We start from the raw sequence: 56,089 nt of genomic DNA, 5'->3' as shown, positions 1-56,089 counted from the left end.
ACACCGGAGGCGAAGCCGGACGCGGTGGCGTGCCTGAGGCCCGGCCGGGCGCCGGGCCAGGACAGCAGACCGATCGCGGCGGCGGTCGTGCCGGCGACCACCAGGGCCTCGGTCAGCGACAGCACCCGGGCGGGCGCCGGGCCGGAGGCGGTGACCAGCAGCGCGGCGAGCCCGAGCAGCGTGAGTGCCGTACCGCGCCACTCCGCGGCGCTGACCCGCCGGCCGGCCGCCCGCGCCCCCAGGGGCACCGCGGCGACCAGGGTGAGCGCGCCCAGCGGCTGTACGACGGTCAGCGGGCCGTACTTCAGGGCGACGACGTGCAGCAGCGCGGCGGCGGCGTTCAGCCCGACCGCCGACCACCAGGCACCGGTGCCCAGCAGCCGCAGCAGGCCGGTGCCGGCGCTGCGCGAGGCGAGGCGCTCCTGGGCGACGGCGGCCAGCGCGTAGGCGACGGCCGACACCAGCGACAGGCCGAGGGCGGCCACGGCGGCGGCGCTCATCGGCCCGCTCCCGCCAGGACGGCCTCGTGCGGGCTCAGCAGACCGGTCCCGCGTCCCGCCGTGCCGGCCGTCCGCCGCGGCGGAGGGACGACCGTGAGCGCGAGACCGAGCATGGCCGTGGCGACGATCGCGTCGAGCCAGTAGTGGTTCGCCGTGCCCACGATCACCAGCAGGGTGATCAGCGGGTGCAGCAGCCACAGCCCGCGCCACCGGGACCGGGTGGCGGCCATGAGGCCGATCGCCACCATCAGCGCCCAGCCGAAGTGCAGCGAGGGCATCGCCGCGAACTGGTTGGAGAGGTGGTCGCTGGACGGCGGGCCGTACACGGACGGGCCGTAGATCCGGGCGGTGTCGACCAGGCCCGTCCCGGTCAGCATGCGCGGCGGGGCCAGCGGGAACGTGAAGGGCAGGACGAGGGCGGCCGTGGTGAGGACCGCGAGGACCCGGCGGGCCCAGACGTAGTGCACGGGCCGCCGCAGGTACAGCCAGACCAGGAAGGCGAGCGTGGCCGGGAAGTGAACGGTCGCGTAGTAGGTGTTCGCCAGGTGGACGAGGGTGTCGCCGTGCAGCAGTGCGGACTGCACGCCGGCCTCGTCGGGGAGATGGGCGCTGCGCTCCAGGTGCCAGACGTGCCGGGCGTTGCGGAAGGCGTCGGCGGTGTGACCGGTGGCCAGTTGGCGGCCCAGTTTGTAGACCAGGAAGAGCCCGGCGACCAGCAGGAACTCACGTATCAGAGACGGACGGGCCGGAGTCTCCGGTTCCGTGTCCGCCTCCGCAGGCTCGGTTCGGGCATTCATCCCCCGGCCCCTTCGCTGACGGTGGTGCGTGTCGTGGTGCGGACGAGCCCCGGTCCACACCGGAACTCATCGATACGTTGCCGTACCGATACGCCAGTGTACCGATACGCTTGAGTACCGGTACACTGGCGTATCGATTGATGTGCGCCACACTGGGAACGGGGACGGGAACCAGGCGCCGCACAGCCACGGGAAACAGGCACGAGTGAGGGGAAGCACCGCATGACGTCGCAGGCCGCGGACGCACCGGACACGGTCGTCGCCTCGCGCCGCTCCAAGATCACGCCGGAGCGTGAGCGGGAGTTCTTCGACGCCGTGCTGGAACAGATCCGCGAGTGCGGCTACGAGTCCGTCACCATGGAGGGCGTCGCCGCCAGCACCCGGTGCAGCAAGTCCACGCTCTACCGGCAATGGAAGACCAAGCCGCAGTTCGTCGCGGCGGCGCTGCGCGCCAGCCGCCGGGTGAGGTTCGCCGGCATCGACACCGGATCGCTCGCCGAGGACCTGCGCCAGGCCGCGCGGGCCGCGGGCGACTGGTCCGGCAAGGACACCCGGCTGCTCCAGGCGCTGGGGCACGCGGTGACGGCGGACCAGGAGCTGGCCCAGGCGCTGCGCGAGGCCCTGGTGGAGCCGGAGATCGCCGCGCTGCAGGAGATCCTGGCCCGGGGCGTGGCCCGGGGCGAGGTCCGGGCGGGCCACCCGGCGCTGGAGTACGTCCCGGCCATGATGTTCGGCGTGCTGCGCGTGCGCCCGGTGGTCGACGGCCACTACGCCGACTCCGACTACCTCGTCCGCTTCGTGGAGGCCGCCGTGCTGCCCTCGCTCGGACTGACATGAGACCCAGGCCGCCGTTCACGGGATGACTGAACGGTGACCTGCCCGCGCCGCACCGTGGGGACGGGGGCGGCGCGCACCCCCCGGCCGGGTGGGATTCCTCTTGAGCGGAGGGGGATCCCACCCGGCCGATCCGTCTCTCAGACGTCCTGGCCGCTCCCGCCGCCGGACGAGACCTTGATCCCCTTGAGGATCTCGTCGATGACGGACAGCTTCTGCCCGACGTCCACGCCGAAGCGGACCACCACGATCTGCCGGGCGTCGTCGGGGGAGGGGAAGGCGACCGACTCGACGTAGCCGTCGGACCCCTTGCTCGTGACCGCCTTCCAGCGCACGAGATAACCCTTCTGCCCGGCCACCGTCACCGCCTCGGAGGCCAGCACCTCGTGCGAGGTGATGCTGCCGTAGGTGGTGCCGCCGTACGACTGCTTGGCGTTGGCGGCGATGTCCGCCTTCGCGACCTCCTCCGCCGTGTCGGCCTCGATGCCCAGCGCCACCGCCGGAGCCGTGTAGGCGCCGCCCGCGGTGCACGTCTGGGCCGTGTTGCCCGGGCACTTGTAGGCGTCGTCGGAGGTCACCTGCGCGCCGACGCTGATCGTCTGTCCGGTCCAGCCCTTCGGCACCGGCAGGCTGATGCCGTTGACCGGGTCCGTCACGGAGCCGCCGCCCTTGACCTTCGGCGCCTCCGACTGACCCGGGGACGGCGAGGCCCCACCGGACCCGCCCGAGCCGCCGGACCCGCCGCTCCCGCCCGAGCCGCCGCCGGGCCCGCCGAACGGCCCGCCCCGGCCGCCGTCCTGCCCCTGCCGTGACCCGGCGCGGTCGTCGCCGCCACCGCCGTCCTTGGTGAGGGCGTACACGCCGACCCCGATGCTCGCCAGGACCGCGGCCGTCACCGCGACGGCTATGCCCGTGCGCAGCCCGCGCCGGGAGGGGGCGGGCGGCGGAGCGGGATACGCCTGATGGCCCTGCTGGCCCGGAAAGCCCTGCTGGCCCGGATACGCCGGGTAGGCGCCGAACCCGGCGGGAGCCGAGGGCGCCGGGCCTGCCGGGTGCGACTCGGCCGGCTGGGCCGGGGGACCCCATGTGGCGGCCGTGCCGGCGGGGCGGGTCTGGTCCGTCCAGGCCTTGCCGTCCCACCAGCGCTCGGTGGGCGGACCGTCGTTCGTCTGCCCGGGGTCGGGGTACCACCCGGGAGGAGTCACCTGCGTCATGCCCCCACCGTATGAGGCGACCGTGAAAGCGGGATGAGAGGATCCGCCGCCAAGGGGGCAAACCGCCATGTTTTGCCCCGGATTTCTCGGTGGCGCCCTCCCGCAGACGCCGTTGACACTCCGTCCGCTGGTCGCGCGGACGGTCGCGTCGCCCGCCCGCCCCCTGTTTCACCCGGCCGGGCAACAGCTGACGCGAGCGGCCACCGCGGGCCCCGCCCGACGGCTACGCTCGGGGTCTGTACGTCATTCGGGCGACCTGGGGAGGTAACGGGATGACGGAGGGACGGCCGTCGGCGGCCGGCTCGGCTCCCCTGTGGGAGCGGGACGCCGAGCTCGCCACCGTCGCGCAGGCACTCGACGTCCTGTGCGCGGACCAGTCGTCCGCGGGCAGCCTGCTGGTCATCCGGGGCGAGGCGGGACTCGGCAAGACCGCGCTGCTGGCCGAGACCCGGCGCATCGCCGAACGCCGTGGCTGCGCCGTCTGGTCCGCCCGCGGCGCCGAGACACTGAGATCCGTCCCGTTCCACGTCGTACGGCAGCTCCTCCAGCCCGCGCTGCTGTCCTTGCTGCCCGAGGAGGCCCGCGAGTACCTCGGCGACTGGTACGACATCGCCGGACCCGCCCTCGGCATAGCGGAACCGCAAGCCGACAACGCCGACCCGCAGTACGTCTGCGACGGACTCGTCGCCGCGGTGCGCCGGCTCTCCCGCCGCCAGTGGCCGCTGGTCCTGCTCGTCGACGACGCGCACTGGGCCGACCAGGAGACCCTGCGCTGGCTCGCCGCCTTCGCCGAACGCCTGGACGACCTGTCCGTCCTCGTCGTGGTCGCCCGCCGGCCCGGCGAGGTCAGCGGGGACAGCGCCCGCCTGCTCGACGCGGTGGCCGCCGCGGGCCGCCCCGTCCCCACCCTCAGCGCCCTCACCCCGGACGCCACCGCCGGACTCACCCGCGCCACCGTCGGCCGGCACGCCGACGACGCGTTCTGCCGCGAGGTCTGGGCCGTCACCGGCGGCAACCCCTACGACACCGTCGAACTCCTCGCCAAGGTGCAGGACAGCGAACTCCAGCCGGTCGAGGCGCAGGCGGGAGAACTGCGCGCGCTCAACCGCGCCGCCCGCGGCGGCGGACTGGTCGACCGGCTCAAGGGCCTCGGTCTGGAGGCGACCCGGTTCGCCTGGGCCGCCGCCATCCTCGGCACCGGCATCACCGTCGACATGGTCGCCGAACTCGCCACCATGAACGACGAACTGGCCCGGACGTGCGCCGAACTCCTCTGCAACGCCCGCATCCTCACCCGACCCGAGCCGCCCGCCGGCACCGAACGGACCGACGGCGAGCTGGAGTTCGTCCACCCCCTCATCGCCACCGCCGTCTACAACTCCATCCCGCCCGGCGTGTGCACCGCCATGCACGGCGTGGCCGCGCAGATGATCACCGAGCGCGGCCGCGGCGCCGCCGAGGCCGCCCGGCACCTGCTGAAGGTGCACCCGGACGACGACGAGGAACTGGTCGGGCAGCTGCGCGAGGCCGCCCGCGAACACCTCGCCGTCGGCGCGCCCGACGCGGCCCGCCGCTGCCTGGAACGCGCGCTGGCGGAGCCGCCCCTCCCCGAGGTGCACGCGCACGTCCTCTACGAACTCGGCTGCGCCACCCTGCTGACCAGCCCCGCGGTCACCATCGACCATCTGCAGAGCGCGCTCGGCATGCCCGGCCTCGACGGCGACGACCGGGTCGACGCCGTCGTCCGCCTCTCCCAGGCGCTGCTCCACAACGACCAGCTCGAGGAGGCCGTCCGCACGGTCGAGGCCGAGGCCGCCCGCCACGAGGCGGGCCCCGTCCGGATGCGGTTGCAGGCCTTCCAGTTCATGTGGGAGGGCATCCACGGCGAGACCGTCTCCCCGGCCCGCTCCCGGCGCCTGGCCGAGCTGGCGAGCACCTGCGCCGGCCGTGACAACGCCGAACGCGCCCTGCTGATCCTGCGCGGCTTCGACGCGATGACCCACGGCGAGAGCGCCGACGAGGTCATCGACCTGTGCGACCGGGCCCTCGTCAACGGCCGCCTCGCGCCCGGCCTCGGCTGGACCGACCCCGAGTGGGGCATGGAACTGCTGATGATGCTCGGCAGCGCCTACACCTACGCCGACCGGCTCGACCGCGCCGAGAGCCTGTTCGCCGAGGCCCGGCGCGTCTACACCACGGCCGGCTGGCGCGGCGGCCATCTCTCCCTGGCCAACGCCTTCCTCGGGCTCGCCTACCGCAGACAGGGCCGGCTGCGCGACGCCGAGTCCACCCTGCGCGAGGCCCTCGTCCTCGCCGAACGCGTTGGCCGCCGCCTGCCGTTGTACTGGTCGGCCACCTGCGGACTGGTCGACACCCTGCTGGCCCGGGGCCGGGTCGAGGAGGCCTGGTCGGTCGCCGAGCGGTACGGTTTCGCGCCGCCGTACCCGTCCACCATCGTGCTGCCCGACATCCGCTCCGTGCGCGGCCGGCTGCTGCTCGCCGTCGGCCGCACCGAGGACGGCATCAACGAACTGGAGGCCGCCGAGAAGACCGCCGCCTCCCGTGGCGGGCACAACCCGGTGCTCGCGCCCTGGTCCATCGACCTCGCCAAGGCGCTCGCCGGGCAGGACCCGGACCGGGCCGCCCAGCTCGCGGCCGACGCCCGCCGGCAGGCCGAGCGGTTCGGCACGGACACCGCCATCGGCGAGGCCCTGCGGTGCGCCGCCGCCCTGGCGACGGGACAGCGGGCGGTCCAGCTGGAGGCCTCACCCTGCCAGTACGAGCACGCGGCGGCCCGCGTCGAGTACGGCATCGCCGCCCGCTCGGTCGCGGAACTGAGCCGGGGCCTGGACCTGGCGCGGGCATGCGGCGCGGAGGGGCTGGTGACCCAGGCACGGGAGGTGCTGGAGACGGGGCGGGGGCTGCACTGAGCCGGCGCCACCCGGTGTTCACATGGCCAGCAACTGCTCCGTCACGGCCGCCAGCCGCTTGCGCACGTCCCCGTCGTACGCCGCCTCGTGCGCCCGCGCCGGCCGCGTCCCGTCGTAGTACCCGCCGCTGCCCGTCTCCCGGGTGGCCAGCGCCAGCACGCCCGGTGCCCCGTCGGCGACCGAGTTCCACGGGGTGATGCCGCCCTCGCGGACCATCGCCGTGTCCATGTAGGTGGCGGGGTGCAGCACGTTCACCGACACGCCGCTGCCCGCCAGCTCCTCGGCCAGGGTGAAGGTGTACGCGGCGAGCGCGAACTTGCTGCGGCAGTAGGCCGAGAGGCCGCTGTAGCTGCGGCTGAACTCGGGGTCCGCGTGGTCGACGGGCTCCTGGCCGCCCGAGCCGACGTTGACGATCCGGGCCGGCGGATTCGCCCGCAGGACCGGCAGCAGGGCGCGCGTCAGCACCACGGGCGCGAGGTAGTTCACGGCGAGCCGCAGCTCGTGCCCGTCGGCGCTCAGCTCGCGCCCGGAGCCGGGTGTCCCCGCGCCGACGCCCGCGTTGTTGATCAGCACGTCGAGGCCGGGATGCGCCTCGGCCACCCGCGCGCCCAGCTCCCGCACCTCGGCCAGCCGGGCGAGATCGGCGACGAACCCCTCGGCCGCGCCCTCCGTGCGCAGCTCCTCGACCAGCCGCTCGGTGCGCGCCCGGTCACGGCCGTGGGCCAGGACGAGGTGACCGGAGCGGACCAGTTCGAAGGCGACGTACCGGCCGAGCCCGGAGGTGGCACCGGTGATCAGAACAGTGGACATGCCATCAGCCTACGCACGCCCGGGCGACGGGAACGAGCCGTTGCCGGGAGTACGACCAGCGGGGTCACCCTCGCCCCTCAGCCCGCCTCCTCCTCGGCGAGGACCCGCTGGGCCGTCGCGAACGCCGAGTTGGCGGCCGGCACCCCGCAGTACACGGCGGTCTGCAACAGCACCGCGCCGATCTCCTCCGGCGTCAGCCCGTTGCGCCGCGCCGCCCGGACGTGCATCGCCAGCTCGTCGTGGTGGCCGTGCGCGACCAGCGCGGTCAGCGTGATCATGCTGCGCTCGCGGCGGGACAGCGTCGGGTCCGTCCAGATCTCCCCCCACGCGTAGCGGGAGATGAAGTCCTGGAAGCGGGCCGTGAACGGCGTCTGCCGAGCCTGCGCGCGGTCCACGTGGGCGTCGCCCAGCACCTCCCGGCGCACCGCAGTCCCGCTCGCCGGCGGCCCGTCGAGGTGGGTGCGCAGCGCGGTCAGCACGGCCCGCGGGCACTGCGCCGGCGCCAGATGGGAGGCCCCGGGCAGCTCCACCAGCGTCGCCGCCGGCACCGCGTCGGCGATCTCCCGCAGGTGCGGGGGCGGGGTCGCGGGATCCTGCCGGCCCGCCACCACGAGCGTCGGTACGGCGATGTCGCCGAGCCGGTCGCGCAGGTCGAACGCGGCGAGCGCGTCACAGCAGGCGGCGTAGGCTCCCGGATCGGCCTCCCGGTGGTCGCGGACCAGCCCTGGCACACTGAAACCGGGCGTGAACCAACGCGCGTCGGCGCTCTGTGCGAGCCCCTCCAGGCCCTCGCGGCGCACCCGCTCCGCCCGCTCCCGCCAGGGCGCCTCCCCGCCGAAGTGGGCGGAGGAGCACAGCACCGCCAGCGAGGACAGCCGCCCGGGGTGGTGGACGGCCAGGTGCAGGCCGACGGCGCCGCCCAGGGACACGCCCGCGTACGCGAACCGGTCGATGCCGAGGGCGTCGGCCAGCTCCAGCACCAGCGCGGCGAGGTCGCCGACGGTCGCGCCCGGCCCGATCAGGTCCGCCGCCGAGCCCCCGTGCCCGGGCAGGTCCCAGCGGACCACCCGGTGGGCGGCGGACAGTTCGGGCGCGACCCGGTCCCACAGGGCGAGGGAGGTGCCGAGCGAGGGGCCGAGCAGCAGCGCGGGAGCGGAAGCCGGGCCTTCTTCCAGGTGGTTGAGGAGTCTCACGGTCAAGGTCGCTCCAGAGCACGGTCGGTGAGCGGACCGGCGAAGCCGGTGTAGTGGGCGGGGTCGAGCAGGTCGTCGAGATCGATGCCCTTCAACTCGGAGACCTGTGCCAGCAGTTCGGACAGCGGGCGGTTCTCTTCATGGGCGCGGCGGGCCAGTTCGGTCAGCAGCTCCTTGGCACGCGCGCGGCCGAGGACGGGCGCGAGGGCGGCCGACAGCCGCTCGGAGACGATCAGGCCCCGGGTGATGCCGAGGTTCCGGCGCATCGCGGCCGGGTGCACACGCAGCCCCTCGGCCAGCTCCGCCGCGTGGGAGGCCGCGCCGCCCACCAGCCGGAGCAGGTCGCGCAGCGGCTCCCACTCGGCGTGCCAGGCGCCGGCCGGCCGCTCGTCCTCGGCGGCGAGCGAGCCGTACAGCGTGGCCGCGAGCTGGGGGGCGCGCCGGGCGGCGGCTGCCAGGAGCGTGGCGCGCACCGGGTTCGCCTTGTGCGGCATGGCCGACGAGCCGCCGCCGCTGCCCTCGCTCACCTCCCCGATCTCGGTGCGCGACAGCGTCAGGACGTCCACGCCGAGCTTGCCCAGCGCCCCCGCGGTGAACGCCAGGCACCCGGCCAGGTCCGCGACCGGGGTGCGCAGCGTGTGCCAGGGCAGCACCGGTGCGGCGAGGCCGGCTTCACGGGCGTACGCCCGCGTCAGAGCGGTCGCGTCCTTTGTGCCGTACGCCCGGAAGGCCGCCAGGGTCCCCGCGGCGCCGCCGAGTTGGGCCGGGAGCGAGTCCCGGACCCGGGTGACGCGGTCGCGCGCGTCCAGGACCAGCGAGCGCCAGCCGGCCGCCTTCAGCCCGAACGTCGTCGGTACGGCGTGCTGGGTGAGCGTCCGCCCCGGCAGCACCGTGTCCCGGTGCGCGGCGGCGAGGCGGGCCAGTGCCCGCTCGGTGCGGCCGAGGTCGGCCAGGACCGGGCGGAGGGCGCGCACGGCGACCAGCATGGTCGCCGTGTCCATGATGTCCTGGCTGGTGGCTCCCCGGTGGACGTAGGGGCCGTACTCCTCGCCGACCGCCGCGGTCAGGTCGGCGACCAGCGGGATGACCGGGTTGCCGCCGTCCGCGGTCCGCGCCGCCAGGGAGCGGATGCCGAACCGGTCCGGGACGGCCGCCCCGGTCACCGCCGCCGCGGCCTCGGCCGGGGCGAGGCCCAGCGCGGCCTGCGCCCGGGTCAGCGCGGCCTCCGCGTCGAGCAGGGCCCGCAGATACGCGTGGTCGCTCGTCTCGGACGCGGCGCCCGACAGCCCCCACTCCGGGGCGAGCAGGCCGGTGTCGGCGTAGGGAGGGGACGCGGATGTCACTCGAACTCCAGGAAGACCGTCTCGCCTTCGCCCTGAAGGCGGATGTCGAAACGGTAGGCGCCGCCCGCCTCCTCGCGCGCGATCAGCGTGTCGCGCCGGTCGCCCACCCGGGTGAGCAGCGGGTCGGCGGCCAGCGCGGTCTCGTCGCCCGGCAGGTAGATCCGGGTGAACAGGTGCACGAGCAGGCCGCGCGCGAAGACGCAGACACTGAGGTACGGCGCGTTCCGCCCGCGTGCGCCGGGCCGGAGCGTACGGGCGTACCAGTGGCCGTCCGCGTCGGTCTGCACGCGGCCCCAGCCGGTGAACTCGACGCCGTTGCGGCCCAGATGACCGCCGGTGGCCGGGTCGCGCCGCTGAGAGCCGTCCACCTGCGGGACGGTGCCGTCGGGACGCGGGCCCCACAGCTCGATCAGCGCGTCCGGCAGCGGGTCGCCCTCGCCGTCGAGGACGTACCCGTGCACGGTGATCGTGTCCGGGTGGCCGAGCGGCGCGATCTCCTCGCCGCCGCGGAACGGCAGCGCGTAGCCGTAGAACGGGCCGACGGTGTGGGACGGGGTGGGCAGCACCTGGTCCGGGCTGTTCGGGTCGATGATCGTCATGGCGGTCAGCGTCCTTCTTCCGTCCAGGTGGCGGCCGGACCGTCCAGCACGATGTCCCAGTGGTAGCCGAGGGAGAACTCCGGTACCGACAGGCTGTGGTCGTAGGTGGCGACCAGCCGCTGCCGGGCCGCGTCGTCGGTCACGGACTGCAGGATCGGGTCGTACGGGAAGAGCGGGTCGTTCGGGAAGTACATCTGCGTCACCAGCCGCTGGGTGAACGCCGTGCCGAACACCGAGAAGTGGATGTGCGCCGGGCGCCAGGCACCCACGTGGTTGCGCCACGGGTACGGGCCCGGCTGGATGGTGGTGAAGTGGTAGCGGCCCTCGGCGTCGGTGAGGGTGCGGCCGACACCGGTGAAGTTCGGGTCCAGCGGGGCGTCGTGCTGCTCGCGCCGGTGGGCGTAGCGGCCGGCCGAGTTGGCCTGCCAGATCTCGATCAGCTGGCCGCGGACCGGGCGTCCGTGCCGGTCCAGCAGCCGCCCGGAGACGGTGATCCGCTCGCCGACGGGCTCCCCGGTGTGCTGCCGGGTGAGGTCGTTGTCGACCTCGGTGAGGTCGCGCTCCCCGAAGGCGGGGGAGTGCAGTTCCACCAGTTCGGGGTCCTGGCCGGTGTCGATCGCCACCAGCGGCTGCTTCGGGTGGCGCAGCACGGAGGAACGGTACGGCGCGTAGTCGCGGCGCGGCTGGTGTTCGACGGGGGCGCCGTCGGCGACGCGCTTCTCGTAGGCGGCGTGCGCGGCGGTGATTTCCTGGTCGATGTCGGCTTGAGTGAGAGGCATGGGTTACCTGACGCTTCCTTGGCGTTCGAGGAGGAAGTCTTCAGCGTTCGGGGACGAGGGCGAGGGAGAGGCGTTGGCCCACGTCGATGCAGAGGGTGGCCGCGCCGGTGCCGGAGCCCCGGCGGGCGAGCGGGTCGAACTCGGGCCATTCGGCGGGGCAGCCGAGCACCTGGGCGGCGGCAGCACCGGCAGACACCGGTCGCGCTGATCCGGGCGGCGGCTCACGCCCGGTGGCCCGCGGGCCCTCCTCGTCGGCGAGGAGGGCGTCCTCGATCCGGGCGGGGTCGAGTTCCGGGGCGCGGGCGAGGAGTTCGCGCACGGTGCGGGCGGCCGGGTCGTCGGGGCGGACGGCGTCCGCGGTGTGCACGGCATTCTGGGTGAAAGCCGAGCTCACAGCAGATCCTCCGCAACGGTCAGTTCCGCGTCGGTCTTGGCGACGACCTCGTCAACGCTCACGCCCGGCGCGGTCTCGATCAGCGTGAGCCCCGCGTCCGTGACGTCCAGTACGGCCAGATCGGTGATGACCCGGTTCACACACGCTCGGCCCGTGAGCGGCAGCGTGCACTCCTTGAGGATCTTCGCCGCACCGTCCTTCGTGGTGTGCGTCATCACCACGATCACCTGACGGGCGCCGTGCACCAGGTCCATCGCGCCCCCGATCCCCGTGACCAGCTTCCCCGGCACCGCCCAGTTGGCCAGGTCACCGCCGGCGGACACCTGCATCGCGCCGAGCACGGCCACGTCGATGTGCCCGCCCCGGATCATCGCGAACGACAGCGCCGAGTCGAAGAAGGACGCTCCCGGCAGCACGGTCACCGTCTCCTTGCCCGCGTTGATCAGATCCGGGTCCACCTGGTCCTCGGTGGGATACGGGCCCGTGCCCAGGATGCCGTTCTCCGACTCCAGCACCACCTCGACCCCCTCCGGGAGGTGGTTCGGGATCAGCGTCGGCAGGCCGATGCCCAGGTTGACGTACTGCCCGTCCCGCAGCTCGCGGGCCGCGCGGGCGGCCATCTCCTCCCGTGTCCAGGCCATCAGCCGTTCACCGTCCCTCGTGCCGCGGGCGCCGATACCGTGCGCTGCTCGATCCGCTTGTCCGCCGCCTGTTCCGGAGTCAGCGCCACCACCCGCTGGACGAAGACGCCCGGCACGTGCACCGCGTCCGGATCGATCGCGCCCGGCTCCACCAGCTCCTCCACCTCGGCGATCGTGACCCGGCCGGCCATCGCGGCCAGCGGGTTGAAGTTCCGGGCGGACCGGTTGAACACCAGATTCCCGTGCCGGTCCCCCTTCGCGGCCCTGACCAGCGCGAAGTCGGTACGGATGCCCCGTTCCAGCACGTACTCCACGCCGTCGAACTCCCGCACCTCCTTCGGTGGCGAGGCCAGCGCGACCCCGCCGGAGCCGTCGTAGCGCCAGGGCAGCCCACCCTCGGCGACCTGGGTGCCGACCCCGGCCGGGGTGTAGAAGGCGGGGATGCCGGCGCCGCCCGCGCGCAGCCGCTCGGCGAGCGTGCCCTGCGGGATCAGCTCCACCTCCAGCTCACCGGCCAGGTACTGACGGGCGAACTCCTTGTTGGCGCCGATGTAGGAACCGGTCACCCGGGCGATCCGCCCCGCCGCCAGCAGCACCGCCAGCCCGGACTCCATCGCCCCGCAGTTGTTCGACACCACGCTCAGCCCGCCGACCCCGCGCTCGTACAGCGCCTGGATCAGCACGTTCGGCACACCGCTGAGCCCGAACCCGCCGACGGCGAGCGACGCGCCGTCCGGCACATCGGCCACCGCCGCCACGGCCGTGGCGACCACCTTGTCCATCCGTGAAGCTCCGTCTCTCCGGTTCGTCAGGAGCTGATAGTCAGGGCACTGACTATTTCAGCGAGGTGCTGCTCACGTTGCCACTGGAGACGGTGACCGTCAAGGCCCCCTGATCTGGCCACCATCGGGACGGGACAGGGGCGTCGAGTGCCAGGTATCGTTCAGTGCACCAACGAATCGACCAAGGGAGCGCGCATGGCCGCGGTGGACCTCGCCACCCATCCCGGGCACCTGGCCCGGCGGCTCCAGCAGGCGCACTACCTGCTGTGGAACACGATGGTCTCGGAGGAGATCACCTCACCGCAGTTCGCGGTCATGAACGCCCTCGTCGCCGAACCCGGGCTCGACCAGCGGACCGTGGGGGAGCGGGTGGGCCTGGACCGCTCCACCATCGCCGAGGTCATCAGCCGGCTCGACCGCCGGGGGCTGCTGCACAAGGTGCGCGACCCCCAGGACGGCCGGCGCTTCCTGCTCCGCCTCACCGACGAGGGCCTGCGCACCCACCGCAAACTGACCGTGCGCACCGCCCGGATGAACCAGGTCTTCCTCGCCCCGCTGTCCGCCGAGGAGCAGACCGTGTTCTTCGACCTGATCCGCCGGGTCGCGGACGCGGCCGAGGAACTGCGCAACCCGGCCGAGCCACTGGCCGCGCAGGGCTGACGGCGCCGGTGCCGACCCTTGAGGCACCGGCCCTCACCGCGCCCGTACCGACCCGTGAGGCACCGGTTGCCTCACGGTGCAGGGACGAACACCACCCACACCTGCCCCGTCGCGAAGTCCAGCTCGTCACCGTCCGCCGTCGTGAACGCCGTACCGTCCGTCGCCGCCGGCCGCGACCAGGAGCCGTCGAAGGACCGGCCGTCCCGCAGCACCTCCGCCCGCCCGGAGCCGGTCGTCTCGGTGTACGGCGTGGGATTGCCGAGCACGTCGTGGTAGCGCGAGGTGCGCACCTTCACGTGCTGCACGACCACCGTCGGCGGTGCCGGCCGGCCGCTGTCGGTCGTTGTCGTGGGCGTGCCGTCCATCGAGACCAGCCAGCCGCCGCGCTCGGCGGACCAGGTGAAGGTGAGGCGCGCGGCCGGGTAGCGCACGGTCCGCTCGGAGACGGGGGTGCCGCCGGAGGGGGCGGGGCCGTAGCGGAAACCCGTGGTCAGCGCCGATTCGCCGGGGACGGCCGGCAGCAGCGCGGCGGGGCGCAGGTAGAGGTTGTGCGGTGCAGCTCGGTCGGTGCCCCGGGAGTAGGCGCCGGGGGCGTCCTCGGGTGACCGCGCGCGCAGCGGCGCCCGGTCGATCAGCGGCAGCAGCGCGCGCTGGGCACCCGAGTAGGCGAGGGTCGGCACGGTGAACTGGCGCAGCAGCTCCAGGTCGGACTCGCGGACGCTGCGCACCGGTCCGACGGTCTCCGGCAGCCGTGTCGCGTACACCGCCAACAGCCGGCTCAGGCCGCCCTCCACCTGCTCCACGTACACGACGTCCGCCGCGCCGAGCCCGGTCTGCGGGCGGGCCGCGCGGACATTGTCGATCTTCACTGCGAGCGGTGAGCCGACCACGGCCGAACGGCTCGGCGCGGGTGTCGGGGAGTGTCGCGGGGCGCGGTCGTCGGCGCCCCGGCCGTGACCGGTGCAGCCCGTCGTGAGGGCGGCCATCAGCGCGCCGGCCAGCAGTGTCGCCGTCACTGCGGCGCGCCGCGTGCGCGCCCCGCGTCTCATTCCCAGCATCGCCACCCCGTTCGTGTGGTCCGATTGTGCGCTCATCCGGTCATCACCGGCCATACCTGGTCGCTTCGGGTTCGACGGCAGCGGGCGGGGGGTACCCGGGTGCCATCGCACACACGGGATGCAGCCGTACGCGACCGGCAGCCGTACGCGACCAAGGGAGCACCACCCCATGAAGGCAGTCATCTGGCACGGCAAGCGGGACGTCCGGGTCGAGGACGCGCCCGACCCGAGGATCGAGGAGCCCACGGACGCCGTCATCCGCGTCACGTCCACCGGACTGTGCGGCTCCGACCTGCACCTGTATGAAGTGCTCACCCCGTTCATGGCCCCGGGCGACATCCTCGGCCACGAACCCATGGGCATCGTGGAGGAGGTCGGCTCCGAGGTGCCGGACCTACGGCCCGGCGACCGGGTCGTGGTGCCGTTCCAGATCGCCTGCGGCCACTGCTTCATGTGTGACACCGGGCTGCCGACCCAGTGCGAGACCACGCAGGTCACCGGCGAGGGCATGGGCGCCGCCATTTTCGGCTACAGCCGCCTGTACGGCGCCGTCCCCGGCGGCCAGGCCGAGTACCTGCGCGTCCCGCAGGCGCAGTTCGGCCCGATCAAGGTGCCGGAGGGCCCGCCGGACGACCGGTTCGTCTACCTCTCCGACGTGCTGCCGACCGCCTGGCAGGCCGTCGAGTACGCGGCCGTCCCGCCCGGCGGCACCCTCGCGGTCCTCGGCCTCGGCCCGATCGGCGACATGGCCTGCCGGATCGCCAAGGTCCGCGGCGCGGAGCGGGTCTTCGGCGTGGATCTGGTGCCCGAGCGGCTCGCCCGGGCGCAGCGGCGCGGGGTGGAGACGTACGACCTCCGCGCTTTCGACAACGAGAAGTCGCTGGTCCACGCGATCCAGGACGAGACCGGCGGCCGGGGCCCGGACGCCGTGATCGACGCCGTCGGCACCGAGGCCCACGGCAGCGCCGCCGCCAAGCTCGCCCAGCAGGCCACCGCGCTCATGCCCCGCAAGCTCAGCGCCCCGCTCGCCGAACGATTCAGCATCGACCGGCTGGGCGCGCTCCACATGGCGATCGACCTGGTCCGCCGGGGCGGCACGATCTCGCTCAGCGGTGTCTACGGCGGCATGGCCGACCCGATGCCGATGCTGACCCTCTTCGACAAGCAGATCCAGCTCCGCATGGGCCAGGCCAACGTCCGCCGCTGGACGGACCGGATCCTGCCCTACCTGACGGACGAGGACCCGCTCGGCGTCGAAGACTTCGCCACGCACCGGCTGCCGCTGGCGGAGGCGCCGCACGCGTACGAGATGTTCCAGCGCAAGCAGGACGGCGCGGTGAAGATCCTCATGCAGCCGTAGCCGTAGCCGTAGCTGTGGTTGTGGCTGTGGCTGTGGCCGTGGCTTGAGCCCGGCGCCGGTGCTCGTGCGCCGCCCCGCTCAGCCGCTGTCCTTCTCGCCGAGGATCTCCGCGAGGTCGTACCGCACCGGCTCCTCCAACTGGGCGTACGTACAGCTCTCGGGTGTACGGTCCGGGCGCCAGCGGCGGAAGCGGGCCGTGTGCCGGAACCGCTGTCCGTTCTCCATGTGGTCGTACGCCACCTCGGCCACCCGCTCCGGCTGCAGCGGCACCCAGGACAGGTCCTTCTTGCCCGACCAGCGGCTCGGCGCACCCGGCAGGCGGGCCGTCTCGTGCGCGGTCTCGTCCGTCCAGGCGGCCCACGGGTGCCCGGACACGTCGTCCATGCGCAGCGGCTCCAGCTCCTCGACCAGTTCCGCCCGCTTCTTCATGGAGAACGCGGCCGACACGCCCACGTGCTGGAGCCGTCCCTGCTCGTCGTACAGCCCCAGCAGCAGTGAGCCCACCACCGGGCCGCTCTTGTGGAAGCGGTACCCGGCGACGACGACGTCCGCCGTGCGCTCGTGCTTGATCTTGAACATGGCCCGCTCGTCCTGGAGGTAGTGCAGGGTGAGCGGCTTGGCGACGACCCCGTCGAGGCCGGCGCCCTCGAACTGCTCGAACCACCGCCGGGCCACCTCGATGTCGGTCGTCGACGGCGCCACGTGCACCGGCGGGGTCGCCCCGGCCAGGGCCCGGTCCAGCAGGGCGCGGCGGTCGGTGAGGGGCACGTCGAGCAGGGCGTGGTCGTCCAGGGCCAGCAGGTCGAAGGCGACGAAGGAGGCCGGGGTCTTCTCCGCCAGCATCCGCACCCGGGAGGCCGCCGGGTGGATCCGTTCGGTCAGCGCGTCGAAGTCCAGCCGGCCGCCCCGCGCGATGACGATCTCCCCGTCCAGCACGCACCGCTCGGGCAGCCGCTCCTTCAGCGCGTCGACCAACTCGGGGAAGTACCTGGTCAGCGGCTTTCCGGTACGGCTGCCCAGCTCGACCTCGGCCCCGTCCCGGAACACGATCGACCGGAAGCCGTCCCACTTCGCCTCGTAGTGCATCCCCGGCGGGATCTTCGCCACCGACTTGGCGAGCATCGGCTTCACGGGCGGCATGACGGGCAGATCCATGACTCCGATTCTGCTCGCATACATCCGTTTACGCTCGTATACGTACGGCTTTGCCCGGTATGCGAGCTGTGCGGGGTGCGCCTACCGTGGCCGCATGGGTGATGCGGTGGAACTGGAGGTGGGCGGCCGGACCGTACGGCTGTCCAGCCCGGACAAGGTGTTCTTCCCGGAGCGGGGCTTCACCAAGCTGGACCTCGCCCGGTACTACGCCGCCGTCGGCCCCGGCATCCTGCGCGCCCTGCGCAACCGCCCCACCACCCTGGAGCGCTACCCGGACGGCGTCGGCGGCGAGTGGTTCTACCAGAAGCGGGCCCCGAAGGGCATGCCCGGCTGGATCCCGACCGCCCACATCACCTTCCCCAGCGGGCGCACCGCCGACGAGATGTGCCCGACCGAGGAGGCCGCCGTGGTGTGGGCCGCCCAGTACGGCACCCTCACCTTCCACCCCTGGCCGGTCCGCGCCACCGACGTCGACCACCCCGACGAACTCCGCATCGACCTCGACCCGCAGCCCGGCACCGACTACGCCGACGCGGCTCGCGCCGCCCAGGAACTGCGGGCCGTGCTGGAGGAGTTCGGCGGGCTGCGCGGCTGGCCGAAGACCTCGGGCGGCCGGGGACTGCACGTCTTCGTCCCCATCGAACCGCGCTGGACCTTCACCCAGGTGCGCCGCGCGGCGATCGCGGTCGGCCGGGAGATGGAACGCCGGATGCCGGACCGGGTGACCATCAAGTGGTGGAAGGAGGAGCGCGGGAGCCGCATCTTCGTCGACTACAACCAGACGGCGAGGGACCGCACCATCGCCTCCGCCTATTCGGTACGCCCCCGCCCGCACGCCCCCGTCTCCGCGCCGCTGCGCTGGGAGGAGGTCGGTGTCGCCGAGCCCCGTGACTTCGACCTCGCCACCATGCCGGCCCGGTTCGCCGAACTCGGTGACGTGCACGCCGACATGGACGACCACGCCTACTCCCTGGACGCGCTGCTGGAACTGGCCCGCCAGGACGAACACGACCACGGCCTCGGTGACCTGCCGTACCCGCCGGAGTACCCGAAGATGCCCGGCGAACCGAAACGGGTCCAGCCGAGCCGCGCCCGCCGCGAACCGTCGCCCTGAGGCCGCCCGGTTCCGCGTCCTGTTCGGCACCGGCCGGGCCCGCGTCCCGCGGCTATCCTGATCGGCAGCCGCCGATGAGGAGTCCCGAAGTGACCGAGGCAGTGTCGCGTCCCACGCTGGAGGCCGTGGCCGCGCGGGCCGGGGTGTCCCGGGCCACCGTGTCCCGCGTGGTCAACGGCGGCGACGGGGTGCGCGAGCCCCTGGCCGAGCGGGTCCGGCGGGCCGTGGAGGAACTGGGCTACGTCCCCAACCAGGCGGCGCGCAGCCTCGTCACCCGACGGCACGACGCCGTCGCGGTCGTCATCGCCGAGCCCGAGACCCGGGTCTTCGCCGACCCCTTCTTCGCCCTCCAACTGCGCGGCATCAGCAAGGAGCTGACCGCGCACGACAACCAGCTCGTGCTGCTGCTCACCGAGGGCCGCGCCGACCACGCGCGCGTGGCCCGCTATCTCGCCGGCGGCCATGTCGACGGCGCGCTCGTCTTCTCCCTGCACCTGGACGACCCGCTGCCCGGCCTCATCCGCGAAGCCGGCGTGCCCACCGTGTTCGGCGGACGCCCCGACTGGGGCGAGGACGCCCGGGCGGCGGACCCGGGCGTGGTGTACGTCGACTGCGACAACCGGGGCGGGGCCCGCGCGGCCGTACGGCATCTGCTGGACCTCGGCCGCCGGCGCGTCGCCCACATCACCGGTGCGCTGGACCAGACCTCGGCGGTGGACCGGCTCGACGGCTACCGGGACGTCATGGCCGACGTCCTGGGCGGGCACGATCCCCGGCTGGTCGTGGAGAGCGACTTCACCCCGTCCGGCGGCGAGCGCGCCATGCGGGAACTCCTCGACCGCTGCCCGGACGTCGACGCCGTGTTCGCCGCCAACGACCTCACCGCGCTCGGCGCCCTGCGGGTGCTGCGCGCGAGCGGCCGGCGCGTGCCCGAGGACGTGGCCGTGGTCGGCTTCGACGACATGGTGCCGGTCACCGAACAGGCCGACCCCCCGCTGACGACGGTCCGTCAGGACATCGAGGAGATGGGCCGGCTGATGGCCCGCCTGCTGCTGCGCGGACTGTCCGGCGCCCGGGAGGGGAGGGACGCGAAGACAGGCGCCCAGGAGGCACCGCCGTCGGAAGTGATCCTGCCGACCACCCTGATACGCCGCGCCTCCGCCTAGGGCCCGCGCTGCCCGGCGCCCGCCGGTGGCTCAGCCCTGTGGCCGCTCGCTCCTGATGACCGCGAAGCGGACCCCGTACGGATCGGCGAGCTTGGCCATGCGGCCCACGCCCTCCATGGTCGTCGCGGGCACCCGCACCGTCCCGCCCAGGCGCTGCGCCTGTTCCACCACGGCGTCGGTGTCCGCCACCTCGAAGTACGGCAGCCAGTACGGCCCCGCCTCCGCCTCGGTGGGATCGTCGGCCAGCGGCACCATCCCGCCGAACATCGCGTCCTCACCGGCACCGTCCGGGTTGAAACAGGTGTACGACCCGCCCGGGAACGGCGCGGAGGTCTCCAGGCCCAGCACCCGGCGGTAGAACGCGGCGGCCGCCGCGATGTCCGGCGTGTACAGCTCCACCCAGCACAGGGAGCCCGGCACGCCCGCCAGCTCCACGCCCTTGGTCCGGCCCGGCTGCCAGATCCCGAACGGCACGCCCGCCCGGTCGGCGAGGACCGCCATGTGGCCCTGGCCCATCACGTCCGTCGGCTGGAACAGCACCCTGCCGTGGGCCTGTTCGGCGGCCTTGGCGGTGGCCTGGGCGTCCTCGCTCTGGAAGTACACCGTCCAGGCCGGGGGCCCCTGGTCGGGACCGGTCTGCATGCCGCCCGCGACGGTCTTCCCCTCCAACTGGAAGAAGCCGTATCCGCCGGCGTCCGGCCCCGCCGACTGGAACCGCCAGCCGAACAGGGCGCCGTAGAAGGAGGTGGCGCCGTCGATGTCGGGACTGCCGACGTCGATCCAGTTGGGCGCGCCGTTGACGAAACGGGTGGTGAGCATTTCGGCCCTCCTCGCAAGGGGTCCCGTCCTGTGCACTGCCGAGTCTGGCACCGCCCACTGACAATCGCCGCCGGAGTACCGCGACGCGCCGGGACCGTACCGCTCTCACCCAGCGTGACGGCACGCGTTCTCCCGGTTTTCCCAAGGCTTGGCGCGCCGCCGTGCGCACGCCGGGCCGCGGGGAGCATCATCGGGGCGGCCGGAGGCCCCCATCAACGCCGTTTCGCCGGCGTTGATCGAACGTTTTTCGCCGTGGGGCAGGCTCCTGGCCATGCACTACGAAACCATCACCCCGGCCGACGACACCTGGCAGGCGCAGGCGCTGTGCGCGCAGACCGGGCCGGACTTCTTCTTCCCCGAGCCGGGCAGCTCGGTGCGCGAGGCGAAGCGCATCTGCGCCATGTGCGAGCTGCGCCCCGCCTGTCTGGACTACGCGCTGGCCAACGACGAGCGGTTCGGTGTCTGGGGCGGGCTGTCGGAGAAGGAGCGCCTCGCTCTCCGCCGCACCGCCCGCTGACGCCCCCGCGGCCGCGGGGGCGCCCGCCGGCCCGGGCCTCGGAAGAGGCCCGTGCGCGGGGCGTCAGCCTGCCGCGCGTGCCGCCATCCGGGCCTTCCGCGCGGCCAGCTTCTCGTCGAACTTCGTGGCCTCCGCGTCCAGCCCGCCCAGGAACAGGCCGAGTTCCTCCTGCGCCTGGCGCCCCTCGGGGCCGAGACCGTCGATCTCCAGGACCTTCAGGAAGCGCAGCACCGGCTGCAGCACGTCGTCGTGGTGGATGCGCAGGTTGTACACCTCGCCGATCGCCATCTGCGCGGCGGCCCGCTCGAAGCCGGGGATGCCGTGGCCGGGCATCCGGAAGTTCACGACGACGTCCCGGACGGCCTGCATGGTCAGGTCGGGCGCCAGCTCGAACGCGGCCTTCAGCAGGTTGCGGTAGAAGACCATGTGCAGGTTCTCGTCGGTCGCGATGCGCGCCAGCATGCGGTCGCAGACCGGGTCCCCCGACTGGTGGCCGGTGTTGCGGTGCGAGATCCGCGTGGCCAGCTCCTGGAAGGCGACGTAGGCCACCGAGTGCAGCATCGAGTGCCGGTTGTCGGACTCGAAGCCCTCGCTCATGTGGGACATACGGAAACGTTCCAGCTGGTCCGGGTCCACCGCCCGCGAGGTCAGCAGGTAGTCCCGCATCACGATGCCGTGCCGGCCCTCCTCGGCCGTCCAGCGGTGCACCCAGGTGCCCCAGGCGCCGTCGCGGCCGAAGAGCGAGGCGATCTCGTGGTGGTAGCTCGGCAGGTTGTCCTCGGTCAGCAGGTTCACCACGAGGGCGATCCGGCCGATCTCCGTCACCTGGGACTGCTCCTTGTCCCAGGCCTCCCCGTCCTCGAACAGGCCCGGGAAGTTGCGGCCGTCGCTCCACGGCACGTACTCGTGCGGCATCCAGTCCTTGGCGACCTTCAGGTGCCGGTTCAGCTCCTTCTCGACCACTTCCTCCAGTGCGTACAGCAGTCGCGCGTCGGTCCAGACGGACGGGCTGCCGAGGTGGGGGGAGGTGATCGTCATAGGAACTCCAGGGGGACGACGAACAACGGGGGGAAGAAGGGACGGTCCGGCGAGCGGTGCCGGAAACCTACGTGATCGTAGGCTACGAACCCGTAGGTTACGAAGCCGTAGGTTAAGACGCCCGTAAAGATCCCCTGATCAGCCCGCCTGGGCCGGCCGTGCGCGGGTACGCCCCACGGCCCCGGGACCCGCAGGTCCCCGGGCTGTCGGGGCGACGGGATCACCCGTCAGGCGTACAGCTCCCGCAGGCGCACCGAGAGACAGGTCACACAGCCCTCCAGCTTCTCGAACTCGCTGATGTCGACCGTCACCACGTCGTGGCCCAGGTCGGTCAGCAGCTCCGCCGTCTTCGGGGCGCTCGCCGCCATCAGCACCTTGCCGCTGCCGAGCAGCACCACGTGCGCGCCGGACTCCTCGGGCACCGACAGGAAGCCCGGGAACAGCGACGGCCGGTCGATCTTCGGGATGTGCCCGATCACCGTGCCGTCGGGCAGCGCGGTCACCGCCGACTTCAGGTGCAGCACCTTGCTCACGGGTACGGCCACCACACGGGCGCCCAGCGGCTCGAAGGCCGCCCGTAGCTGCTGCACGCCGGCCGCGTTGGTCCGCCCGCCGCGGCCGACGTACACGGTGTCGCCGACCTTGAGGACGTCACCGCCGTCCAGCGTGCCCGGCTCCCATATCCAGTTCACCGAGCAGCCGAGGCGGGCCACCCCCTCCTCGACCCCCGCGGTCTCCGCCCGCCGTGACTCGGCGCCGGGCCGGGTGATCAACGCCACGTTCCGGTACATCACGACGGTGTCCTCGACGAACACCGAATCCGGGCAGTCGTCGGCCGGTTCGACCTCGATGATCTCCCAGCCGTGTGCGCGCAGGGCCTCGACGTACGCCTCCCACTGCTCGCCGGCGAGCCCGACGTCGACCTTCTCCCGCTGGACGTGCGTCACCAGGCCGTCGGCCAGGAGCGGGCTGGGGCGGCGGACGAGGGCCTTCTTGCTGGGCACGAGGGGCCTTTCGAATCGGTCGGTGCGATGGTGCGGTCCGGCGCCGCTCACACGGTGCCGGTCCGACATCATGCAGGGCGCTCCAGCCAGGGCCAAACCCCCGGGCCCGGCGCGTCTCCCGCGAGATCCCGCCGGGCCGCGCCTGCCGCGCCCTCGCCGGCCGGTCAGGCCGGATCCCACAGCGCCTCGGGCGTCGTCTCCGTCACCTCCCCTGCCTCCATCAGCAGCCACCGTGTGATCCCGATCGACTCCAGGAACGGCAGGTCGTGGCTGGCGACGATCAGCGCGCCCTCGTACGACTCCAGGGCCGAGGTCAGCTGCCGGACGCTGGCCATGTCGAGGTTGTTGGTCGGCTCGTCGAGCAGCAGCAACTGGGGCGCGGGCTCGGCGAGCATCAGCGCGGCCAGGGCCGCCCGGAAACGCTCACCGCCCGACAGGGTGGCCGCCTTCTGGTCGGCCCGCGCGCCCCGGAACAGGAAGCGGGCGAGCCGGGCCCGGACCCGGTTGTTGGTGGCGCCCGGCGCGAACCGGGCGACGTTCTCGGCCACCGACAGGTCGTCGTCCAGCACGTCCAGCCGCTGGGGCAGGAACCGCAGCGGGACATGGGCCGTCGCCGTGCCCGACACCGGCGCCAGCTCCCCGGCGACGGTCCGCAGCAGCGTCGTCTTGCCGGCGCCGTTGCGGCCGACGACCGCGATCCGCTCCGGGCCGCGCAGATCGAGGATGCCCGGCACGCGGGCCCGGTAGGCCGTTTCCAGCTTCTCCAGGGTGAGCACCTGCCGGCCGGGCGGTACGGCCGTGTACGGCAGATCGACACGGATCTCGTCGTCGTCCCGTACCGCGTCCACCGCCTCGTCCAGTCGTTCCCTGGCCTCGGCGAGCCGCTCCTCGTGCATGATGCGGTGCTTGCCCGCCGATTCCTGCGCGGCGCGCTTGCGTGCCCCCATGACGATCTTCGGCTCGCGTTTCTGTTCGTACATCTTCTGCCCGTACCGCTTGCGGCGGGCCAGTTTGACCTGGGCGTCGGCCAGTTCGCGCTTCTGCTTGCGCACATCGGCCTCGGCGACGCGCAGCATCCGCTCGGCCGCCTCCTGCTCGACGGCCAGGGCCTCCTCGTAGGCCGAGAAGTTGCCGCCGAACCAGGCGACCTCCCCGGAGCGCAGCTCCGCGATCTGGTCGACCAGGTCCAGCAGTTCCCGGTCGTGGCTGACCACGACCAGCACGCCCGGCCAGGAGGCGACCGTCTGGTACAGCCGACGGCGCGCGTACAGGTCGAGGTTGTTGGTGGGCTCGTCCAGCAACAGGATGTCGGGGCGGCGCAGCAGCAGCGCGGCGAGCCGCAGCAGCACCGACTCGCCCCCGGACACCTCGCCGACGGTCCGGTCCAGGCCGATGTGGCCGAGGCCGAGTTCGCCGAGGGTGACCAGGGCGCGCTCCTCGACGTCCCAGTCGTCGCCGACGGTCTCGAAGTGCTCCTCGGCGACGTCACCCGCCTCGATGGCGTGCAGGGCGGCCCGCCGGTCGGCGATGCCGAGGGCCTGGTCGACGCGGAGCGCGGTGTCGAGCGTGACGTTCTGCGGGAGGTAGCCGATCTCGCCGGCCGCCTTGAGGGTGCCGTCCGCCGGGGTCAGTTCCCCGGCCATCAGTTTGAGCAGGGTGGACTTGCCCGATCCGTTGACGCCGACGAGCCCGGTCCTGCCGGGGCCGAAGGCGATGTCCAGGCCGTCGAAGACGGCGGTGCCGTCGGGCCAGGTGAAGGACACAGAGGTGCAGGTGAGGGAAGCAGACATGGGCGCCTCGCGAGGGACGGGTGCGTTCGGATGGACGCGTGTCGAGACACCGCGAGGCGGAAACCGAAAGGTCTGGGGCACGGAAGGGGCCACGGAAAAGGGCCTGTGCCGGAGGACGGCTCGGACGCCGAGGTCGTACGCCGCGCACACCTCACCGGTGCGACGCGGTGCCTCAGGACCTCAGACGAGCAACGTCCTTCTCCAATCGACGGCAACAGAACCGCTGAACACCGTAGGAGGGGAGGGGAGAGCTGTCAACGTGATTGATTGCCGCGCCGCCCCTCGCGCGCGGCGTTCATCCACCGGAGCTCAGCAGGCGTCCCGCATCAGCTCGGCCAGGTCGTGGTCGAGGTCGAGCTGGAGGTGCTCCAGGCCCTCGGGGACCAGGCCGTTGGTCGCCTCCAGGAACCGCCGGATCTCACCCGAGCGCACGTGCACGATCGCGGTGCCCTCCGGGGCGTGGAACTCCAGCACCGTGCGGTCGTACCCGTACGGCCGCACGCGGACGTCACCGTGGCCCTCGGGACCCTGGAGACCGGCCGTGAGCAGCTCGCGGGAGAAGGTCCAGCACACGTCGACGCCCTCCAGCGTGGCCGGGGCCGGGAACGTCATGCGGACGGCGAACGGGTCGCGCCGGTCGTAGCACAGCGTGGCGGGAATGCTCGGCATGCGCGGTGCGGCGGCGACGAGACGGGCCTCAACGGGCTGCTCGATGACGGTGGACAACGCCTTGCTCCCTCGTGACGGATGGACTGCGCCCGGGTGTGCGGCGCCCGGCACAGGGAGAGACGACGGAAACGGCCGATGCGTGCACACGGGGAACGAGTGACCTCGGTCACCGCGTTCATGCACGGGGAACGTACGGCCGTTCCCGCTCGTGGGCAGGCGCGGGGCACGGCAGGCCCTCTGGACGGGGCCGGGGGAGTGGGGCTAGCTTCGCCCGCCATGAGGCGCTTGGGGAGTACGCGACGCAGGGGACGGACGAGCCGGCTGGTGGCGGTGACAGTGGCGTGCGGGGCGGCGCTGGCCGCCCTGACGGTCCCGGCGGCCGAGGCCCGTCCGCTCGCACCGGACACCACCGGCCCGGCGAGCGCGGGGCAGCCGGTCCCTGGCACGCAACGTGCGGACCGGGTGGCCGCAGACTCCCACAAGACGAGCGCGAACCGGGCGGCCGAAGGCTCCCGCGCGCAGAACGCGAACCCGGCGGCCGAAGACTTCGGCGCCGGAAGCGTGCACTGGGCGGCCAAGGACCCCGGCACGCCGGGCATCCGTTTCCGGGGCCTCGCGGCCGTCGACCGGCGCACCGCCTGGCTGGCCGGCACCGCAGGCACGGTGCTGCGCACCACCGACGGCGGCGCGAGCTGGCGGAACGTCTCCCCGCCGGGGGCGGCCGACCTGCAGTTCCGGGACGTGACGGCGTTCGACGCCCGGCGCGCGGTGGTGCTCGCCATCGGCGAGGGCGAGGCCTCCCGCGTCTACCGCACCGACGACGGCGGTACGACCTGGACGGAGTCCTTCCGCAACACCGACCCGAAGGCCTTCTACGACTGCCTCGCCTTCTTCGACCGCCGCCACGGCCTCGCCCTGAGCGACCCCGTGGACGGGAAGTTCCGCATCCTGTCCACCGCCGACGGCGGACGCTCCTGGCGCGTGCTGCCCGCGGACGGCATGCCGCCCGCGCTGGACGGCGAGGCGGGCTTCGCCGCGAGCGGCCAGTGCCTCGTCACCGCCGGCCCGAAGGACGTCTGGCTGGCCACCGGCGGCGGCGCGCACGCGCGCGTGCTGCACTCCGCCGACCGCGGCCTCACCTGGACGGCCACCGAAACGCCGGTTCCCGCGGGCGATCCCGCCAAGGGTGTCTTCGCGCTGGCCTTCCGCGACCGCGCCCACGGCATCGCGGTCGGCGGTGACTACCGCCCCGACCAGCCCTCTCCTCGGGCCGCCGCGGTCACCGCCGACGGCGGCCGCACCTGGCGGCCCGCCACCACCCCGCCGCCCGCGTACCGCTCCGGTGCCGCCTGGCTCCCGCACAGCCGCACGGCCGCGCTGGCCGTCGGCCCGACCGGCACCGACCTGACCACCGACGGCGGCCGAAGCTGGCGGACCATCGACACCGGCTCCTACGACACCGTCACCTGCACGGCCGATCTGAGCTGCTGGGCGGCCGGCGAGCAGGGGCGGGTGGCGCGGCTCGAACGGTGAGGCTCCGCAGGACCGGTGAGGTAAGCGCCGCGGAACGCGGGTACTCGTTCCCCGTCGCAAAGGAAGGGAGCGATCATGCCAGCCGGTTCCAGCCCCAAGCGTGAGCGTCAGTACGAGCACATCAAGAAGAGCGCGCAGGACCGGGGCGAGAGCACCGGGCGCGCCAAGGAGATCGCCGCGCGGACGGTGAACAAGGAACGCGCCCGCTCCGGCGAGTCCAAGACCGCCAGCCGCAGTTCGACGCAGGACATGTCGTCGAGCAAGCGCGGCGGTCAGCGGTCGGGCAACCGGGTCGGCTCGCACGGCCCGACCCGCGACCAGCTGTACAACGAGGCGAGGCAGCGCGGCATCGAGGGCCGTTCGCACATGAACAAGGAAGAACTGCAGCGCGCGCTGAACGCCGAGAAGGGCTGACGGCCCGCCAGGCCCGACGCCCGAGGAGGTCGAGAGGCTGACGTCAGTCGAGCGTCTGCCGGTGGCGCGCCAGCTCCGGGGCCGTCTTCGTGGCGATGAACTCCGTGACGCGGTAGGCGCACACACCGGCGACGGTGAACGGGTCGCTCGCGACGATCTCGTCGATGCGGGCGCGGTCCCCCGCGACAGCCGGGATCACCCCGCCGTCGCGGGGGTTCTTGCGTCCCGAGGCCAGGAAGAGGCCCTTGCCGTACTGCTCCTCCAGCCAGGCCACATGGTCCGGCAGAACGGCGTCCACGGCATCGAGCGGCGCGGTGTAGGTCAGCTCCAGGACGAACATGATCGCGAGCCTACCCCGCCCGGCCGGCGGCCCGCGGCGGGACCGTACAGTCACCCGGCATGAGGATCGTCGCCGTACCCGCGGGCTGGCCCGCGACCGAGGACGAGGCCCGCGCCGTCCAGGACGAGCTGCGCGGGCGGGTGGTGCTGGACGAGCCCGGACCGCCGCCCGGGACGGGCCGCGTCACGGGCGTCGACGTCGCCTACGACGACGACCTGGACCTGGTCGCGGCGGCGGCCGTCGTGCTGGACGCGGGCACCCTGGACGTCGTGGCGGAGGCGACCGCCGTCGGCCGGGTCTCCTTCCCGTACGTGCCCGGCCTCCTCGCCTTCCGTGAGATCCCCACCGTCCGCGCCGCCCTGGACCGGCTGCCGTGTCCGCCCGGCCTGGTGGTGTGCGACGGCTACGGCCTGGCCCACCCGCGCCGCTTCGGCCTGGCGAGCCACCTGGGCGTGCTCACGGACCTGCCGACCGTCGGGGTCGCCAAGAACCCGTTCGCCTTCGCGTACGACGACCCCGGCCCGGCCCGGGGCGGTTGGGCACCGCTGCTCGCCGGGACCGAGGAGGTCGGGCGCGCCCTGCGCACCCGGGACGGCGTCAAGCCGGTGTTCGTCTCGGTCGGCCACCGGGTGAGCCTCGACAACGCAGTGGCGCACACCCTGGCACTGACCCCGCGGTTCCGGCTGCCGGAGACCACCCGCCGGGCGGACGCCCTGTGCCGGCGCGCGCTGCGCGAGGCGGCACAGGGCCTGGCCGGCGGCCCGGATCAGGACTCGACGACGCGCCAGGCGCCGACCTCCCGGTACTCCGAGTCGTAGACGGCCGAGCCGTCGCCGGGTTCGAGGGCGTAATGGCGCAGGTTGCCTCCCCAGTACCGCAGGACGCGTTCCAGCTCACCCACCCGGTCCCGCGCCACCGCGCCGTCGTCCACGGTCACTTCGAGCACGAACTTCACGACTGTTCCGCCTCCTTGGCCTCGTCCGGCACGAGCCGCCATCGTCCCGGTCCGGCACGCGGCCCTGTCCCGGAGCGCATGGCCGCGGCGGCGACCGGCGGCTGTGCCGCTAGCGTTCCGCCGCCACCCGGAAGGTTATCCCCGCCGCGCGCAGCCGCTCGGTGAGGGCGTCGCCCATCGCCTGGGCCGTGGTGACCTGGCCGGCCGTCGGCGGCAGGTCGTCGAACGCCAGGCACAGGGCCGCCTCGGCGAACATCTTCGCCGTCTCGTCGTACCCGGGGTCGCCGCCCGCGACCTCGGTGAACACGCGCCGGCCGCCGCCCTCGCCGATGAACCGCACCGAGAACCAGCTCTTCGCCCGCTTCTGCGCGCTAGGTCCGTCACCCGGCTTGAGCCGGTCCGACAGCCAGCGCCGGGCGGGCGGCAACTGGGCGGCGGCCGCCACCGCGCCGGCGGCCGCGACCCCGCCGAGGGCGACCGGCAGGCGCCGCACGGCCGCGAAGTGCCGGTAGCGGAAGTCCGGGCCGTACCGCTCCAGCGCCCGCGCCGAACGGCGCACGATCTGCGGGTCGATGGTGGGCAGCGGCAGCGCCCACGCGCCGACCTCCGCCGCGTACCTCGGCGTGCCCGTCGGCGCCGTCACCCGACGGCCCGGCAGCCGCGGTTCGTGCCGTGCCCGCTCGCGCGCGGCGGCCAGCATCCGCCGTCCGCGGGCCATCTGGTTCAGCGCCGAGGCGAGGGTGCCGCCGGAGAAGGCCGCGTCGGCGGTCACGTAGCCGTCCACGGTCAGCGGCACGTCCTCGGGGAGCTGCCGGACCGTGAAGTACGCGCCCAGGTCGTGCGGCACCGAGTCGAAACCGCAGGCGTGCACCAGGCGCGCGCCCGTCTCCCGCGCGCGTGCGTCGTGCCGGACGTACATCAGGTCCACGAACTCGGGCTCGCCGGTGAGGTCCAGGTAGTCGGCGCCGGTGTCGGCGCAGGCGGCGACGAGTTCCTCGCCGTGCAGCACGTACGGCCCCACCGTCGTGGCGACCACGCGCGCGTGCTCGGCGAGGGTGCGCAGGGTGGCCGGTTCGGTCACGTCGGCGCGCAGCACACCGACGTCCGCGCCGCCGGGCAGGTCCTCGCGCAGCCGCTCCAGCCGCCCCTCGTCCCGGCCGGCGACGGCCCAGCGCAGGTCCCGCGGCGCGTGCGCGGCGAGATAGTGGGCCGTGAGCGTGCCGACGAAGCCCGTGGCTCCGAAGAGCACGAGGTCGTACGGCCGGTCCGTCCTGCTCATCCTGCTCATGACACCCCTTGGTCCGTGCGGCCCGTCGCGCAGCCCGCGCCGCTGTCGGTGGCCGAGGCTAGCGTGAGGAGTGCGGAGCCCGACGACCAGCCCGGAGGCAGTGGTGGCCGTAGCCAGGAATGCCGTGAAGAAGCGGGAGAAACCGCCCCGGCCCGGATGAGGGAACCGGGCACGCGGACCTCGTGACGGTCCCGGGCGCCCGTCGCCCAGGGGGACCCGGCGGAGCGCCGGTCACTCTCCCGGGTGATCGTCGGCCCGGCGGGCACTTGGCTAAGCGCTTGCTCGTTCAGGTCTTGTGTCCGGTGGAACGCGTTCTTAGCATCACCGGTGTTACATCAGTTGTGTCACACACGCCTGGGGGCTGGACGGATGACAACGGCAGGGACGCCGACGCCGGGCGACGGCCCGCTCTCCGGCGTGCGCGTGGTCGAACTGGCCGGCATCGGCCCGGGCCCGTTCGCCGCCATGCTGCTGGCCGACCTGGGCGCCGACGTGGTCCGGGTGGACCGCCCCGGCGGGCCGGGTCTCGCGATCGACCCGGCGTTCGACGTCACCAACCGCAACAAGCGCTCGATCGTGGTCGACCTGAAGGCACCGGACGGCCCCGCGCGCGTCCTGGACCTGGCCGAACGGGCCGACATCCTCGTCGAGGGCTACCGCCCAGGCGTCGCCGAGCGGCTCGGCGTCGGCCCCGAGGACTGCCACGCCCGCAACCCCCGCCTGGTGTACGGCCGCATGACCGGCTGGGGGCAGGACGGCCCGCTCGCCCAGCGCGCCGGCCACGACATCGCCTACATCGCGCTCACCGGCACCCTCGGCATGATCGGCCGCCCGGACGAACCCCCGGCCGTGCCCGCCAACCTCCTCGGGGACTACGCGGGCGGCTCCCTCTATCTGGTCGTCGGTGTCCTCGCCGCCCTGCACCACGCGCGCGCGACCGGCACCGGCCAGGTGGTCGACGCGGCCATCGTGGACGGCACGGCCCACCTGTCCGCGATGATCCACGGCATGCTCGCCGCCGGCGGCTGGCAGGACCGCCGCGCCGCCAACCTCCTGGACGGCGGCTGCCCGTACTACGGCACCTATGAGACCGCCGACGGCCGGTACATGGCGGTGGGCGCCCTGGAAGGCAAGTTCTACGCGGAGTTCCTGCGCCTGCTCGGCCTGGACGACCTCGCCCCGGCCCGCAAGGACTGGACCCGCTGGGGCGAGTTGCGCGAACGGATCGCCGCCGCCTTCAAGTCCCGCACCCGGGCGGAGTGGACGGCCGTCTTCGCGGACTCCGACGCCTGCGTGGCACCCGTGCTCAGCCTGCGCGAGGCCCCCGCCCACCCGCACCTGGCCGCCCGCGGCACCTTCACCGACCACGGCGGCATCACCCAGCCCGCCCCCGCCCCCCGCTTCTCCGCGACCCCCACCGCCGTCCGCACCGGCCCCGCCCGGCCCGGCGCGGACACCGCCGCGGTCGCCCGGGACTGGGGCATACCGGCACCCCCGACCGACGACCCCGACGACCGCGACGACCTGGTCACCGACGGCGGCTGACCCCGCCCACCCCGCTCGGCCCACCCTCCCGAAAGGCACCCCAGTGAGCACCGAAGCGTACGTGTACGACGCGATCCGCACCCCGCGCGGCCGCGGCAAGGCGAACGGCGCCCTGCACGGCACGAAGCCCATCGACCTGGTCGTCGGCCTCATCCACGAGATCCGCGCCCGCTTCCCAGGCCTCGACCCGGCCGCGATCGACGACATCGTGCTCGGCGTCGTCGGCCCCGTCGGCGACCAGGGCTCCGACATCGCCCGGATCGCCGCCCTCGCCGCCGGACTGCCCGACACGGTCGCGGGCGTGCAGGAGAACCGCTTCTGTGCCTCCGGTCTGGAGGCCGTCAACCTGGCCGCCGCGAAGGTCCGCGCGGGCTGGGAGGACCTGGTCCTCGCGGGCGGTGTCGAGTCCATGTCCCGGGTCCCGATGGCCTCGGACGGCGGCGCCTGGTTCAACGACCCGATGACCAACCTCGCCGCCAACTTCGTGCCGCAGGGCATCGGCGCCGACCTCATCGCCACCATCGAGGGCTTCTCCCGCCGGGACGTCGACGAGTACGCGGCCCTGTCCCAGGAGCGCGCCGCCACCGCCTGGAAGGAGGGCCGCTTCGAGAAGTCCGTCGTCCCCGTCAAGGACCGCAACGGCCTCGTCGTCCTCGACCACGACGAGCACATGCGCCCCGGGACCACCGCCGACTCCCTCGCCAAGCTGAAGCCGTCCTTCGCGGACATCGGCGACCTGGGCGGCTTCGACGCCGTGGCCCTCCAGAAGTACCACTGGGTGGAGAAGATCGACCACGTCCACCACGCGGGCAACTCCTCCGGCATCGTGGACGGCGCCTCGCTCGTCGCGATCGGCTCCAAGGAGGTCGGCGAGCGCCACGGCCTCACCCCGCGCGCGCGGATCGTCGCCGCGGCCGTCTCCGGCTCCGAGCCGACCATCATGCTCACCGGCCCCGCCCCCGCCACCCGCAAGGCACTGGCGAAGGCCGGCCTCACCATCGACGACATCGACCTGGTCGAGATCAACGAGGCGTTCGCCGCGGTCGTGCTGCGCTTCGTGAAGGACATGGGCCTCAGCCTGGACAAGGTCAACGTCAACGGCGGAGCCATCGCCCTCGGCCACCCGCTCGGCGCCACCGGCGCCATGATCCTGGGATCGCTCATCGACGAACTGGAGCGCCAGGACAAGCGCTACGGCCTCGCCACGCTCTGCGTCGGCGGCGGCATGGGCATCGCCACCATCGTCGAGCGCCTCTGAACTCCCCGCGGAACCAAAGCGCCCCGAAGACTTCTACGGAGACGACTGTCATGACCGAGAGCACCACCATCCGCTGGGAGCGGGACGACACCGGTGTCGTCACCCTCGTCCTGGACGACCCGAACCAGTCCGCGAACACCATGAACCAGGCGTTCCGCGACTCCCTCGCCGTGATCACCGACCGGCTGGAGGCGGAGCGGGAGAACATCCGCGGCATCATCTTCACCTCCGCCAAGAAGACCTTCTTCGCGGGCGGCGACCTGCGCGACCTGATCCGGGTCACGCCCGAGACCGCACAGGAGCTGTTCGACGGCGGCCTCGCCATCAAGCGGAACCTGCGCCGCATCGAGACCCTCGGCAAGCCGGTCGTCGCCGCCATCAACGGCGCGGCCCTCGGCGGCGGTTTCGAACTGGCCCTCGCCTGCCACCACCGGGTCGCCCTCGACGCCCCCGGCACCAGGATCGGCTGCCCCGAGGTCACCCTCGGCCTGCTTCCCGGCGGCGGCGGAGTCGTGCGTACCGTGCGGCTGCTGGGCATCGCGGACGCCCTGCTGAAGGTGCTCCTCCAGGGCCGGCAGTACAACGCCCGGCGCGCCCAGGAGAACGGCCTCGTCCACGAGGTCGCCGCCACCCCCGAGGAACTGCTCGCCAAGGCCCGGGCCTTCATCGACGCGAACCCCGAGTCGCAGCAGCCCTGGGACAAGCCGGGCTACCGGATCCCCGGCGGCACCCCGGCCAACCCGAAGTTCGCCGCCAACCTGCCCGCCTTCCCGGCCAACCTGCGCAAGCAGACCGGCGGCGCCCCCTACCCGGCGCCGCGCAACATCCTCGCCGCCGCCGTCGAGGGCTCCCAGGTCGACTTCGAGACCGCCCAGGTCATCGAGGCCCGCTACTTCGTGGAACTGGCCGCCGGGCAGACCTCGAAGAACATGATCCAGGCCTTCTTCTTCGACCTCCAGGCGGTCAACTCCGGCGCCAGCCGCCCGGGGGGCGTCGAGCCCCGCCAGGTCCGCAAGGCGGCCGTCCTCGGCGCCGGCATGATGGGCGCCGGCATCGCCTACGCGTGCGCCCGCGCGGGCATCGACGTCGTCCTCAAGGACGTCTCCCTGGAAGCGGCCGTCAAGGGCAAGGGCTACTCCGAGAAGCTGTGCGCCAAGGCCGTCGCCAAGGGCCGCACCAGCCAGGAGAAGGCGGACGCGCTGCTCGCCCGGATCACCCCCACCGCCGAGGTGGCCGACCTCGCGGGCTGTGACGCGGTCATCGAGGCCGTGTTCGAGGACACCGCCCTCAAGCACAAGGTGTTCCAGGAGATCGAGGCCGTCGTCGCCCCCGACGCGCTGCTGTGCTCCAACACCTCCACGCTGCCCATCACCACCCTCGCCGAGGGCGTGCAGCGCCAGACCGACTTCATCGGACTGCACTTCTTCTCGCCGGTCGACAAGATGCCGCTGGTCGAGATCATCAAGGGCGAGCGCACCGGCGAGGAGGCCCTCGCGCGCGCCTTCGACCTGGTCCGGCAGATCAACAAGACGCCGATCGTCGTCAACGACTCCCGCGGCTTCTTCACCTCCCGGGTGATCGGCCACTTCATCAACGAGGGCGTCGCCATGGTCGGCGAGGGCGTCGAGCCCGCCTCCGTGGAGCAGGCCGCCGCCCAGGCCGGCTACCCGGCCAAGGTGCTGTCCCTCATGGACGAGCTGACCCTCACCCTCCCGCGCAAGATCCGGGGCGAGACGAAGCGGGCCGTGGAGGAGGCCGGCGGCACCTGGACCGCGCACCCGGCGGAGGCGGTCGTCGACCGCATGGTCGACGAGTTCGGCCGCACCGGCCGCAGCGGCGGCGCCGGCTTCTACGACTACACCGAGGACGGCAAGCGGGCCGGGCTCTGGCCGGGCCTGCGCGAGCACTTCACCCGGCCCGGGTACGAGATCCCGTTCCGGGACATGCAGGAGCGCATGCTCTTCGCCGAGGCGCTCGACACCGTACGCCTCCTGGAAGAGGGCGTCCTGACCTCCGTCGCCGACGCCAACATCGGCTCGATCCTCGGCATCGGCTTCCCCGGCTGGACCGGCGGTGTGCTCCAGTACATCAACGGTTACGAAGGGGGTCTGCCCGGATTCGTGGCCCGCGCGCGGGAGCTGGCCGAGCGGTACGGCGAGCGGTTCGCCCCGCCCGCGCTGCTCGTGACGAAGGCCGAGAACGGGGAGACGTTCACCGACGCCCGCTGACGCGCCTCAGCCGGACGGGGAGGCCCGGGAGGCACCCTCACGGGCCTCCCCGTCCGCCGCCGCGCCGTCCAGCCACTGGCGCAGCTCCTCCTTCAGCGACCGCTGGAAGGTGGTGAGCAGCGCCTGCACCACGAGCGGGTGCATATGGGCCGACAGCGACCTCACGTCCCGCGTGTCGCGTTCGGCGACGGCCTCCCGCAGCAGATCCGACAGCTCGTGGGCCGCCGCGCGCGCGTGGTCGGTCAGAACGGTCCGGGCGGCCAGGATGGTCTCCTGCGACAGCGGTACGTCGAGGAGCCGCACCGCGAGCCGCAGCAGACCGCAGTCCACGCGGAAGGACTCACCGTCCCGGGTCACCACGTTCATCGCGGCCAGCCGGTCCACGTCCTCCTCGGCCAGCCGGCGTCCCGCCCGCCGCTCCAGTTCCGCGCGGGACACGGTCTCGACGGTGTCCGGCGCCCAGGAAGCGACCACCGCCCGGTGGATCGCCAGATCGTGCGGACCGAGGTCGGCCGGCAGCTGCCGCAGGTGCCGTTCGATGGCCGCCAGGGTCATGCCCTGGTGCTGCATCTCCTCGATCAGCTCCAGCCGGGCCAGGTGTTCCCGGCCGTAGTGGCCCACCCGGCGCGGACCGATGACCGGCGGCGGCAGCAGTCCCCTGGTGCCGTAGAAGCGGACCGTGCGCACCGTGACGCCCGCCCGCGCGGCCAGCTCGTCGATCGTCAGGGTGGGCTCGCCGGTGTCGGTCGTCATGTGCAGCAGTATCGCTGTCTCACCAATGGTGTGAAACCCGGGGCGAGCCCGTGGCGAGCTTGTGAGAAGTACCGCTCTGTGAGGTGGACCACCGCATACCGGGCGGTCTCTCTGGGAAGCTGCTGCCTTGGTCTGTGCCGCGACACAAGGGTGGTGCGGGCCAAGACCTGCACGAACCCCGGACCCATGAGGTCCGGGCGCACCAGGAAGTGGAACCACCCGTGAGCAAGGAAGCCGTGGAATCGGCACAGGCCACCACCCACCCCCAGGTGGCCCGGACGCCCGCGGACGCGGGCGACGCCGGTTACAGCAAGGACCTCAAGGCCCGCCACGTCAACATGATCGCCATCGGCGGCGCCATCGGCACCGGCCTCTTCCTCGGCGCCGGCGGACGCCTGCACAACGCGGGCCCGGCGCTCGCCCTGGCCTACCTGGTCTGCGGTGTCTTCGCGTTCTTCGTCGTCCGGGCCCTGGGCGAGCTGGTCCTGTACCGGCCGTCCTCCGGCTCCTTCGTGTCGTACGCGCGCGAGTTCCTCGGCGAGAAGGGCGCCTATGTCGCCGGCTGGATGTACTTCCTGAACTGGTCGACCACCGGCATCGCCGACATCACCGCGATCGCGCTCTACACGCACTACTGGAGCATGTTCACGTCCATCCCGCAGTGGGTGCTGGCGCTGATCGCCCTCGCGGTCGTCCTCGCCGTGAACCTGATCTCGGTGAAGATCTTCGGCGAGATGGAGTTCTGGTTCGCGATCATCAAGGTCGCCACCCTCGTGGGCTTCATGCTGATCGGCATCTTCCTGCTGGCGACCCAGCACGACGTCGGCGGCAGCAAGCCGGGCCTCGACGTCATCACCGACAACGGCGGCGTCTTCCCGCACGGCCTGATGCCGGTCGTCCTGGTCATGCAGGGCGTGATCTTCGCGTACGCCGCCCTGGAACTGGTGGGCGTGGCCGCAGGCGAGACCGCCGAGCCGGAGAAGGTCGTCCCGCGCGCGGTGAACTCGATCATGTGGCGCGTGGGCCTGTTCTACGTCGGCTCGGTCGTGCTCCTCGCCCTACTGCTGCCCGGCTCGGTGTACTCGGCCGACCAGAGCCCGTTCGTGACCGTGCTCTCCAAGATCGGCGTCCCCGCGGCCGGTGACGTGATGAACCTGGTCGTGCTGACCGCCGCCATGTCCTCGCTCAACTCCGGCCTGTACTCCACCGGCCGCATCCTGCGCTCGATGGCGATGGCCGGCTCGGCGCCGAAGTTCACCGCCCGCATGAACCGCAGCCAGGTGCCTTACGGCGGCATCCTGCTGACCTGCGCCGTCTGCGTGCTCGGTGTCGGCCTGAACTACCTGGTCCCCAGCCAGGCCTTCGAGATCGTGCTCAACGTTGCCTCGCTCGGCATCATCAGCACCTGGGTGATCATCATGGTCTGCCATCTGGTGTTCGTCCGCCGCGCCCGCGCGGGCCTGGTGGCCCGGCCGCACTTCCAGCTGAAGTTCAGCCCGGTCACCGAGATCGCCACCGTGGTGTTCCTGCTGGTCTGCCTCGGCATGATGTGGAACGACGCCGAGGTCGGCCGCAAGACCCTGCTCCTCGTCCCGGTGATCGCCGTCATGCTGGTCGCCGGCTGGTTCGGCGTCCGCCGCCGGGTGGCGAGCAGCACCGACCAGGAGCTGACCGAGCTGTCGAAGTAGCGGTTCGGCGCCCCTGTCGGTGGCGTCGCGTACGGTGCCGTCATGCCGGAGATCACGCGGATCCGGCATGACGCCACCGTGCCATCGGGAGTGCCCCGGAGGGGGCGCGCGGAGGGGGAGGACGCGGGATGACCGGGCGAACGGACACGACCGACGTGCTGGTACTGGGCGGGGCCGGTGTGGACACGATCATCCCGGTCCCCGAGCTTCCCCTGCCGTACGCCGACAGCTACATGATCGACTCGGGGATCCGCACCCGCGCGGGGCAGACCGGCGACTTCGTCGCCCTCGGACTGGCCAGGCTCGGGCTGCGCACCCACCACGTGGACCTGCTCGGCGACGACCCCGAGGGCGACCTCGTGCGCGCCCTGCACCAGGAGCACGGCATCGCCCTCACCGCGCTGCCCCAGCCGGCCGGCACCAAGCGCGCCGTCAACCTCGTCGGCCCGGACGGCCGCCGGCTGTCCCTGTACGACACCAGCCGCGCCCACCCCGACGACCGCTTCCCCGAGGCCCGTCTGCGCGCGCTGGCCGCCGCGAGCCGGCATGTGCACGTGACCATCACCCAGCCCTGCGCCCACGCCCTGCCGGTCCTGCGCGAGACGGGCCTGCCGCTCTCCACCGACCTGCACGACTGGGACGGCGAGAACCCGTACCACGAGCCCTTCGCGTTCGCGGCCGACGTCGTCTTCCTGTCGGCCGCCGCCCTGACCGACCCCGAGCGGACCATGCGGCGCATCGCCGAACGCGGGCGGGCCGGGACCGTCGTCGCCACCGCCGGGGCCGAGGGCGCCCTCCTACTGGCCGACGGCGAGCTGACCCGGGTACCGGTGGCGACCCCGCCCGCGCCCGTCGTGGACTCCAACGGCGCGGGCGACGCCTTCGCCGCCGCGTTCCTCTACGGCCGGCTGAGCGGCGAGCCGCCCGAGCGGTGCGCCCGGTACGGCGCCGTCGCGGGCGCCTACGCGTGCACCGTCCCGGCCACCCGCGCGGACGCGATAGGCCGGGACGAGCTGCTACGACGGGCGTCGGAACCGGGCCGCTGAGGCGCCGGGGACACCGGGGTGCCGGGCCCCCGGCCCGGCTCAGTGCCCGTGCACGGCGTTCGTCGCCTCGATCTTCTTCCATGACTTCGGCTGCGTCACCGCCGTACCCGACTGCGGCCGCTCCACCGCCGTACCCGTCTTCGCCAGGCCCCGGACCGCCGGCGCGGCCGGCTTCACCGGCTGGAACAGCCAGGTGTCGAACAGCGCGGCCAGCGGCTTGCCGGACACCCGCTCGGCGTACTTCTGGAAGTCGGCCACCGAGGCGTTGCCGTAGGCGTGCTCCTTCGGCCAGCCCTTCAGGATCGCGAAGAACGCGTCGTCACCGATCTCGTTGCGCAGCGCCTGGATGGCGAGGGCGCCCCGGTCGTAGACGGCGGCACCGAACTGCTCGTCCGGACCCGGGTCGCCGGGCTTCACCGTCCAGAAGGCGTCGTCGGCCGGGTGCGAGGCGTACACGTAGTCGGCGAGTTCCTGCGCGGTGCCCTCGCCCTCGTGCTCGGACCACAGCCACTGCGCGTACCGGGCGAAGCCCTCGTTGATCCAGATGTCCTTCCAGCCCTCGAGCGACACGTCGTCGCCGTACCACTGGTGGGCCAGCTCGTGCACCACCACCGAGGTGTTGGAGCCGTTCGCGAACTGGCGCGGGCTGTAGTAGACGCGGGTCTGCGTCTCCAGCGCGTAGCCGGTGGTGGTGTTCGGCACGTAGCCGCCCGCCGAACTGAACGGATACGGCCCGAAGTAGCCGCTCAGCCAGTCCACGATCTCACCGGTGCGCTCCACGCTCGCGCGCGCGGCCCCGTCGTTGTCACCGAGGTCCTTGCTGTAGGCGTTGATGACGGGCACCCCGCCGTCGGAGGTGCCGGTGGTGATGTCGAACCTGCCGAGGGCGAGCGTGGCCAGATAGGTCGCCTGCGGCTTGTTCTGCCGCCAGTTGTAGCGGGTCCAGCCCAGCTTCGAACTGGTCGACTGGAGCGTGCCGTTGGAGATGGCCTGGGTGCCGTCCGGCACGGCCACCGACACGTCGTAGGTGGCCTTGTCGCTCGGGTGGTCGTTGCTCGGGAACCACCACCAGGCGGCCTCGGGCTCGTCGGCGGCCACCGCGCCGTCCGGCGTGCGGTGCCAGGTGGAGAAGCCGTAGGCGCTCTTCGTCGACGGCACCCCGCTGTAGCGGACCACGACCGTGATCGCGGTGCCCTTGGCCAGCGGGGTCTTCGGGGTGACGACCAGTTCGTGCTGGCCGGACGTCGAGAAGGACGCCTTGGCGCCGTTGACGCGCACCTCGCTCACGTCCAGCAGGAAGTCCAGGTCGAAACTGGACAGGTCCTGGGTGGTCTTCGCGAGGATCGTCGCCGTGCCCTGCAACTCGTCCGTCTTCGGCTGGTACTGCAGCCTCAGGTCGTAGTGCGAGACGTCGTAACCGCCGTTGCCGTAGTACGGGTAGTAGGGGTCGCCGATGCCCGGTGCGCCGGGGGAGTAACTCGCGGCCGATGCCGGGATCGCCAGCAGGAGGGAGGCCGCCGCGAGCGCGCCCGGTGCGATGATTCTGCGGTGCACGTCAGCTCCAAGTCGTAGGGACGGTGCGTCCGTTCGGAGATCAGTTCGGATCCTATTCAGTCCCCGTGGCCACTGCCCTGTCCATGACCCCTCCTGTCACACGATCGCCATTCAGCCGTCACGCGCACCGGAAAGCCTTCTTCTGTACGGGCGTTGACCGGAGTACCGTCCGCCCATGCCGAAACGCACGCGCTCCACGATCCGGAGAACGCTCGTCACCGCTGCCGTCGCCACCCTGGCGGCGACCTTCCTCACCCCGGCCGCCGCCCAGGCCGCGCCCCGGGAGAGCAGACCCGTCTACTCCTACGCCGACGCCGTCCGTGAGTCCGTGTGGGTGGACACGGGCCTCGACGAGGACGGCGACGGACGGACCGACCGCGTCGCCGCCGACATCGTCCGGCCCGCCGAACCCGCCCGCCAGGGCCGCAAGGTGCCGGTCATCATGGACGCCAGCCCCTACTACTCCTGCTGCGGGCGCGGCAACGAGAGCCAGCGCAAGACGTACGACGCCGAGGGCCACGTCGTCCAGATGCCGCTGTTCTATGACAACTACTTCGTGCCCCGCGGCTACGCCTTCGTCGGCGTCGACCTCGCCGGCACCAACCGCTCCGACGGCTGCGTTGACGTCGGCGGCCGGTCCGACATCCTGTCCGCGAAGGCCGTGGTCGACTGGCTGGGCGGCCGCGCCCGGGCCTACACCAGCCGCACGGGCGGCACTCCGGTCGAGGCCGGCTGGACCAACGGCAGAACCGGCATGATCGGCAAGAGCTGGGACGGCACCATCGCCAACGGCGTCGCCGCCACCGGCGTCAAGGGCCTGAAGACGATCGTCCCGATCAGCGCGATCTCCTCCTGGTACGACTACTACTTCGCCCAGGGCGCCCCGCTCTACGACGGCGGCCCCGACGAGCTGGCCGGCTACGTCGAGAGCGCCGACGCGCAGGCCCACTGCGCGGCCGTACAGCAGAAGCTCGCCGACGGCAGCCCGCGCAGCGGCGACTGGACCCCGCTGTGGACCGAGCGGGACTACGTCAAGGACGCGGCGAAGGTGCGCGCCAGCGTGTTCCTGGTGCACGGCATGCAGGACCTCAACGTCCGCACCAAGCACTTCGGCCAGTGGTGGGACGCCCTCGCCCGGCACGGCGTGGAGCGCAAGATCTGGCTCTCCCAGACGGGGCACGTCGACCCGTTCGACTACCGGCGCGGCGCGTGGGTCGACACCCTGCACCGCTGGTTCGACCACGAACTCCTCGGCTACGACAACGGCGTCGAGCGCGAGCCGATGGCCGACGTCGAACGCCACCCCGACCAGTGGGTCACCTCCGCCGCCTGGCCGCCACGCGCCACCCGCGCCGCCGTCCTGCACCCGGCCGCCGGCAGCCAGGCCGGCGTCGGCACCCTCGGCCTGCGCCCGGGCACCGGCACCGAGAGCTTCACGGACGACCCGGCGCTGAGCGAGACCGACTGGGCCGCCCACCTCACCACGGCCACACCGGAGAAGGCCGGCTTCCTCACCGCGCCGCTCACCCGGGACCTGCGCCTGTCCGGTTCCTCCACGGTGACGGTCACCGCGACCCCGACGACCGGCTCCGCCCATCTGTCCGCCGTGCTGGTCGACGTCGGCCCGGACACCATCCGCGACTACGCCGACCGCGCCGAGGGCATCACCACCCTCACCGAGCGGAGCTGCTGGGGCGCGAGCACGGCCGGGGACAGCGCCTGCTTCAAGGAGACCGCGGCGAAGACGGCCGCCGTCGATTACACCGTGGTCAGCCGGGGCTGGGCCGACCTCGGCCACCACGCCTGGCCGGCCCCGGGCGTCCCGCTGACGCCGGGCAGGGCGTACACCGTCACCCTGGACCTCGCGGCCACCGACCACGTCGTCCCCGCCGGGCACCGGCTGGCGCTGATCGTCGCCGGTACGGACAAGGACCTCATCGACCCTCCGTCCAGCCGGCCGACGCTCACCGTGGACCTGTCCCGTACGACGGCGACCGTGCCGTTGGTGGGCGGTGCGGGGGCGTTCGTCCGGGCCACGTCGGGCGGCGCCGGGGTGCCCGCGCCGAGGGTTCTGGAGGGCGTCGGGGCACCGCGCACCGTCCGGCACGTTCCGGCGAGCTGACGGTCCCGTGTCGGTCTGCCGGGCCGGTTCGGGGGTGGCTGGTCGTGGCCTCCGGCTCGGGGGACCGACAGGTCAGGCGGCCGGGACCGCCGACCCGGCCGCCTCTCGGGCGCAGCCCCACGCCACCGTGATGCCCGCGCCGCCGTGGCCGTAGTTGTGCACCAGGACGCGGCCGTCCGGGAGGAGCTGCCGCTCCAGCCGTACCGCCTCCCGGGCCGGCCGTAGTCCCACCCGGTGCGTGAGGACGCGCGCTCCGGCGATCTCCGGCCGGACGGCCGCGCAGCGGGCGACGATCGCGTCGGCCGTGGCCGGGTCCGGCTCCAGGGACCAGTCGTCCTCCTCGGCCGTGCCGCCCAGGAGCAGCCGGCCCGGCTGCGGAATGAAGTAGGTGGAGGCGGCCGAGGAGTGGTCGACGGCGGTGAACCAGTCGGTGACGCCCGGGTTCTCCACCACGACGAGCTGCCCGCGCACCGGCCGCACCGCCGGGTCCGGCACCAGGGAGCGGGCCCCGAGACCCGTGCAGTTGACCACCACGGGGGCGGGGACGGCGGCCAGGTCGGTCACCGCACGGATCTCCACCGCGCCCCCCGCCTTCTCCAGCCGCTGCCGCAGCCAGGCCAGATGCACCGGCATGTCGATCACCGGCAGCCGCGCCGCCAGCCCCTCGGCCACCGCCCGCAGCCCCGGCACCCGGCCCGCCCACGCGCCCAGCTCGTCCAGCCGGGCCCCGTGGTGCACGCCGTCGACCAGCCGCACCCCCGTCTCCTCCGGCCGGTCCGCCAGCTCCTCGTAGACCCCGAGGGATTCCAGCGCCCACGCGCCCGCCAGCGGCTCCGGCTCGATGCGGTACGGCCACCACAGACCGCCGGCGACCGCCGAGGTCGTCCGCTCGGCCGGTTCCCGCGCCCACACCCGCACCCGCCGACCGGACTCGGCCAGCAGCACGGCCGTCGTCAGCCCGGCGATCCCGCTCCCGACCACGATCACTTCGTCACTCGGCTCACTGTCCACGTCAGGACGATAGGCCCTGCGCGGCCGGCTCCGTCAGCCCGGGGCCGCCGCCGGTGACCGGCGGAAAACGTGGCGGAGGCGCGCGCGTACCGCCACTAGGATCGGCGTCCTGATGACTGCCACCCTCGTTGCCAAGAACCTCGCCGCCGGACACGGCGACCGCTCCCTGTTCGCCGGGCTCGACCTGGTCGTCGCGCCCGGCGACGTGATCGGGCTGGTCGGCGCCAACGGCGCGGGAAAGTCGACCCTGCTGCGGATGCTCGCCGGACTCACCCCGCCCGAGCAGGGCGAACTCAGGCTGTCCCCGCCGGCCGCGACCGTCGGCCACCTGCCGCAGGAGCCGGAGCGCCGGCCGGGGGAGACCGTCCGGGAGTTCCTGGCCCGGCGCACCGGGGTCGCCGAGGCCCAGCGGACCATGGACGAGGCCACCCAGGCGCTGGTCGACGGCGCCCCCGGCGCCGACGACGCCTATGCCGCCGCCCTGGAGCGCTGGCTCGGCCTGGGCGGCGCCGACCTGGAGGAGCGCGCGGAGGAGGTCGCCGACTCCCTCGGCCTGGCCGTGGACCTGGACCAGCCGATGACCGCCCTCTCCGGCGGCCAGGCGGCCCGCGCCGGCCTCGCCTCCCTGCTGCTGTCCCGCTACGACGTCTTCCTGCTGGACGAGCCCACCAACGACCTGGACCTCGACGGCCTGGAGCGTCTGGAACGGTTCGTCACCGGACTGCGCGCGGGCACGGTCGTCGTCAGCCACGACCGTGAGTTCCTCACCCGCACGGTCACCAAGGTGCTCGAACTCGACCTCGCACAGCGCCGGATCAACCTCTACGGCGGTGGTTACGCCGCCTACCTGGAGGAGCGCGAGGTGTCCCGCCGGCACGCCCGCGAGGAGTACGAGGAGTACGCCGACAAGAGGGCGGCTCTGCAGGACCGTGCCCAGATGCAGCGCGCCTGGATGGACAAGGGCGTGAAGAACGCCCGCCGCAAGGCCGGCAACGACAACGACAAGATCGGCCGCAAGTTCCGCAGCGAGGCCAGCGAGAAGCAGGCCGCCAAGGCCCGGCAGACCCAGCGCATGATCGAGCGCCTGGACGTGGTGGAGGAGCCGCGCAAGGAGTGGGAGCTGCGGATGGAGATCGCGTCCGCGCCGCGCTCGGGCGCGGTCGTGGCGACGCTGCGGGACGCCGAGGTCCGGCGCGGCGACTTCACCTTCGGCCCGGTCTCGCTGCAGATCGACTGGGCGGACCGGATCGCGGTGACGGGGGCCAACGGGTCCGGGAAGTCCACGCTGCTCGGCGCGCTGCTGGGCCGCGTCCCGCTCGACTCCGGGCACGCGGCCCTCGGCTCCGGGGTGCTGGTCGGCGAGGTCGACCAGGCCCGGGGGCTGTTCCACGGCCCCGAGACCCTGCTCGACGCCTTCTGCGCCGCCGTCCCCGACACCGAACCGGCGGAGGTCCGCACCCTGCTGGCCAAGTTCGGACTCAAGTCCGGCCATGTGCTGCGCCCGGCCGCGACCCTCTCCCCGGGTGAGCGCACCCGCGCCGCGCTCGCCCTGCTCCAGGGCCGGGGCGTCAACCTCCTCGTCCTGGACGAGCCGACGAACCACCTCGACCTGCCCGCCATCGAGCAGCTGGAGTCGGCCCTCGACGCCTTCACGGGCACCCTCCTGCTGGTCACCCACGACCGGCGCATGCTGGACGCGGTCCGGGTGACCCGGCGCCTGGAGGTCGCCGACGGCAAGGTGACGGAGCGCTAGCCGGCGCGTGCGGCGGACCGCTTCGCCGCCTGTCCGGCCCCGGGCGGGGTGCTCTGGGTCGTGGGGCCGCCACGTCGAGGCCACCGGGGCGCTGCCCTCCCACAGCCCCGGAGACGAGTACGCGATGTCCGAGTGTCCGGCGTGCCGCGGGGTCTCGGCGACCACGTGGGTCAGCACCCGGTGCAGCGTCGTCTCACCCGGCGCACCGGGTGTCGGGCCGACCGCGTGCTGGGGGAGCGCCGCGATGGTCTCGTCCGCGTGGGCGCCCGCCCGCCGGCACGGGCCGACGATGTCCGGCGGAAGGGCCGGCCGAAGGTCCGGCCGGAGTACAGCGCCTCGGCAGTCTGCGGAACCGGTTGTCGTGCGTCACCGGGGTGTCCGGCGGCGGACGGAGGCGCCCTCCGGGGAGGAGGGCGCCACTCCAGCCGACCGCCGAAGCCCCGTAGGGTCAGCGCTTCTTGGGGTCCAGCAGGCCCGCGCGGCGCAGCGCGTCCGCCATCGCGCTGTTGGCCGGTGCCGGTGCGGGGGCCTGCCGGCCGCCGCGGTCACCGCCGCCGCGGCCCTGCCGCTGACCGCCGCCCTGCCGTTGGCCGCCGCCCTGCCGCTGCTGCGGCGGACGGGCACCGCCGCGCTGCTGCCGGCCGCCGCCCTGGCCCTGCGGGGCGGCCTCGTCGTCCAGGCGCAGCGTCAGCGCAATCCGCTTGCGCGGGATGTCGACGTCCAGGACCTTCACCTTGACGATGTCGCCGGGCTTCACGACATCGCGCGGGTCCTTGACGAACGACTTCGACATCGCCGACACGTGCACCAGGCCGTCCTGGTGGACACCGACGTCCACGAACGCGCCGAAGGCGGCCACGTTGGTCACCACGCCCTCCAGGACCATCCCGGCGGACAGGTCGGAGATCTTCTCGACGCCCTCCTTGAAGGTGGCCGTCCGGAACGCGGGACGCGGGTCGCGGCCCGGCTTCTCCAGCTCCTTGAGGATGTCGGTGACGGTCGGCAGACCGAAGGTGTCGTCCACGAAGTCGGCCGGCCGCAGCGAGCGCAGCACGCCCGTGTTGCCGATGAGGGACGCCACCTCCTGGCCCGTCGTCTTCACCATGCGGCGCACCACCGGGTAGGCCTCGGGGTGGACGCTGGAGGCGTCCAGCGGATCGGTGCCGCCGCGGATGCGCAGGAAGCCCGCGCACTGCTCGTAGGCCTTCGGGCCGAGCCGCGCCACCTTCTTCAGCTCGGAACGGGACGTGAAGGGACCGTTCTGGTCGCGGTGCGCGACGATGTTCTCCGCGAGTCCGGCCGAGATGCCCGACACCCGCGCGAGCAACGGCACGGAGGCCGTGTTGACGTCCACGCCGACGCCGTTCACACAGTCCTCCACGACCGCGTCCAGCGAGCGGGACAGCTTCACCTCGGACAGGTCGTGCTGGTACTGGCCGACGCCGATCGACTTCGGGTCGATCTTCACCAGCTCGGCCAGCGGGTCCTGCAGGCGCCGGGCGATGGAGACCGCGCCGCGCAGCGACACGTCCATGTCCGGCAGCTCCTGGGAGGCGTAACTCGACGCGGAGTACACCGACGCGCCCGCCTCGGACACCATCACCTTGGTGAGCTTCAGCTCAGGGTGCTTCGCGATGAGTTCGCCGGCGAGCTTGTCGGTCTCGCGGGACGCCGTGCCGTTGCCGATCGCGACCAGCTCGACCGCGTGCTCCTTCGCGAGCCGCGCCAGCTTGGCGAGCGCCTCGTCCCACTTGTTGGCCGGGACGTGCGGGTAGATCACGTCCGTGGCGACGACCTTGCCGGTCGCGTCGACCACGGCGACCTTCACGCCCGTGCGGAAGCCGGGGTCCAGGCCGAGCGTCGCGCGGGTGCCGGCCGGGGCGGCCAGCAGCAGGTCCCGCAGGTTCGCCGCGAACACGTTGACCGCCTCGTCCTCGGCGGCCGTCCGCAGCCTCAGGCGCAGGTCGATCCCGAGGTGGACCAGGACGCGGGTGCGCCAGGCCCAGCGGACGGTGTCCTTCAGCCACTTGTCGCCCGGTCGGCCCCGGTCGGCGATCCCGAACCTCGACGCGATGATCGCCTCGTACGACGACGGGCCCTCCGTGGCCTCCTCCGGCTCCAGGACGAGGTCCAGGACCTCCTCCTTCTCCCCGCGCAGCATCGCGAGGATCCGGTGCGAGGGCAGCTCGGTGAACGGCTCGGCGAAGTCGAAGTAGTCGGCGAACTTGGCGCCCGCCTCCTCCTTGCCCTCCCGCACCTTCGCGGCCAGCCGCCCGCGCACCCACATGCGCTCGCGCAGCTCGCCGATGAGGTCGGCGTCCTCGGAGAACCGCTCGGTGAGGATCGCCCGCGCGCCCTCCAGCGCGGCCTGCGGGTCGGCGACGCCCTTGTCGGCGTCCACGAACGCGGCGGCGGCTGCCAGCGGTTCGACCGTCGGGTCGCCCAGCAGCCCCTCCGCGAGCGGTTCCAGGCCCGCCTCGCGCGCGATCTGCGCCTTGGTGCGCCGCTTGGGCTTGTAGGGGAGGTAGATGTCCTCCAGACGCGCCTTCGTCTCGGCGCCGCGGATCCGCGCCTCCAGTTCCTCGGTGAGCTTGCCCTGCTCCCGCACCGACTCCAGGATCGCGGTCCGCCGCTCCTCCAGCTCCCGCAGATAGCGCAGCCGCTCCTCGATGGTGCGCAGCTGCGCGTCGTCGAGCATCTCGGTCGCTTCCTTGCGGTAGCGAGCGATGAAGGGCACGGTCGAACCGCCGTCGAGCAGTTCCACCGCGGCCTTCACCTGCCGCTCCCGTACGCCGAGCTCCTCGGCGATCCTGCCTTCGATGGACCCTGCTCCGTAGGACCCGGGTGTCGTCACGATCCCGTACCGCCTTCTCCACTGAGGTTGCGCGGCAATTGTGGCAGGTGACACCGACAACCGGGGATCAGGGCGGCACCCCGGCGGGGCGCCGGGCCGGCGTCAGGCCCGGCTCCCCCGCGCGGAGGACGAAGCTCCGCCGAACAACCGGGCGAGCGCCCGGAACGGCAGCGTGACCACCGTGGCGACGGCGCCGCCGATCTGCCGCAGTACGTCTGCGATGGCACGGAACACGGAACGATCTCCTTTCGTCGTGGGCTCTCGTCACCCCGGGTACCTCCGGACGGCACGGAAAACCCCTGGGCCGGGAAGCCGATGGCAGGAAAGGTGGGAAATCCGTCGTTGCTGCCGCGCGCGGGGCCACCCAGAATCGAGGCCATGACGCAGCGAACCGTCCTCGTCACCGTCTTCGACGGCGTGCAGAGCCTCGACGTCACCGGCCCCATGGAGGTCTTCACCGGCGCGGAGAGACAAACCCCGGGCTCGTACCGGATCCGCACGGCATCCGTGGACGGCGGGCCCGTGCGCACCTCCAGCGGGCTGACCGTCGTACCGGACGGATCCCTGGCGGACACGGCGGACCCGCACACCCTGCTGGTCCCCGGCGGGGAGGGCACCCGCGACCCGGATCCGCGGCTGGTGCGGTGGCTGCGCGCGCACGGCCCGCGGGCCCCGCGCCTGGTCTCCGTGTGCACCGGCGCGATCCCGCTGGCGCGGGCCGGACTCCTGGACGGCCGGCGCGCCACGACCCACTGGGCGTACTGCGACAAGCTCGCCCGGGACCACCCCGCCGTCCGGGTCGACCCCGACCCGATCTTCGTCCGGGACGGGAACGTGGCCACCTCGGCCGGGGTCGCCGCGGGCATCGACCTCGCCCTCGCGCTGGTGGAGGAGGACCTGGGCCGGGAGGTGGCGCTGACCGTCGCCCGCCACCTCGTGGTCTTCCTGCGCAGGCCGGGCAACCAGGCCCAGTTCAGCGCCCAGCTGGCGGTCCAGACGGCCCGGCGGGAACCTCTCCGGGACGTCCAGCAGTGGATCACCGAACACCCGGACGGCGACCTCGGCGTCGAGGCGCTGGCCGCCCGCGCGGCCCTCTCCCCGCGCCACTTCGCCCGCGCCTTCCAGGCGGAGACCGGCATGACACCGGGCCGGTACGTCGACCGGGTCCGCCTCGAACACGCCCGCCGCCTGCTGGAGGACACCACCGACGGTGTCGAACAGGTCGCCCGCTCCAGCGGCTACGGCACACCCGAGGCCATGCGCCGCGCCTTCCTGCGCACCCTGGGCGCGTCCCCGGCCGAGTACCGCCGCCGCTTCCGCCCCGCACCCGTCGTCTGACGGACCTCACCCACCGCACGAGACAAGGGAACTCCATGCAGATCGCCATCGTGCTCTACGACCGCTTCACCGCCCTCGACGCCGTCGGCCCCTACGAGACCCTCGGCCGGCTCCCCGGTTCCGAGACCGTGTTCATCGCCGAGCGCACCGGACCCGTCCGCACCGACACCGGGAACCTGGCGCTCACCGCCGACCGCACACTCGCCGACGTACCGTCCCCGGACATCGTGATCGTGCCGGGCGGTCCCGGCCAGAGCGATCAGATGGAGAACACCGCCCTGCTGGACTGGCTGCGCGCTGCGGACGCCACCAGCACCTGGACCACCTCCGTGTGCACGGGCTCGCTGCTGCTGGCCGCCGCCGGGCTGCTGCGCGGCCGCCGTGCCACCTCGCACTGGCTCGCGCTGGACCTGCTGCGCGGCTTCGGGGCCGAGCCGACGGGGGAGCGGGTGGTCGTGGACGGCAAGTACGTCACCGCGGCGGGCGTGTCGTCCGGCATCGACATGGGCTTGACCCTCCTCGGCACCATCGCCGGCGACGAACACGCCCAGTCCGTGCAGCTCCTGACCGAGTACGACCCCCAGCCGCCGTACGACGCCGGTTCACCTCAGAAGGCGCCCGCGCACCTCGTCGAGAGGTGGCGGGCCGCGAGCCGCTTCAACCTGACGTAGACACGCTCCAGGTGAAGCGCGGCTGCCGGCGCTCCAGGAACGCGGCGACTCCCTCCGCCACATCGCCGCTGCCGCGCGCCTGCGCCGCCCAGTGGGCGTCACGGTCGGTGCGGCCGGCGGCGAACTCCTTGGCGGCGGCCTGGGTGAGCTGCGAACGCGACACCAGGACCCGGGTCAGCTCCGCGACCCGTTTGTCCAGTTCCCCCTCGGGCAGCACCTCGTCCACCAGGCCGGTGCGCAGTGCCCGCCCGGTGTCGATCAACTCGGCCGTGAACAGCAGGTACTTGGCCGTGGCCGGGCCGACCAGGGAGACCAGCCGGCGGGTCGAGGAGGCCGGATAGACGACACCGAGCCGCGCCGGCGTCACCCCGAACAGCGCTCCCTCCTCCGCCAGCCGCAGGTCACAGGCCGCCGCGAGCTGCGCCCCACCGCCCACGCAGTGGCCGCGCACCGCGGCGACGGTCGGCTTGGGGAACGCCGCCAGGGCCTCCTCGGCGGCCACCGCGAGGGCCGGTGCCTCCTCCGGCGCGTCCTGGAGCGTGGAGATGTCGGCACCCGCGCAGAAGGTCCCGCCCTCACCGGTGAGCACCAGAGCCCGTACCCCGGGGTCACGGGCCAGCGCGTCCAGCAGCGGGGGGAGGGCCCGCCACATCGCCGTCGTCATGGCGTTGCGCTTGGCGGGGTGACGGATCACCACGGTGGCGACGGAGTCGGTGACCTGGTGGGACAGCTGGGGCTCCATGCGGCGGATCGTAGCGGAGGGCTCCCGCGCGGCCGCGGGCCGAACCCGTACAACCCGACTAGTTCGCGAACCGGCGTCCGAGGAACAGGAACAGTCCCACCCCGTGACCCGGCCGTGCGCAGTCGGTCAAAAAGCGTTCGATACCTGCCGACTTGTGTTCAGGCATCCGGACCGGAGCGGATCGTTACCAACACTCGACGTGTGGTGACAATCGAGCGCGAGGGTGGCGACCGGACGATGGACAACCATGGGCGCGAGGACGGCCCGCGCCCAGCGGGGGGCGGCGACAGGCCGCCAAATCCACTGCCGTACGAAGGCGTCTGGCGGTTCACCGCGGCCGCGGTGGACGCCTCGGTCCCGCAGGCCCGGCACGCGGTGCGGGACCTGCTGCTGCGCCAGGGAGTGCCGGTCTCCGACGACCTGGTGCACGGGCTGCTGCTGATCGTCTCCGAGCTGGTCACCAACGCGGTCCGGCACGCGGCGCTGCTGTCGCCGGTGCTGGCCGTGGAGGTGGCCGTCGGAGCCGAGTGGGTGCGGGTGTCCGTGGAGGACAACCACCCCTACCGCCCGACGGCCCTTGAGGCCGACCACGGCCAGACCGGCGGCCGGGGACTCCTGCTGGTCCGCGAGGTGGCGCGGGAGGCGGGCGGGGTGGTCGACGTGGAGCACACCGCGAGCGGCGGCAAGGTCATCTGGGCCGCCCTCCCGCTCAAGCCCCCCTCGCTGCCGTAGCGCCCGCCGGATCGACGGGCCGCCCCGGTCTGCCTCGGCACCGCCGTGGCGGCTACCAGCCGGCGGACGGACCCGTCAGCTCCCTGATCGCCGGGCGGGCGGCGTCCAGGACGGTCATGAACCAGGCCGAGAACGGGTCCCGGGCGTGCCGCTCGGCCAGCTCCGCCGCCGTCACGAAGGAGGTCTGGGCGACCTCCTCGGGGTCCGGCCCGAGCGGCGCCTGCACCAGGCCGACGAACAGATGGTTGAACTCCTGCTCCACCAGGCCGGAGGCGGGGTCCGGGTGGTTGTAACGGACCGTGCCGGCCTCCGCCAGCAGCGACGGCGAGACGCCCAGTTCCTCGTACGTGCGCCGGGCCGCCGCCGCGAACGGCGCCTCGCCCGGGTAGGGGTGACCGCAGCAGGTGTTGGACCACACACCGGGGGAGTGGTACTTGCCGAGCGCCCGCTGCTGGAGCAGCAGCCGGCCGTGCTCGTCGAAGAGGAACACCGAGAACGCGCGGTGCAGCTGTCCCGGCGGCTGATGGGCGGCGAGCTTCTCCGCCGTCCCGGTCGTCACACCCTTCTCGTCGACCAGTTCCAGCAAAATCGCCTCTGCGGTGCCCTTCGACGAGCTGTGCGTCGCGGTGGCAGGTGTGATCGGCATACCCATCCTTCGCCTCGGTCTTCGCACCCCAAGTCTGCCGTACGAATCCGGCACTCCCGGCACGTCCGCACGTCCGCGCGCGGCGCGGCAGCGGGAGCCGGACCCGGTAGATCATCGTGCCCGGAGCCGGCCGCGGGGAACCGTCCGGGGGTGCGCCGAACGGCAGTGCGTACGGTCAGTGGCACAGCCGCGCTTCGTGCTCCGCGTGCCCGCCCGGCTCCAGTTGGAAGGTGCAGTGCTCCACGTCGAAGTGGTCGCCCAGGCAGCCCTGCAGTTCGTGCAGTATCTTCTCGTGCCCGATGGCGTTCAGCACCTCGGTGCTGACCACCACGTGCGCCGACAGCACCGGCATGCCCGAGGTGATCGTCCAGGCATGCAGGTCGTGGACGTCCTCCACGCCGTCGAGGGCCAGGATGTGCGTCCGGACGTCCGACATGTCGACGCCCTTGGGGGCGGCCTCCAGCAGCACGTCCAGCGTCTCGCGCAGCAGCTTCAGCGTCCGCGGCACGATCATCAGGCCGATGACCAGCGAGGCCACCGGGTCCGCCGCCTGCCAGCCGGTGGTCAGGATCACCGCCGCCGAGATCAGCACCGCCACCGAGCCCAGCGCGTCCGCGGCCACCTCCAGGAAGGCGCCCCGCACGTTCAGGCTCTCCTTCTGCCCGCGCATCAGCAGCACCAGCGAGATGGAGTTCGCCACCAGGCCGATCAGGCCGAACACGACCATCAGGCCGCCCCGGGTCTGCGCGGGCTCCACGAACCGCTGGGCCGCCTCGTACAGGACGTAGCCGCCGACCCCGAGCAGCAGCAGACAGTTGGCCAGGGCCGCGAGGATCTCGGCGCGGGCGTAACCGTAGGTGCGGTTGGTGCTCGCCGGGCGGTTCGCGAAGTGCACGGCGAGCAGGGCCATGCCGAGGCCCACCGCGTCGGTCGCCATGTGCGCCGCGTCCGCGATCAGCGCGAGCGAGTCCGCGATCAGACCGCCAGCGATCTCGACGACCATGATCGTCAGCGTGATGCCCAGCGCGATCCTCAGCCGGCCCCGGTACGCGGCCGTGGCCGTACCCGTGGACGGCGCGTGGGAGTGCGCGTGCCCGTGGTCGTGCCCTGCACCCATGACTCCCGCCTTCCGTGTGGCTGCCCGGAGCCCAGTGAACTACGGGGCGGGGGTATGGGGCAACGCGGCACTGAACACCGTTGTCATGTGCTGTGACCTGCGCAAACGTTCCGCAGGTCAGGGGCGGGGGCCGGATCAGCTCCCGTGGTGCAGCCGCCAGCCCGCCCACGCCGACTCGATCATCTCCCGCACCCCGCGCCGGGCCCGCCAGCCCAGTGCCTCGGCGGCCCGCTCGGCCGAGGCCACCGCGCGCGGCGCGTCACCCGGGCGGCGGCCCTCCACCACGGGCGCCCGGCGGTCCCCGCTGACCTCCCCGATGACCGTGATCAGCTCGCGCACCGAGACCCCCTCGCCCCGGCCGATGTTCAGCGTCAGATCACCGGTGAGGTCCCCGGCGGCCAGCCGCCGCGCCGCCGCCAGGTGGGCCTCGGCCAGATCGGCGACGTGGATGTAGTCCCTGACACAGGTGCCGTCCGGCGTCGGGTAGTCGTCGCCGAAGATCCGCGGGGCCTCGTCCCGGGTGAGCCGGTCGAAGACCATCGGCACGATGTTGAACACCCCCGTGTCCGCCAGCTGCGGCGCCGCGGCGCCGGCCACGTTGAAATAGCGCAGACACACGGTGGAGATACCGTGCGCCCGGCCCGCCGCCCGCACCAGCCACTCACCGGCCAGCTTGGTCTCGCCGTACGGGTTCACCGGGTCGCACGGGGTGTCCTCGGTGATCAGGTCCACGTCCGGGTTGCCGTACACCGCCGCCGACGACGAGAACAGCAGGCGGCCGATGCCCGCCTCGGCCACCGCGTCCAGGAGCGTGGCCAGACCGCCCACGTTCTCCCGGTAGTAGCGGGTGGGCTGGGCCACCGACTCCGCGACCTGCTTGCGCGCCGCGAGATGGACGACGCCCGTCACGCCGTACTCCGCGAAGACCCGCTTCAGCAACTCCCCGTCCAGCGTCGAACCCTGGACCAGCGGCACCTCGGCCGGGAGCCGCGCGGGCACGGCGGCCGACAGGTCGTCCAGCGCCACGACGCTCTCCCCGGCGCCCGCCATGGCCCGTGCCACGTGCGCCCCGATGTATCCGGCTCCGCCGGTGATCAGCCACGTCATGGTCGCCCACCCTATGCCGAACGGCCCGGTGTCCCGGTTGCCCGGGTCTGCCCCATGGGTTTGTGGGCCGGGCCCCGGATCCCCGATGATGATCGCGGCAAAGGCCGGGGCAGCCCCCGTGGGCCGGACCGTGAACGGCCGGTGAACACCGGCTCCGGACCATCCGATAGCCTCTGCCGACATGCCGCCCGGGTGCCGCAGGCAGGGCGCCCCACCATGCGAGAGACCGGCGCCCGCGCGCCGGCACCCAGGGAGTGAGTTCGGTTGTCGACCGCCATCGTCACCGGTCAGCCGGTCCCCGGATCGTCACTGGAGAACGATCTGCGGTCCCTCGGCTTCGACGTGCGCGTGGCCGCCGACGCCGCCGAGACGGAGTCCCTGCTCGCGGCCGTGCCGGCCGACCGGCGCGTGGCCCTGGTCGACGCCCGTTTCGTCGGCCACCTCCACGCGCTGCGCCTCGGCCTGACCGACCCGCGCTTCCCGCTCGCCGCCGTGCCCGGCGCCGTCACCGCCCAGCCGGCCGCCCGGCAGGCGCTCACCCGGGCCGTGGCCCGGGAGGGCTCCCCGGACGGCGGCACGGCCACTGCCCGCGCGGCCGAGGGCGGCGCCCCCGCGCTCGCCCTGGACAGCCTCGCCGACCGCGTCGCGGACGCCCTCGACGCCGACGGCGGCGCGGTGCACCGGCCCGAGCTGGGCAGCCTGGTCGCCGCCGTGCCCGCCGACCCGCAGGCCCGCAACGAGGCCCGGCAGGCCGTCTCCGCCGTCGACGACGAGGCCGTCCGCCTGAAGTCGGCCGTGAAGTCCCGGGACGGCTTCTTCACCACGTTCTTCATCAGCCCCTACTCGCGCTACATCGCCCGCTGGTGCGCCCGCCGCGGTCTGACCCCGAACCAGGTCACCACGGCCTCGCTGCTCACCGCCCTGATAGCGGCGGGCTGCGCGGCGACCGGCACCCGGGCCGGCTTCGTCGCGGCCGGGGTGCTGCTGATCGCCTCCTTCGTCCTGGACTGCACCGACGGCCAGCTCGCCCGCTACGCCCTGAAGTACTCCACCCTCGGCGCCTGGCTCGACGCCACCTTCGACCGGGCCAAGGAGTACGCCTACTACGCCGGCCTCGCCCTCGGCGCGGCCCGCGGCGGCGACGACGTGTGGGCCCTCGCCCTCGGCGCGATGATCCTCCAGACCTGCCGGCACGTGGTCGACTTCTCCTTCAACGAGGCCAACCACGACGCCACCGCCAACACCAGCCCCACCGCCGCCCTCTCCGACAAGCTCGACAGCGTCGGCTGGACCGTCTGGCTGCGGCGGATGATCGTGCTGCCGATCGGCGAGCGCTGGGCGATGATCGCGGTACTCACCGCGCTCACCACCCCCCGGATCACCTTCTACGCCCTGCTCGTCGGCTGCGCCTTCGCGGCGACGTACACCACGGCGGGACGGGTGCTGCGCTCGGTGACCCGCAAGGCGCGGCGCACCGACCGGGCGGCGCAGGCCCTCGCCGACCTCGCCGACTCCGGGCCGCTCGCCGGGGCCGTGCGGCGCGTGGCCGGGAAGGGCCTGCCCGGGCTCGCCGTGCCCGCCGTCGCCCTGCTCGGCGGCGCCGTGGTCGTCGCCTGCTCGGCCCTCACGGACTTCGGCGGACCGCTGCCGGTCGTCGGCGCGGTCGTGTACGTCCTCACCTCGGCCCTCGCCGTCGCCCGCCCCCTCAAGGGCGCCCTCGACTGGCTCCTGCCGCCCTTCTTCCGGGCCGCCGAGTACGGCACGGTCCTCGCCCTGGCCGGTAAAGCCGGCGTGAACGGGGCACTTCCGGCGGCTTTCGGCCTGGTGGCGGCCGTCGCCTACCATCACTACGACACGGTGTACCGCATCCGCGGCAACGCCGGAGCCCCCCCGGCCTGGCTGGTGCGCGTCATCGGTGGCCACGAGGGGCGGACGCTGCTCGTCGCCGTTCTGGCCGCGGTGCTCACCGCCGCGCAGTTCAAGCTCGCGCTCACCGTCCTCGCCGTGGCCGTCGCCCTGGTGGTGCTCGTCGAGAGCATCCGCTTCTGGGTGTCCGCCGGGGCGCCCGCCGTACACGACGAAGGAGAACCCGCATGATCGGCCTCGTGCTGGCGGCCGGCGCCGGCCGGCGTCTGCGCCCCTACACCGACACCCTCCCCAAGGCCCTGGTGCCGGTGGGTCCCGAGGGCGCGGAGGAGTCGCTGACGGTCCTGGACCTGACCCTGGGG

51 protein-coding genes and 2 pseudogenes (1 of these 53 cut by a window edge) are annotated in these 56,089 nt (G+C 73.2%); 22 read left to right on the top strand and 31 right to left on the bottom strand.

The features are described from left to right. Together OO52_RS12235 and OO52_RS12230 are read right to left on the bottom strand one after the other, a co-directional pair. Positions 1 to 500 carry the 5' portion of a hypothetical protein gene (locus OO52_RS12235; protein WP_030643288.1) on the bottom strand. 454 nt of this gene lie to the left of the window's left edge, so the window shows 500 of its 954 coding nt (coding positions 1-500); its start codon is at positions 498 to 500; its stop codon lies beyond the left edge, outside the window. After that, on the bottom strand, positions 497 to 1,297 hold the full coding sequence (locus OO52_RS12230) for a phosphatase PAP2 family protein (RefSeq protein WP_030643286.1): 801 nt from the start codon (positions 1,295 to 1,297) through the stop codon (positions 497 to 499). Before OO52_RS12230 ends, OO52_RS12235 begins: the two co-directional genes overlap by 4 nt. Positions 1,298 to 1,519: 222 nt before the next feature. Between OO52_RS12230 and OO52_RS12225 the strand changes: the two genes are divergently transcribed. Further along, positions 1,520 to 2,134 (top strand): TetR/AcrR family transcriptional regulator, encoded by a 615-nt coding sequence (locus OO52_RS12225; RefSeq protein WP_030643284.1) that lies wholly within the window; start codon positions 1,520 to 1,522, stop codon positions 2,132 to 2,134. A 137-nt stretch (positions 2,135 to 2,271) separates the two neighbouring features. Here the strand turns inward: OO52_RS12225 and OO52_RS12220 are convergent, their stop codons facing one another. Continuing rightward, positions 2,272 to 3,345 carry a DUF2510 domain-containing protein gene (locus tag OO52_RS12220; protein ID WP_030643281.1) on the bottom strand — a complete coding sequence of 358 codons (1,074 nt, stop codon included), beginning with the start codon at positions 3,343 to 3,345 and terminating at the stop codon, positions 2,272 to 2,274. Positions 3,346 to 3,617: 272 nt separating this feature from the next. Here OO52_RS12220 and OO52_RS12215 point away from each other — a divergent pair, with 272 nt between their 5' ends. Further along, positions 3,618 to 6,275 (top strand): ATP-binding protein, encoded by a 2,658-nt coding sequence (locus OO52_RS12215; protein WP_030937407.1) that lies wholly within the window; start codon positions 3,618 to 3,620, stop codon positions 6,273 to 6,275. A gap of 18 nt (positions 6,276 to 6,293) precedes the next feature. Here the strand turns inward: OO52_RS12215 and OO52_RS12210 are convergent, their stop codons facing one another. The 8 genes and pseudogenes from OO52_RS12210 to OO52_RS12175 form a co-directional block, all read right to left on the bottom strand. Next, positions 6,294 to 7,085 (bottom strand): SDR family NAD(P)-dependent oxidoreductase, encoded by a 792-nt coding sequence (locus OO52_RS12210; RefSeq protein WP_030643276.1) that lies wholly within the window; start codon positions 7,083 to 7,085, stop codon positions 6,294 to 6,296. Between the two features lie 77 nt (positions 7,086 to 7,162). After that, on the bottom strand, positions 7,163 to 8,284 hold the full coding sequence (gene pcaD, locus OO52_RS12205; RefSeq protein WP_030643274.1) for a 3-oxoadipate enol-lactonase: 1,122 nt from the start codon (positions 8,282 to 8,284) through the stop codon (positions 7,163 to 7,165). Then, positions 8,281 to 9,621 (bottom strand): 3-carboxy-cis,cis-muconate cycloisomerase, encoded by a 1,341-nt coding sequence (gene pcaB / locus OO52_RS12200; protein WP_030643271.1) that lies wholly within the window; start codon positions 9,619 to 9,621, stop codon positions 8,281 to 8,283. Before pcaB ends, pcaD begins: the two co-directional genes overlap by 4 nt. Further along, positions 9,618 to 10,220, bottom strand: coding sequence for a protocatechuate 3,4-dioxygenase subunit alpha (gene pcaG, locus OO52_RS12195; RefSeq protein ID WP_030643269.1), 603 nt, complete (start codon positions 10,218 to 10,220; stop codon positions 9,618 to 9,620). Before pcaG ends, pcaB begins: the two co-directional genes overlap by 4 nt. A gap of 5 nt (positions 10,221 to 10,225) precedes the next feature. Then, positions 10,226 to 10,999, bottom strand: coding sequence for a protocatechuate 3,4-dioxygenase subunit beta (pcaH, locus tag OO52_RS12190; protein WP_030643267.1), 774 nt, complete (start codon positions 10,997 to 10,999; stop codon positions 10,226 to 10,228). Positions 11,000 to 11,039: 40 nt separating this feature from the next. Beyond that, positions 11,040 to 11,261 (bottom strand): annotated as a pseudogene (locus OO52_RS49560) (hypothetical protein); the annotation flags it as partial. Positions 11,262 to 11,389: 128 nt separating this feature from the next. Then, entirely contained in the window at positions 11,390 to 12,034 is a 645-nt protein-coding gene (locus OO52_RS12180; RefSeq protein WP_030643263.1) for a CoA transferase subunit B, read from the bottom strand. Beyond that, positions 12,034 to 12,816 carry a CoA transferase subunit A gene (locus tag OO52_RS12175; RefSeq protein ID WP_030643261.1) on the bottom strand — a complete coding sequence of 261 codons (783 nt, stop codon included), beginning with the start codon at positions 12,814 to 12,816 and terminating at the stop codon, positions 12,034 to 12,036. Before OO52_RS12175 ends, OO52_RS12180 begins: the two co-directional genes overlap by 1 nt. Positions 12,817 to 13,011: 195 nt before the next feature. Here OO52_RS12175 and OO52_RS12170 point away from each other — a divergent pair, with 195 nt between their 5' ends. Continuing rightward, a complete protein-coding gene (locus tag OO52_RS12170; protein WP_030643260.1) occupies positions 13,012 to 13,476 on the top strand; it encodes a MarR family winged helix-turn-helix transcriptional regulator in 465 nt (154 codons plus the stop codon). A gap of 71 nt (positions 13,477 to 13,547) precedes the next feature. Here the strand turns inward: OO52_RS12170 and OO52_RS12165 are convergent, their stop codons facing one another. Then, positions 13,548 to 14,570, bottom strand: coding sequence for a DUF3048 domain-containing protein (locus OO52_RS12165; RefSeq protein WP_420711384.1), 1,023 nt, complete (start codon positions 14,568 to 14,570; stop codon positions 13,548 to 13,550). Positions 14,571 to 14,703: 133 nt separating this feature from the next. Here OO52_RS12165 and OO52_RS12160 point away from each other — a divergent pair, with 133 nt between their 5' ends. Then, positions 14,704 to 15,894: a zinc-dependent alcohol dehydrogenase gene (locus tag OO52_RS12160; protein ID WP_030643258.1), complete on the top strand. Its 1,191-nt coding sequence runs from the start codon at positions 14,704 to 14,706 to the stop codon at positions 15,892 to 15,894. Between the two features lie 78 nt (positions 15,895 to 15,972). Here the strand turns inward: OO52_RS12160 and OO52_RS12155 are convergent, their stop codons facing one another. After that, positions 15,973 to 17,049 (bottom strand): ATP-dependent DNA ligase, encoded by a 1,077-nt coding sequence (locus tag OO52_RS12155; RefSeq protein ID WP_030643257.1) that lies wholly within the window; start codon positions 17,047 to 17,049, stop codon positions 15,973 to 15,975. A 94-nt stretch (positions 17,050 to 17,143) separates the two neighbouring features. Between OO52_RS12155 and ligD the strand changes: the two genes are divergently transcribed. Together ligD and OO52_RS12145 are read left to right on the top strand one after the other, a co-directional pair. Then, positions 17,144 to 18,163 carry a non-homologous end-joining DNA ligase gene (gene ligD, locus OO52_RS12150; protein ID WP_030643256.1) on the top strand — a complete coding sequence of 340 codons (1,020 nt, stop codon included), beginning with the start codon at positions 17,144 to 17,146 and terminating at the stop codon, positions 18,161 to 18,163. Between the two features lie 89 nt (positions 18,164 to 18,252). After that, on the top strand, positions 18,253 to 19,329 hold the full coding sequence (locus OO52_RS12145; protein WP_030643255.1) for a LacI family DNA-binding transcriptional regulator: 1,077 nt from the start codon (positions 18,253 to 18,255) through the stop codon (positions 19,327 to 19,329). A gap of 30 nt (positions 19,330 to 19,359) precedes the next feature. On the opposite strand, the gene OO52_RS12140 is transcribed toward OO52_RS12145, so the two are convergent. After that, entirely contained in the window at positions 19,360 to 20,148 is a 789-nt protein-coding gene (locus OO52_RS12140) for a VOC family protein (RefSeq protein ID WP_030643254.1), read from the bottom strand. A gap of 271 nt (positions 20,149 to 20,419) precedes the next feature. On the opposite strand from OO52_RS12140, the gene OO52_RS12135 reads away from it, so the two are divergent. Further along, complete coding sequence (locus OO52_RS12135) at positions 20,420 to 20,665, top strand: WhiB family transcriptional regulator (RefSeq protein ID WP_030643251.1); 246 nt, start codon at positions 20,420 to 20,422, stop codon at positions 20,663 to 20,665. Between the two features lie 63 nt (positions 20,666 to 20,728). Here OO52_RS12135 and OO52_RS12130 read toward each other — a convergent pair whose 3' ends face one another. The 4 genes from OO52_RS12130 to OO52_RS12110 form a co-directional block, all read right to left on the bottom strand. Continuing rightward, entirely contained in the window at positions 20,729 to 21,703 is a 975-nt protein-coding gene (locus tag OO52_RS12130) for an acyl-ACP desaturase (protein ID WP_030643249.1), read from the bottom strand. 227 nt (positions 21,704 to 21,930) lie between these two features. Further along, positions 21,931 to 22,707 carry a dimethylargininase gene (ddaH, locus tag OO52_RS12120; protein WP_037670734.1) on the bottom strand — a complete coding sequence of 259 codons (777 nt, stop codon included), beginning with the start codon at positions 22,705 to 22,707 and terminating at the stop codon, positions 21,931 to 21,933. A 164-nt stretch (positions 22,708 to 22,871) separates the two neighbouring features. After that, positions 22,872 to 24,497, bottom strand: a complete 1,626-nt coding sequence (locus tag OO52_RS12115) for an ABC-F family ATP-binding cassette domain-containing protein (protein ID WP_030643245.1) — start codon at positions 24,495 to 24,497, stop codon at positions 22,872 to 22,874. Between the two features lie 309 nt (positions 24,498 to 24,806). Beyond that, positions 24,807 to 25,223, bottom strand: coding sequence for an SsgA family sporulation/cell division regulator (locus OO52_RS12110; RefSeq protein WP_030643242.1), 417 nt, complete (start codon positions 25,221 to 25,223; stop codon positions 24,807 to 24,809). A 279-nt stretch (positions 25,224 to 25,502) separates the two neighbouring features. Between OO52_RS12110 and OO52_RS12105 the strand changes: the two genes are divergently transcribed. After that, positions 25,503 to 26,699, top strand: coding sequence for an oxidoreductase (locus OO52_RS12105; RefSeq protein ID WP_030643240.1), 1,197 nt, complete (start codon positions 25,503 to 25,505; stop codon positions 26,697 to 26,699). A gap of 75 nt (positions 26,700 to 26,774) precedes the next feature. Continuing rightward, positions 26,775 to 27,113: a hypothetical protein gene (locus OO52_RS12100; RefSeq protein WP_030643238.1), complete on the top strand. Its 339-nt coding sequence runs from the start codon at positions 26,775 to 26,777 to the stop codon at positions 27,111 to 27,113. A 43-nt stretch (positions 27,114 to 27,156) separates the two neighbouring features. On the opposite strand, the gene OO52_RS12095 is transcribed toward OO52_RS12100, so the two are convergent. Next, positions 27,157 to 27,453: a YciI family protein gene (locus OO52_RS12095; protein WP_030643236.1), complete on the bottom strand. Its 297-nt coding sequence runs from the start codon at positions 27,451 to 27,453 to the stop codon at positions 27,157 to 27,159. A gap of 59 nt (positions 27,454 to 27,512) precedes the next feature. Here OO52_RS12095 and OO52_RS12090 point away from each other — a divergent pair, with 59 nt between their 5' ends. Beyond that, complete coding sequence (locus OO52_RS12090; protein ID WP_030643233.1) at positions 27,513 to 28,271, top strand: endonuclease V; 759 nt, start codon at positions 27,513 to 27,515, stop codon at positions 28,269 to 28,271. Here OO52_RS12090 and OO52_RS12085 read toward each other — a convergent pair. Further along, complete coding sequence (locus OO52_RS12085) at positions 28,220 to 28,408, bottom strand: hypothetical protein (protein ID WP_030643230.1); 189 nt, start codon at positions 28,406 to 28,408, stop codon at positions 28,220 to 28,222. The two genes, OO52_RS12090 and OO52_RS12085, sit on opposite strands and share 52 nt — an antisense overlap. Positions 28,409 to 28,517: 109 nt before the next feature. After that, the gene (locus OO52_RS12080) at positions 28,518 to 29,696 is read right to left on the bottom strand and encodes a saccharopine dehydrogenase family protein (RefSeq protein WP_030643228.1); all 1,179 of its coding nucleotides are present in this window, start codon (positions 29,694 to 29,696) and stop codon (positions 28,518 to 28,520) included. Between the two features lie 369 nt (positions 29,697 to 30,065). Between OO52_RS12080 and OO52_RS12075 the strand changes: the two genes are divergently transcribed. Genes OO52_RS12075 through OO52_RS12065 form a run of 3 tightly spaced genes read left to right on the top strand, consistent with a single transcriptional unit; the run spans position 30,066 to position 34,727 of the window. Continuing rightward, positions 30,066 to 31,241 carry a CaiB/BaiF CoA transferase family protein gene (locus OO52_RS12075; RefSeq protein WP_106971974.1) on the top strand — a complete coding sequence of 392 codons (1,176 nt, stop codon included), beginning with the start codon at positions 30,066 to 30,068 and terminating at the stop codon, positions 31,239 to 31,241. Positions 31,242 to 31,284: 43 nt separating this feature from the next. Beyond that, on the top strand, positions 31,285 to 32,499 hold the full coding sequence (locus OO52_RS12070; RefSeq protein ID WP_030643223.1) for an acetyl-CoA C-acetyltransferase: 1,215 nt from the start codon (positions 31,285 to 31,287) through the stop codon (positions 32,497 to 32,499). A gap of 50 nt (positions 32,500 to 32,549) precedes the next feature. Then, the gene (locus tag OO52_RS12065; RefSeq protein WP_030643221.1) at positions 32,550 to 34,727 is read left to right on the top strand and encodes a 3-hydroxyacyl-CoA dehydrogenase NAD-binding domain-containing protein; all 2,178 of its coding nucleotides are present in this window, start codon (positions 32,550 to 32,552) and stop codon (positions 34,725 to 34,727) included. 6 nt (positions 34,728 to 34,733) lie between these two features. Here the strand turns inward: OO52_RS12065 and OO52_RS12060 are convergent, their stop codons facing one another. After that, positions 34,734 to 35,480, bottom strand: a complete 747-nt coding sequence (locus tag OO52_RS12060; RefSeq protein WP_030643220.1) for a MerR family transcriptional regulator — start codon at positions 35,478 to 35,480, stop codon at positions 34,734 to 34,736. A gap of 221 nt (positions 35,481 to 35,701) precedes the next feature. Here OO52_RS12060 and OO52_RS12055 point away from each other — a divergent pair, with 221 nt between their 5' ends. Together OO52_RS12055 and OO52_RS12050 are read left to right on the top strand one after the other, a co-directional pair. Beyond that, positions 35,702 to 37,168, top strand: coding sequence for an amino acid permease (locus tag OO52_RS12055; RefSeq protein WP_030643218.1), 1,467 nt, complete (start codon positions 35,702 to 35,704; stop codon positions 37,166 to 37,168). A gap of 128 nt (positions 37,169 to 37,296) precedes the next feature. Beyond that, the gene (locus OO52_RS12050) at positions 37,297 to 38,214 is read left to right on the top strand and encodes an adenosine kinase (RefSeq protein WP_030643214.1); all 918 of its coding nucleotides are present in this window, start codon (positions 37,297 to 37,299) and stop codon (positions 38,212 to 38,214) included. A gap of 39 nt (positions 38,215 to 38,253) precedes the next feature. On the opposite strand, the gene OO52_RS12045 is transcribed toward OO52_RS12050, so the two are convergent. After that, positions 38,254 to 39,768 carry a M1 family metallopeptidase gene (locus OO52_RS12045; protein WP_030643212.1) on the bottom strand — a complete coding sequence of 505 codons (1,515 nt, stop codon included), beginning with the start codon at positions 39,766 to 39,768 and terminating at the stop codon, positions 38,254 to 38,256. A gap of 175 nt (positions 39,769 to 39,943) precedes the next feature. Between OO52_RS12045 and OO52_RS12040 the strand changes: the two genes are divergently transcribed. Continuing rightward, complete coding sequence (locus OO52_RS12040; RefSeq protein WP_030643211.1) at positions 39,944 to 41,890, top strand: Xaa-Pro dipeptidyl-peptidase; 1,947 nt, start codon at positions 39,944 to 39,946, stop codon at positions 41,888 to 41,890. A 72-nt stretch (positions 41,891 to 41,962) separates the two neighbouring features. Here OO52_RS12040 and OO52_RS12035 read toward each other — a convergent pair whose 3' ends face one another. Continuing rightward, a complete protein-coding gene (locus tag OO52_RS12035) occupies positions 41,963 to 42,877 on the bottom strand; it encodes an FAD-dependent oxidoreductase (RefSeq protein WP_030643210.1) in 915 nt (304 codons plus the stop codon). Positions 42,878 to 43,013: 136 nt separating this feature from the next. On the opposite strand from OO52_RS12035, the gene OO52_RS12030 reads away from it, so the two are divergent. Further along, positions 43,014 to 44,654 (top strand): ABC-F family ATP-binding cassette domain-containing protein, encoded by a 1,641-nt coding sequence (locus OO52_RS12030; protein ID WP_030643208.1) that lies wholly within the window; start codon positions 43,014 to 43,016, stop codon positions 44,652 to 44,654. Between the two features lie 135 nt (positions 44,655 to 44,789). On the opposite strand, the pseudogene OO52_RS54545 reads toward OO52_RS12030, so the two are convergent. The 3 genes and pseudogenes from OO52_RS54545 to OO52_RS53950 form a co-directional block, all read right to left on the bottom strand. Continuing rightward, positions 44,790 to 44,945 (bottom strand): annotated as a pseudogene (locus tag OO52_RS54545) (DUF664 domain-containing protein); the annotation flags it as partial. 157 nt (positions 44,946 to 45,102) lie between these two features. Beyond that, the gene (locus tag OO52_RS12025) at positions 45,103 to 47,508 is read right to left on the bottom strand and encodes a Tex family protein (protein WP_030643206.1); all 2,406 of its coding nucleotides are present in this window, start codon (positions 47,506 to 47,508) and stop codon (positions 45,103 to 45,105) included. A gap of 102 nt (positions 47,509 to 47,610) precedes the next feature. Then, positions 47,611 to 47,742, bottom strand: coding sequence for an LPFR motif small protein (locus OO52_RS53950; protein ID WP_267881519.1), 132 nt, complete (start codon positions 47,740 to 47,742; stop codon positions 47,611 to 47,613). 144 nt (positions 47,743 to 47,886) lie between these two features. On the opposite strand from OO52_RS53950, the gene OO52_RS12020 reads away from it, so the two are divergent. Both OO52_RS12020 and OO52_RS12015 read left to right on the top strand, forming a co-directional pair. After that, the gene (locus OO52_RS12020; protein WP_030643204.1) at positions 47,887 to 48,846 is read left to right on the top strand and encodes a GlxA family transcriptional regulator; all 960 of its coding nucleotides are present in this window, start codon (positions 47,887 to 47,889) and stop codon (positions 48,844 to 48,846) included. Between the two features lie 35 nt (positions 48,847 to 48,881). Further along, on the top strand, positions 48,882 to 49,517 hold the full coding sequence (locus tag OO52_RS12015) for a DJ-1/PfpI family protein (protein ID WP_030643201.1): 636 nt from the start codon (positions 48,882 to 48,884) through the stop codon (positions 49,515 to 49,517). Here the strand turns inward: OO52_RS12015 and OO52_RS12010 are convergent. Further along, entirely contained in the window at positions 49,504 to 50,259 is a 756-nt protein-coding gene (locus OO52_RS12010; protein WP_030643199.1) for an enoyl-CoA hydratase/isomerase family protein, read from the bottom strand. The two genes, OO52_RS12015 and OO52_RS12010, sit on opposite strands and share 14 nt — an antisense overlap. A gap of 237 nt (positions 50,260 to 50,496) precedes the next feature. Here OO52_RS12010 and OO52_RS12005 point away from each other — a divergent pair, with 237 nt between their 5' ends. Continuing rightward, entirely contained in the window at positions 50,497 to 50,991 is a 495-nt protein-coding gene (locus tag OO52_RS12005; RefSeq protein ID WP_030643198.1) for an ATP-binding protein, read from the top strand. A gap of 52 nt (positions 50,992 to 51,043) precedes the next feature. Here the strand turns inward: OO52_RS12005 and idi are convergent, their stop codons facing one another. From idi to galE, 3 genes are all read right to left on the bottom strand, one after another. Continuing rightward, positions 51,044 to 51,637, bottom strand: coding sequence for an isopentenyl-diphosphate Delta-isomerase (gene idi, locus OO52_RS12000; protein ID WP_030643196.1), 594 nt, complete (start codon positions 51,635 to 51,637; stop codon positions 51,044 to 51,046). Between the two features lie 175 nt (positions 51,638 to 51,812). Beyond that, entirely contained in the window at positions 51,813 to 52,754 is a 942-nt protein-coding gene (locus tag OO52_RS11995) for a cation diffusion facilitator family transporter (RefSeq protein ID WP_030643194.1), read from the bottom strand. Between the two features lie 135 nt (positions 52,755 to 52,889). Then, positions 52,890 to 53,861 (bottom strand): UDP-glucose 4-epimerase GalE, encoded by a 972-nt coding sequence (gene galE, locus OO52_RS11990; RefSeq protein ID WP_030643192.1) that lies wholly within the window; start codon positions 53,859 to 53,861, stop codon positions 52,890 to 52,892. 264 nt (positions 53,862 to 54,125) lie between these two features. On the opposite strand from galE, the gene OO52_RS11985 reads away from it, so the two are divergent. Both OO52_RS11985 and OO52_RS11980 read left to right on the top strand, forming a co-directional pair. After that, positions 54,126 to 55,958, top strand: coding sequence for a DUF5941 domain-containing protein (locus OO52_RS11985; RefSeq protein ID WP_030643190.1), 1,833 nt, complete (start codon positions 54,126 to 54,128; stop codon positions 55,956 to 55,958). Continuing rightward, positions 55,955 to 56,089 (top strand): sugar phosphate nucleotidyltransferase (locus OO52_RS11980; protein ID WP_030643188.1); only part of this gene is annotated, 135 nt, incomplete at its 3' end. The genes OO52_RS11985 and OO52_RS11980, both read left to right, overlap by 4 nt.

Origin of the sequence: Streptomyces flaveolus (assembly GCF_000716535.1) — a bacterium.
Taxonomy (GTDB): domain Bacteria; phylum Actinomycetota; class Actinomycetes; order Streptomycetales; family Streptomycetaceae; genus Streptomyces; species Streptomyces flaveolus_A.
Note: the sequence above shows the minus strand (reverse complement) of the source record. Positions and strands in the feature narration are given on the sequence as shown.

Excerpts from the sequence above, each read along its gene's own strand:
- OO52_RS12230 (WP_030643286.1), bottom strand. The coding sequence starts at position 1,297 with ATGAATGCCCGAACCGAGCCTGCGGAGGCGGACACGGAACCGGAGACT.
- OO52_RS12225 (WP_030643284.1), top strand. The coding sequence starts at position 1,520 with ATGACGTCGCAGGCCGCGGACGCACCGGACACGGTCGTCGCCTCGCGC.
- OO52_RS12220 (WP_030643281.1), bottom strand. The coding sequence starts at position 3,345 with ATGACGCAGGTGACTCCTCCCGGGTGGTACCCCGACCCCGGGCAGACG.
- OO52_RS12215 (WP_030937407.1), top strand. The coding sequence starts at position 3,618 with ATGACGGAGGGACGGCCGTCGGCGGCCGGCTCGGCTCCCCTGTGGGAG.
- OO52_RS12210 (WP_030643276.1), bottom strand. The coding sequence starts at position 7,085 with ATGTCCACTGTTCTGATCACCGGTGCCACCTCCGGGCTCGGCCGGTAC.
- pcaG (WP_030643269.1), bottom strand. The coding sequence starts at position 10,220 with ATGACGATCATCGACCCGAACAGCCCGGACCAGGTGCTGCCCACCCCG.
- pcaH (WP_030643267.1), bottom strand. The coding sequence starts at position 10,999 with ATGCCTCTCACTCAAGCCGACATCGACCAGGAAATCACCGCCGCGCAC.
- OO52_RS12180 (WP_030643263.1), bottom strand. The coding sequence starts at position 12,034 with ATGGCCTGGACACGGGAGGAGATGGCCGCCCGCGCGGCCCGCGAGCTG.
- OO52_RS12175 (WP_030643261.1), bottom strand. The coding sequence starts at position 12,816 with ATGGACAAGGTGGTCGCCACGGCCGTGGCGGCGGTGGCCGATGTGCCG.
- OO52_RS12170 (WP_030643260.1), top strand. The coding sequence starts at position 13,012 with ATGGCCGCGGTGGACCTCGCCACCCATCCCGGGCACCTGGCCCGGCGG.
- OO52_RS12165 (WP_420711384.1), bottom strand. The coding sequence starts at position 14,570 with ATGAGCGCACAATCGGACCACACGAACGGGGTGGCGATGCTGGGAATG.
- OO52_RS12160 (WP_030643258.1), top strand. The coding sequence starts at position 14,704 with ATGAAGGCAGTCATCTGGCACGGCAAGCGGGACGTCCGGGTCGAGGAC.
- OO52_RS12155 (WP_030643257.1), bottom strand. The coding sequence starts at position 17,049 with ATGGATCTGCCCGTCATGCCGCCCGTGAAGCCGATGCTCGCCAAGTCG.
- ligD (WP_030643256.1), top strand. The coding sequence starts at position 17,144 with ATGGGTGATGCGGTGGAACTGGAGGTGGGCGGCCGGACCGTACGGCTG.
- OO52_RS12140 (WP_030643254.1), bottom strand. The coding sequence starts at position 20,148 with ATGCTCACCACCCGTTTCGTCAACGGCGCGCCCAACTGGATCGACGTC.
- OO52_RS12135 (WP_030643251.1), top strand. The coding sequence starts at position 20,420 with ATGCACTACGAAACCATCACCCCGGCCGACGACACCTGGCAGGCGCAG.
- OO52_RS12130 (WP_030643249.1), bottom strand. The coding sequence starts at position 21,703 with ATGACGATCACCTCCCCCCACCTCGGCAGCCCGTCCGTCTGGACCGAC.
- OO52_RS12115 (WP_030643245.1), bottom strand. The coding sequence starts at position 24,497 with ATGTCTGCTTCCCTCACCTGCACCTCTGTGTCCTTCACCTGGCCCGAC.
- OO52_RS12100 (WP_030643238.1), top strand. The coding sequence starts at position 26,775 with ATGCCAGCCGGTTCCAGCCCCAAGCGTGAGCGTCAGTACGAGCACATC.
- OO52_RS12095 (WP_030643236.1), bottom strand. The coding sequence starts at position 27,453 with ATGTTCGTCCTGGAGCTGACCTACACCGCGCCGCTCGATGCCGTGGAC.
- OO52_RS12090 (WP_030643233.1), top strand. The coding sequence starts at position 27,513 with ATGAGGATCGTCGCCGTACCCGCGGGCTGGCCCGCGACCGAGGACGAG.
- OO52_RS12080 (WP_030643228.1), bottom strand. The coding sequence starts at position 29,696 with ATGAGCAGGATGAGCAGGACGGACCGGCCGTACGACCTCGTGCTCTTC.
- OO52_RS12075 (WP_106971974.1), top strand. The coding sequence starts at position 30,066 with ATGACAACGGCAGGGACGCCGACGCCGGGCGACGGCCCGCTCTCCGGC.
- OO52_RS12065 (WP_030643221.1), top strand. The coding sequence starts at position 32,550 with ATGACCGAGAGCACCACCATCCGCTGGGAGCGGGACGACACCGGTGTC.
- OO52_RS12060 (WP_030643220.1), bottom strand. The coding sequence starts at position 35,480 with ATGACGACCGACACCGGCGAGCCCACCCTGACGATCGACGAGCTGGCC.
- OO52_RS12050 (WP_030643214.1), top strand. The coding sequence starts at position 37,297 with ATGACCGGGCGAACGGACACGACCGACGTGCTGGTACTGGGCGGGGCC.
- OO52_RS12040 (WP_030643211.1), top strand. The coding sequence starts at position 39,944 with ATGCCGAAACGCACGCGCTCCACGATCCGGAGAACGCTCGTCACCGCT.
- OO52_RS12030 (WP_030643208.1), top strand. The coding sequence starts at position 43,014 with ATGACTGCCACCCTCGTTGCCAAGAACCTCGCCGCCGGACACGGCGAC.
- OO52_RS12020 (WP_030643204.1), top strand. The coding sequence starts at position 47,887 with ATGACGCAGCGAACCGTCCTCGTCACCGTCTTCGACGGCGTGCAGAGC.
- OO52_RS12015 (WP_030643201.1), top strand. The coding sequence starts at position 48,882 with ATGCAGATCGCCATCGTGCTCTACGACCGCTTCACCGCCCTCGACGCC.
- OO52_RS12010 (WP_030643199.1), bottom strand. The coding sequence starts at position 50,259 with ATGGAGCCCCAGCTGTCCCACCAGGTCACCGACTCCGTCGCCACCGTG.
- OO52_RS12005 (WP_030643198.1), top strand. The coding sequence starts at position 50,497 with ATGGACAACCATGGGCGCGAGGACGGCCCGCGCCCAGCGGGGGGCGGC.
- idi (WP_030643196.1), bottom strand. The coding sequence starts at position 51,637 with ATGCCGATCACACCTGCCACCGCGACGCACAGCTCGTCGAAGGGCACC.
- OO52_RS11995 (WP_030643194.1), bottom strand. The coding sequence starts at position 52,754 with ATGGGTGCAGGGCACGACCACGGGCACGCGCACTCCCACGCGCCGTCC.
- galE (WP_030643192.1), bottom strand. The coding sequence starts at position 53,861 with ATGACGTGGCTGATCACCGGCGGAGCCGGATACATCGGGGCGCACGTG.